This is a genomic window from Planotetraspora phitsanulokensis, assembly GCF_016863295.1.
In the GTDB taxonomy this organism is placed as follows: Bacteria; Actinomycetota; Actinomycetes; order Streptosporangiales; family Streptosporangiaceae; genus Planotetraspora; species Planotetraspora phitsanulokensis.
On sequence record NZ_BOOP01000049.1, the window covers coordinates 1 to 57,671 of the forward strand.

48 protein-coding genes and 1 pseudogene (1 of these 49 running past the window's edge) are annotated in these 57,671 nt (G+C 66.9%); 20 read left to right on the forward strand and 29 right to left on the reverse strand.

All coding sequences use genetic code 11. The features are described from left to right. Positions 1-166 precede the first annotated feature (166 nt). Positions 167-736, forward strand: coding sequence for a protein kinase domain-containing protein (locus Pph01_RS39455; RefSeq protein WP_204078382.1), 570 nt, complete (start codon positions 167-169; stop codon positions 734-736). Between the two features lie 67 nt (positions 737-803). Here the strand turns inward: Pph01_RS39455 and Pph01_RS39460 are convergent, their stop codons facing one another. Continuing rightward, positions 804-2,597 (reverse strand): FAD-dependent oxidoreductase, encoded by a 1,794-nt coding sequence (locus Pph01_RS39460; RefSeq protein WP_204078383.1) that lies wholly within the window; start codon positions 2,595-2,597, stop codon positions 804-806. Between the two features lie 130 nt (positions 2,598-2,727). On the opposite strand from Pph01_RS39460, the gene Pph01_RS43515 reads away from it, so the two are divergent. Then, positions 2,728-2,850 carry a hypothetical protein gene (locus tag Pph01_RS43515; RefSeq protein WP_275412931.1) on the forward strand — a complete coding sequence of 41 codons (123 nt, stop codon included), beginning with the start codon at positions 2,728-2,730 and terminating at the stop codon, positions 2,848-2,850. 435 nt (positions 2,851-3,285) lie between these two features. On the opposite strand, the gene Pph01_RS39465 is transcribed toward Pph01_RS43515, so the two are convergent. The 4 genes from Pph01_RS39465 to Pph01_RS39475 form a co-directional block, all read right to left on the reverse strand. After that, positions 3,286-3,591 carry a DUF427 domain-containing protein gene (locus Pph01_RS39465; RefSeq protein WP_204078384.1) on the reverse strand — a complete coding sequence of 102 codons (306 nt, stop codon included), beginning with the start codon at positions 3,589-3,591 and terminating at the stop codon, positions 3,286-3,288. Between the two features lie 287 nt (positions 3,592-3,878). Next, on the reverse strand, positions 3,879-4,199 hold the full coding sequence (locus Pph01_RS43785; protein ID WP_373315708.1) for a DUF6510 family protein: 321 nt from the start codon (positions 4,197-4,199) through the stop codon (positions 3,879-3,881). Further along, positions 4,196-5,017 (reverse strand): FAD-binding oxidoreductase, encoded by an 822-nt coding sequence (locus Pph01_RS39470; RefSeq protein WP_204078385.1) that lies wholly within the window; start codon positions 5,015-5,017, stop codon positions 4,196-4,198. The genes Pph01_RS43785 and Pph01_RS39470 overlap by 4 nt, the downstream gene beginning before the upstream one ends. Beyond that, the gene (locus tag Pph01_RS39475; protein WP_425570085.1) at positions 5,010-5,702 is read right to left on the reverse strand and encodes a molybdopterin-dependent oxidoreductase; all 693 of its coding nucleotides are present in this window, start codon (positions 5,700-5,702) and stop codon (positions 5,010-5,012) included. Before Pph01_RS39475 ends, Pph01_RS39470 begins: the two co-directional genes overlap by 8 nt. Before the next feature lie 233 nt (positions 5,703-5,935). Here Pph01_RS39475 and Pph01_RS39480 point away from each other — a divergent pair, with 233 nt between their 5' ends. Together Pph01_RS39480 and Pph01_RS43790 are read left to right on the forward strand one after the other, a co-directional pair. Then, complete coding sequence (locus tag Pph01_RS39480) at positions 5,936-6,799, forward strand: RNA polymerase sigma factor (RefSeq protein ID WP_204078386.1); 864 nt, start codon at positions 5,936-5,938, stop codon at positions 6,797-6,799. A gap of 136 nt (positions 6,800-6,935) precedes the next feature. Continuing rightward, the gene (locus Pph01_RS43790; RefSeq protein ID WP_204078387.1) at positions 6,936-7,523 is read left to right on the forward strand and encodes a uracil-DNA glycosylase family protein; all 588 of its coding nucleotides are present in this window, start codon (positions 6,936-6,938) and stop codon (positions 7,521-7,523) included. A 400-nt stretch (positions 7,524-7,923) separates the two neighbouring features. On the opposite strand, the gene Pph01_RS39490 is transcribed toward Pph01_RS43790, so the two are convergent. From Pph01_RS39490 to Pph01_RS39500, 3 genes and pseudogenes are all read right to left on the reverse strand, one after another. After that, entirely contained in the window at positions 7,924-8,475 is a 552-nt protein-coding gene (locus Pph01_RS39490) for a YkgB family protein (protein WP_204078388.1), read from the reverse strand. A gap of 28 nt (positions 8,476-8,503) precedes the next feature. Next, positions 8,504-8,784 (reverse strand): annotated as a pseudogene (locus Pph01_RS43850) (helix-turn-helix domain-containing protein); the annotation flags it as partial. Between the two features lie 654 nt (positions 8,785-9,438). After that, a complete protein-coding gene (locus Pph01_RS39500; protein WP_204078389.1) occupies positions 9,439-10,269 on the reverse strand; it encodes a helix-turn-helix transcriptional regulator in 831 nt (276 codons plus the stop codon). A gap of 586 nt (positions 10,270-10,855) precedes the next feature. Between Pph01_RS39500 and Pph01_RS39505 the strand changes: the two genes are divergently transcribed. From Pph01_RS39505 to Pph01_RS39530, 6 genes are all read left to right on the forward strand, one after another. After that, entirely contained in the window at positions 10,856-11,410 is a 555-nt protein-coding gene (locus Pph01_RS39505; protein WP_204078390.1) for a carboxymuconolactone decarboxylase family protein, read from the forward strand. A gap of 523 nt (positions 11,411-11,933) precedes the next feature. Next, positions 11,934-12,785: an isocitrate lyase/PEP mutase family protein gene (locus Pph01_RS39510; protein ID WP_204078391.1), complete on the forward strand. Its 852-nt coding sequence runs from the start codon at positions 11,934-11,936 to the stop codon at positions 12,783-12,785. Between the two features lie 60 nt (positions 12,786-12,845). After that, a complete protein-coding gene (locus tag Pph01_RS39515) occupies positions 12,846-13,493 on the forward strand; it encodes a nitroreductase family protein (protein ID WP_204078392.1) in 648 nt (215 codons plus the stop codon). A gap of 436 nt (positions 13,494-13,929) precedes the next feature. Further along, entirely contained in the window at positions 13,930-14,127 is a 198-nt protein-coding gene (locus Pph01_RS39520) for a hypothetical protein (RefSeq protein ID WP_204078393.1), read from the forward strand. Beyond that, positions 14,121-14,687: an MmcQ/YjbR family DNA-binding protein gene (locus tag Pph01_RS39525; protein WP_239117350.1), complete on the forward strand. Its 567-nt coding sequence runs from the start codon at positions 14,121-14,123 to the stop codon at positions 14,685-14,687. Before Pph01_RS39520 ends, Pph01_RS39525 begins: the two co-directional genes overlap by 7 nt. Before the next feature lie 8 nt (positions 14,688-14,695). Next, a complete protein-coding gene (locus Pph01_RS39530; protein ID WP_204078394.1) occupies positions 14,696-15,352 on the forward strand; it encodes an MmcQ/YjbR family DNA-binding protein in 657 nt (218 codons plus the stop codon). 35 nt (positions 15,353-15,387) lie between these two features. On the opposite strand, the gene Pph01_RS39535 is transcribed toward Pph01_RS39530, so the two are convergent. From Pph01_RS39535 to Pph01_RS39560, 6 genes are all read right to left on the reverse strand, one after another. Then, complete coding sequence (locus Pph01_RS39535; protein WP_204078395.1) at positions 15,388-16,194, reverse strand: hypothetical protein; 807 nt, start codon at positions 16,192-16,194, stop codon at positions 15,388-15,390. A gap of 124 nt (positions 16,195-16,318) precedes the next feature. Then, positions 16,319-19,309, reverse strand: coding sequence for a LamG-like jellyroll fold domain-containing protein (locus Pph01_RS39540; RefSeq protein WP_204078396.1), 2,991 nt, complete (start codon positions 19,307-19,309; stop codon positions 16,319-16,321). A gap of 301 nt (positions 19,310-19,610) precedes the next feature. Then, on the reverse strand, positions 19,611-21,548 hold the full coding sequence (locus Pph01_RS39545; protein WP_204078397.1) for a glycoside hydrolase family 127 protein: 1,938 nt from the start codon (positions 21,546-21,548) through the stop codon (positions 19,611-19,613). Positions 21,549-21,559: 11 nt separating this feature from the next. After that, positions 21,560-22,369 (reverse strand): carbohydrate ABC transporter permease, encoded by an 810-nt coding sequence (locus Pph01_RS39550; RefSeq protein ID WP_204078398.1) that lies wholly within the window; start codon positions 22,367-22,369, stop codon positions 21,560-21,562. Beyond that, on the reverse strand, positions 22,366-23,286 hold the full coding sequence (locus Pph01_RS39555; protein ID WP_239117351.1) for a carbohydrate ABC transporter permease: 921 nt from the start codon (positions 23,284-23,286) through the stop codon (positions 22,366-22,368). Before Pph01_RS39555 ends, Pph01_RS39550 begins: the two co-directional genes overlap by 4 nt. Before the next feature lie 41 nt (positions 23,287-23,327). Further along, on the reverse strand, positions 23,328-24,599 hold the full coding sequence (locus Pph01_RS39560; protein WP_204078400.1) for a sugar ABC transporter substrate-binding protein: 1,272 nt from the start codon (positions 24,597-24,599) through the stop codon (positions 23,328-23,330). 229 nt (positions 24,600-24,828) lie between these two features. Here Pph01_RS39560 and Pph01_RS39565 point away from each other — a divergent pair, with 229 nt between their 5' ends. Both Pph01_RS39565 and Pph01_RS39570 read left to right on the forward strand, forming a co-directional pair. Then, on the forward strand, positions 24,829-25,872 hold the full coding sequence (locus tag Pph01_RS39565) for a LacI family DNA-binding transcriptional regulator (protein WP_204078401.1): 1,044 nt from the start codon (positions 24,829-24,831) through the stop codon (positions 25,870-25,872). 104 nt (positions 25,873-25,976) lie between these two features. Continuing rightward, a complete protein-coding gene (locus tag Pph01_RS39570) occupies positions 25,977-27,011 on the forward strand; it encodes a LacI family DNA-binding transcriptional regulator (RefSeq protein ID WP_239117352.1) in 1,035 nt (344 codons plus the stop codon). A gap of 65 nt (positions 27,012-27,076) precedes the next feature. Here the strand turns inward: Pph01_RS39570 and Pph01_RS39575 are convergent, their stop codons facing one another. The 5 genes from Pph01_RS39575 to Pph01_RS39595 all read right to left on the reverse strand — a co-directional run bounded on the left by Pph01_RS39575 (position 27,077) and on the right by Pph01_RS39595 (position 32,970). Beyond that, the gene (locus tag Pph01_RS39575) at positions 27,077-28,147 is read right to left on the reverse strand and encodes a LacI family DNA-binding transcriptional regulator (RefSeq protein WP_204078402.1); all 1,071 of its coding nucleotides are present in this window, start codon (positions 28,145-28,147) and stop codon (positions 27,077-27,079) included. Between the two features lie 83 nt (positions 28,148-28,230). Then, positions 28,231-29,925, reverse strand: coding sequence for an amylo-alpha-1,6-glucosidase (locus tag Pph01_RS39580; RefSeq protein WP_204078403.1), 1,695 nt, complete (start codon positions 29,923-29,925; stop codon positions 28,231-28,233). 26 nt (positions 29,926-29,951) lie between these two features. Beyond that, positions 29,952-30,758 (reverse strand): carbohydrate ABC transporter permease, encoded by an 807-nt coding sequence (locus Pph01_RS39585; RefSeq protein WP_204078404.1) that lies wholly within the window; start codon positions 30,756-30,758, stop codon positions 29,952-29,954. Continuing rightward, positions 30,755-31,720, reverse strand: coding sequence for a carbohydrate ABC transporter permease (locus Pph01_RS39590; protein WP_204078405.1), 966 nt, complete (start codon positions 31,718-31,720; stop codon positions 30,755-30,757). The genes Pph01_RS39585 and Pph01_RS39590 overlap by 4 nt, the downstream gene beginning before the upstream one ends. A 5-nt stretch (positions 31,721-31,725) precedes the next feature. After that, complete coding sequence (locus tag Pph01_RS39595; protein WP_204078406.1) at positions 31,726-32,970, reverse strand: sugar ABC transporter substrate-binding protein; 1,245 nt, start codon at positions 32,968-32,970, stop codon at positions 31,726-31,728. A 282-nt stretch (positions 32,971-33,252) separates the two neighbouring features. Here Pph01_RS39595 and Pph01_RS39600 point away from each other — a divergent pair, with 282 nt between their 5' ends. Then, the gene (locus Pph01_RS39600) at positions 33,253-34,269 is read left to right on the forward strand and encodes a LacI family DNA-binding transcriptional regulator (RefSeq protein WP_204078407.1); all 1,017 of its coding nucleotides are present in this window, start codon (positions 33,253-33,255) and stop codon (positions 34,267-34,269) included. A 535-nt stretch (positions 34,270-34,804) separates the two neighbouring features. Next, a complete protein-coding gene (locus Pph01_RS39605; RefSeq protein WP_204078408.1) occupies positions 34,805-36,856 on the forward strand; it encodes a CBM35 domain-containing protein in 2,052 nt (683 codons plus the stop codon). Between the two features lie 81 nt (positions 36,857-36,937). On the opposite strand, the gene Pph01_RS39610 is transcribed toward Pph01_RS39605, so the two are convergent. Next, positions 36,938-37,159 (reverse strand): putative antibiotic biosynthesis monooxygenase, encoded by a 222-nt coding sequence (locus Pph01_RS39610; RefSeq protein WP_204078409.1) that lies wholly within the window; start codon positions 37,157-37,159, stop codon positions 36,938-36,940. A gap of 105 nt (positions 37,160-37,264) precedes the next feature. Between Pph01_RS39610 and Pph01_RS39615 the strand changes: the two genes are divergently transcribed. The 3 genes from Pph01_RS39615 to Pph01_RS39620 all read left to right on the forward strand — a co-directional run bounded on the left by Pph01_RS39615 (position 37,265) and on the right by Pph01_RS39620 (position 41,435). Beyond that, positions 37,265-38,161 carry a LysR family transcriptional regulator gene (locus tag Pph01_RS39615; RefSeq protein WP_204078410.1) on the forward strand — a complete coding sequence of 299 codons (897 nt, stop codon included), beginning with the start codon at positions 37,265-37,267 and terminating at the stop codon, positions 38,159-38,161. A 109-nt stretch (positions 38,162-38,270) separates the two neighbouring features. Continuing rightward, on the forward strand, positions 38,271-38,546 hold the full coding sequence (locus Pph01_RS43525) for an AfsR/SARP family transcriptional regulator (RefSeq protein ID WP_275412932.1): 276 nt from the start codon (positions 38,271-38,273) through the stop codon (positions 38,544-38,546). 24 nt (positions 38,547-38,570) lie between these two features. Continuing rightward, positions 38,571-41,435 (forward strand): ATP-binding protein, encoded by a 2,865-nt coding sequence (locus tag Pph01_RS39620; protein WP_239117353.1) that lies wholly within the window; start codon positions 38,571-38,573, stop codon positions 41,433-41,435. Here Pph01_RS39620 and Pph01_RS39625 read toward each other — a convergent pair. After that, positions 41,432-41,881: an SRPBCC family protein gene (locus Pph01_RS39625; RefSeq protein ID WP_204078411.1), complete on the reverse strand. Its 450-nt coding sequence runs from the start codon at positions 41,879-41,881 to the stop codon at positions 41,432-41,434. The genes Pph01_RS39620 and Pph01_RS39625 overlap by 4 nt on opposite strands. Positions 41,882-42,257: 376 nt before the next feature. Here Pph01_RS39625 and Pph01_RS39630 point away from each other — a divergent pair, with 376 nt between their 5' ends. Both Pph01_RS39630 and Pph01_RS39635 read left to right on the forward strand, forming a co-directional pair. Further along, positions 42,258-43,787, forward strand: a complete 1,530-nt coding sequence (locus tag Pph01_RS39630; protein ID WP_204078412.1) for an alpha-N-arabinofuranosidase — start codon at positions 42,258-42,260, stop codon at positions 43,785-43,787. Between the two features lie 110 nt (positions 43,788-43,897). After that, complete coding sequence (locus Pph01_RS39635; protein WP_204078413.1) at positions 43,898-44,896, forward strand: LacI family DNA-binding transcriptional regulator; 999 nt, start codon at positions 43,898-43,900, stop codon at positions 44,894-44,896. 83 nt (positions 44,897-44,979) lie between these two features. Here the strand turns inward: Pph01_RS39635 and Pph01_RS39640 are convergent, their stop codons facing one another. The 5 genes from Pph01_RS39640 to Pph01_RS39660 form a co-directional block, all read right to left on the reverse strand. After that, positions 44,980-45,861 carry a carbohydrate ABC transporter permease gene (locus Pph01_RS39640; protein ID WP_204078414.1) on the reverse strand — a complete coding sequence of 294 codons (882 nt, stop codon included), beginning with the start codon at positions 45,859-45,861 and terminating at the stop codon, positions 44,980-44,982. Next, positions 45,861-46,802, reverse strand: a complete 942-nt coding sequence (locus Pph01_RS39645) for a carbohydrate ABC transporter permease (protein ID WP_204078415.1) — start codon at positions 46,800-46,802, stop codon at positions 45,861-45,863. The genes Pph01_RS39640 and Pph01_RS39645 overlap by 1 nt, the downstream gene beginning before the upstream one ends. Positions 46,803-46,875: 73 nt before the next feature. Then, positions 46,876-48,264 (reverse strand): ABC transporter substrate-binding protein, encoded by a 1,389-nt coding sequence (locus tag Pph01_RS39650; protein ID WP_204078416.1) that lies wholly within the window; start codon positions 48,262-48,264, stop codon positions 46,876-46,878. A gap of 209 nt (positions 48,265-48,473) precedes the next feature. Then, entirely contained in the window at positions 48,474-50,654 is a 2,181-nt protein-coding gene (locus Pph01_RS39655; RefSeq protein ID WP_204078417.1) for an alpha/beta hydrolase, read from the reverse strand. Positions 50,655-50,826: 172 nt separating this feature from the next. After that, entirely contained in the window at positions 50,827-51,849 is a 1,023-nt protein-coding gene (locus Pph01_RS39660; RefSeq protein WP_204078418.1) for a LacI family DNA-binding transcriptional regulator, read from the reverse strand. Positions 51,850-52,677: 828 nt separating this feature from the next. On the opposite strand from Pph01_RS39660, the gene Pph01_RS39665 reads away from it, so the two are divergent. Further along, the gene (locus tag Pph01_RS39665; protein ID WP_204078419.1) at positions 52,678-53,361 is read left to right on the forward strand and encodes a sensor histidine kinase; all 684 of its coding nucleotides are present in this window, start codon (positions 52,678-52,680) and stop codon (positions 53,359-53,361) included. A 304-nt stretch (positions 53,362-53,665) separates the two neighbouring features. On the opposite strand, the gene Pph01_RS39670 is transcribed toward Pph01_RS39665, so the two are convergent. The 3 genes from Pph01_RS39670 to Pph01_RS39680 all read right to left on the reverse strand — a co-directional run. Continuing rightward, the gene (locus tag Pph01_RS39670) at positions 53,666-55,459 is read right to left on the reverse strand and encodes a sensor histidine kinase (RefSeq protein ID WP_204078420.1); all 1,794 of its coding nucleotides are present in this window, start codon (positions 55,457-55,459) and stop codon (positions 53,666-53,668) included. A gap of 107 nt (positions 55,460-55,566) precedes the next feature. Then, positions 55,567-56,439, reverse strand: coding sequence for a helix-turn-helix transcriptional regulator (locus tag Pph01_RS39675; protein WP_308441943.1), 873 nt, complete (start codon positions 56,437-56,439; stop codon positions 55,567-55,569). An 817-nt stretch (positions 56,440-57,256) separates the two neighbouring features. Next, on the reverse strand, positions 57,257-57,671 hold the 3' portion of the coding sequence (locus Pph01_RS39680; protein WP_204078422.1) for a DUF4097 family beta strand repeat-containing protein. The gene runs 260 nt beyond the window's last position; the window shows 415 of its 675 coding nt (coding positions 261-675); its start codon lies off the right edge, out of view; its stop codon occupies positions 57,257-57,259.

A 57,671-nucleotide genomic window follows, 5' to 3' on the forward strand; every position in this document is an offset into this window, starting at 1 on the left:
TTCAGCTCGACCTGATCCACGGCCAGGCGGTGCCCCTCGCCGGGACCACCCCGGAACGGCCCAGGCCGACCCCGTAACGGTCAGGCGCCGGTTTCGCGCGTAAATGATCGTATGCGCGCCACCTCCGCAGTATGCGCCGCGCGGGCTTTACGGTCCTGGCGCGGACGTGGCGAACGTGGACGAGGCGGGCACGCCGCTCGTGCCCGGATACGAGGTGCTCGGTGTCCTCGGCCAGGGCGGGTTCGGCGTCGTCTTCCAGGCGCGGCAGCTGGCCGTCGGCCACCAGGTCGCGCTGAAGGTCGACAACCGGGTGCTGGTCCCCGAGCGTGACCGGCGGCGCTTCAAGCGCGAGGTGACGGCCGCCGGGACCCTTTCCGGGCATCCCCACGCGGCCGACGTCCACGACGCGGGCGTGCTCCCCGGCGGCCGGCCGTACATGGTGCTGGAGCTGTGCCGGGGGGGCTCGCTCGCCGACCGGCTCAAGAAGCACGGGCCGATGGACGCCCGCGAGGTGCGCGACATCGGGGTCAGGATCGCGGACGCGCGGGCCGCCGCGCACGCGGAGGGGGTGCTGCACCGCGACGTCAAGCTCGCCAACATTTTGGTCAACTCCTACGGCATGGTCGCGCTGTCGGACTTCGGGCCGGCCACCAGTCCCGGCGCCGCCGGGAATGAGATGTCGGTGACCTGGAGTCGCTCACGCCCGCCTGCGTCCCGCCGGAGGCGTTCGAGCTGACCGAACCGACCGCCGCCGGGGACGTCTACGCGCTGTCGGCCACATGGTCGAACATCAATGACACGATCTACACCATACTGAGCACTTTCTGGAGCGAGTCGAACAGCACCGCCTCGGGGCTGTCGACCATCGTCAGGCTGCGCCAGGCCACGATCTTGTCGGGACGCACGAACAGCGCGCCGTCTTCCTCGATCTCGCGCAACCGAGCCCAGTCGAAGTAGAGGTCGGTAACCTCCTGGCCGGGGCCGATGACGACGGCCTTCAGCGGGATACCGAGCTTGTCGGCGACCGCCGCCGCGGCATCCGCCCACGCCTGCCCTGCGATGCCGGTGAAGAGGGTGAACTGGGTGCTCGGCGCGAGGTCGAGTGTCGACACCTTCTTCTTCATCGTGCCGACCCACGCGTGCGGCAGCGGTGAGCCGGGCACCGTCGAGGGCGTGTAGTAGAGCTCGGGGTCGCTGGCCGGGGCGGGCTTGACCGAGCCGTCCGAGATGACCGCGGCCGACTGGTAGAACTGCCCGAGCTCGACGCCGTGGGCGTTGAACTCGTAGTTCTTGAGCTCCATGGCGTCCCGCAGGGCCTTGCGCTTGGCACGGCCGACGGGGGTGTTGAGCTTGCGCTCCTCGATCGCGGCGATCATTTCGCCCTCGTTCGCCGCGGTGGTGACGCCGAGCGCGTCGAAGAAGCCGCCGAACTCACGGCTGGACTTGTTGGCGCGCAGCACGATCTGCTTGGCGACCGGCATGCGCTCCGCCGAGTACGTCTCCAGCAGCGCCTCGCCCGCCCATCCCTTGAGCACCGCGGCGATCTTCCAGACGAGGTTGTAGGAATCCTGCACCGAGGTGTTCGAGCCGAGGCCGTTGGACGGCGGATGCCGGTGGACCGCGTCGCCCGTGCAGAACACACGCCCCTTCTGCAGGTGGGTGGCGTACATCTCGTTGTTGCCCCAGAGCGACGTGCCGGTGATCTCGGCGTCGAGGTCGGGCATCCCGAGCAGCGAGCGTACGACCTCCAGCGCGGCGGCGTTGTCGACCTCGGGCGGCGGCTGGGAGATGTCGTAGCCCCAGACGATCAGCCACTCGTTCCACGGGCGGACCATCCGTACGAGGCCCGCGCCGATGCCGCCGACGTTCGCGCCGGGCTGGACGACCCAGTAGAGCACCGACGGCCGGTGGCCGACGAACTCCGTGAGATCGGCTTTGAAAGTGATGTTCATCGAACCCGCGACGTCCATCTGACCCTCGAACGGCAGGTCGATGTCCGCGGCGACCTTCGAGCGTGCACCGTCGGAACCGATCAAGTACTTGGAGCGAATCTCGTAGTGCACGCCGGTGACGCGATCGAGCACGGTGGTCGTGACGCCGTCGGCGTCCTGCACGTGTGAGACGTACTCGCTGGAGTAGCGGGTCTGGGTGCCACGTTTGGTGGCATTGCTCACAAGCACCGGCTCGAGGTAGTTCTGCGGCACGTCGCAGTTGAGAGTCGGGGACGCCGCGACATAGTCACCCTTGCGCTGCGGGCCAGTGCCCCATGTGCGGATGCGCCCGAACTCCTCGCCCGCGATGGAGGAGCAGAACACCGTGTCGCCCATGAGGTCGTGCGGGGTCGATACGGCTTTGATCTCCTCCTCGATGCCCATGTCGCGGAAGAACTCCATCGCGCGCTGGTTCGTGATGTGCGATCGGGGGGTGTTCGCCGTCCAGCGGTACTTGGTGATCATGATGTTCGGGATGCCGTACGTCGACAGCGCGAGTGCGGCCGACGCCCCGCTCGGGCCCGAGCCCACGACGAGCACGTCGGTCTCGGCGATCCCGCCCGACGGCAGTCCGGTTTCCTTGATCCCGTCATCGAATGATTCCATCTGCGCCTTCCACGGCTATTGGATCGAATTGATCTCTGTGACACTAGAGCGTGATCATGAGCACCCGTACGTACCGCATTCGAGCGGCTCTGGAGCTGTTCGGTAACAAGATGCATCGGGCAACATCGACATGTTGTACGCCGCCATGTCGATGCACGACGACGCCGATACGTTGTGGGGACGGCCGATGGCCGCCTACCGGCCCGTGCTGCACAACATCGCGGTCCACCTGGCGGCCTGGCCGACGGATTAACGATCGACCGTGCCGTCGACATCCTGTGGTTCTGCTTCGGCACCAGCGCGTGGCGCACCCTAGTCAAGGAGTACGGCTGGACATGGGACGAAGCCGAGCGATGGCTTGCCGTTAAGGCCGCGATCCTGATCAAGCGTGCGTGCGGCCCGCCGCGGTCGCGGTCAAATCGGCGCAGGCCCTGGACCGGTTGCCCGGCGTCAGGAACGGCGCAAGCTTCAGGAGACCCTCCGACCACTCCGTACGTCGCGCACTACTCGGCATACAGTGCCGAGCGTAGGGGTGGCGATCACATCCTGCATGGCGCGAAGAAATCACCTTCATACCGGCCGAACCACTCGGGCACTGCACACAGTAGAGGCGGGCGCGGCGGCTCGGATGTGGAAGAGCAGATCACCAGGTCTGTCGCATCTGCTGTTCGGTCATCAGCGTGATTGGTCAGATCTCGATCCGAACCTGGCGCCCATCGAAAGCGACATAGCCACTGAAGTCGCGGCCGACACGGGTCGCCGCCGACTCCTTGATGTCCGGATAGGACCAAGCCCCGTCCCTGAGCACGGTTCCGCCGACCACGACGTCGTGATACTGCGCCCTCCCCTTCCAGGGACAGGTGTAGGGAGTCGGGCTGTTGCGGAGCACACCGGCCACAACTGAGTCCGGCGGGAAGTAGGCATTCCCCTCTATCCTGACTACCGCCTCGTTCGCGGCCTCGGCCACGACGGTCTCCCCAACCACTGCCTTCATTCCGTTTCCCCTCATCGATCCTTGGGCTGGCCACATTCGCCCTCGTGACTGGCCGAGTGAGCCCCAGGAACACCCAGTCTGCCCCGTCGATGGCCTCTCCAAGTCGAGACCACCGGTTGAGGCGACGGACCGTAGCCAGGCGCTCGAGTTGGTGCAGTCAGAGCCCGCTTGCGCGTTCAGCTAGACGTTGGTTTCGGGAAGAGCTCTCCTTCTTACCCGTGTCTTGAGAACGCGCAGCCGGACGGATGAGGAGTGAGCTCATCGCGTTGGCCAGCCGGCGGTCGCGGTTAGGCGGGACCTGGGGTGGGCGGAAACAACCACGAGCTGGAGCCCGAGATGTCGAGCCACGCGCCCTGTGGTGTCTGGGCCACTCGGGCGACCATCGCCTCACACTCGCGACAGCGCAGCACAGTTCCCGGTCCGCCCAGGTAGGCCTGCAGCTGTCCGAATGCTTGTGTGGCGCCGCAGCTACCGCAGCGGACAGTGACGGTGGTCGGGTCGCTTGCGAGGATCCCGGCAAACTCGCCGGCAGCGGCGTTGCCGTCCAAGACCGCGCCTGACTCGGCTGCGCCGTCGGGCGCGGCCGAGGTCGAGAGATCCGAGGTCATCGATCAACTCCTGTTGGTCCGAATCGTTCCGTGCGTATGCGATCGTCGGGGTATCCCGCCTCGCGGAGCAGGCCTGTGGCGTGGTCAACGAAGCCAGAGGAGCCGCACACGTAGACCCGGGCCGCCACAGGCTCCGGCCACGCGGACGGAGGTTGGATGTCCTCGACCGCGAGGTGTGAGGCGGGACGGGGGTGCCCGTCGGGGACCTTGCGCGTGTAGACGAGGCGCACTTCGGCGGACCCTGGCGCGGACAGATCGGCCGACATCTCTTCCAGTTCAGGCCCGTACATGAGGTCGCGAGGGCCGCGAAGCGAATACACGAGCATCGTCGGCGTCGAGTCCCCCGCTCGCTTCCGGGCTCTCAGCATGGTGACCAGCGGCACCACCCCTGATCCGCCGGCGATCAGGAGTACCGGGCCGTCCCCGATGGATGGGTCCCCCGGCTCCCAGACGAACCATCCACCGATGGGCCCGCGCACGTCGAGCGCGTCACCGATCTCCATGATCTCCGCCAGGTACGGCGAGACCTCGCCGTGGGGTAGGAGGTCGACGGTGACCGCGACGCGGTTGGGCGTGGCAGGCTCAGCCAGCGAGTAGCTCCGTTGGGCCGAGTAGCCGTCCGCGGCTGTGAGACGTACGTCTACGTGCTGACCGGGCAGATGTCCGGTCCAGCCGGGGACGCATAGAGAAAGTGTCCGGGAATGCCAGGACTGCGAGTGCAGACCGATGAGCGTTGCCTTGCGCCAGTGATTCCCTGCTGGCGGAGTGGCTTCTACGGAGCTGTCGGCCGGGCCCTCGGTCGTGTTCGTGTCAGTCACCGGCGTGCCGCTCCTCGCGCCACGGGTCCCCGTAATTGTGATAGCCGAAGCCTTCCCAGAAGCCCGGTTCGTCGAAGCGCTGCATCGTGATGCCGTTCACCCACTTCGCGGACTTCCAGAAGTAGAGATGCGGCACCAGTAGCCTGGCCGGACCACCGTGCTCGACGTGAAGCGGCTCTCCCTCGTACTCGTACACGATCCAGGCCTTGCCCCCAACCAGGTCCTCCAACGGGAGGTTCGTGGTGTAGCCCCCGTACGAATGCACCATCGTGTATTCGTAGTTGGTCTCGATGTCCTCGAAGAAGGTGTCGAGCGCGACGCCCCGCCACTGGGTCCCGAGTTTCGTCCACCGGGTCACGCAGTGGATATCGACGTTGATCTCCTCGGACGGCAAGGCCATCATCTCGTCCCAACTCCACCGCCTCGGCTTGCCGCTCTCAGGCGTGATTGTGAAGCTCCATTCCTCCGTCGAGATCAGCTGCGTTGGCCCAGCCGTCAACACAGGGAATCCGTGGGTCAGATGCTGGCCGGGCGGCAGATCGACGGCACGCGGGTCGTGATGGCCGAAGAAGCCACGCGAGATTGTCACCCTGTGCTCTCTTCCAGACCCAACGGTCTCCAGTGGTGGGCGTCTCACGGTCGGGTCGATGGCGGCAGCGACCTTGCGGTGGACTATTTCGTCCAACGTAGGGTTCCGCTGTAACCGGTGTCAACGCGAACGCAGTCCGTCGCGCGCGCTGCAGTCGCAGTCCCTCGCCCCGATCAACCATTAGGCGGGGCCGTTGCGACCGTGTCGGATTGCGGAACTTGGACTATATAGACCAGACTCCACGAGGTGGCCGAGAGAAGCGGGCCGTCGATCAACGCCCTGGTCGGCCCTGTCGTGGTGCGACCAGGCGAACCGAGAAGGTGACCTCCATGGCTGATGGCAGATGTTCCGATGTGGTGCGATTCGGCGGCGACCTCGGACTGGCACCTGAACACCTTCAGGATTCGTTGGCCGCCCATCTGGCTGACTGCCCGGCCTGCGCGTCGTATGTCTCGCAGATCGCCACGACCCGCGAGCTCCTTGGACGGCACTCTGGTCCCGGCGGCGTCCAGAACGACCTGGCCGACGACGCGATGCCGGTGGCAGGAGAGTCCCCGGCGACGGGCGTCGAGGCCTTGCGAAGTGCTCTCCTCACGCGTGCCGAACTGCTTGACCCCGCAAACGCCGAGGACCTCGCCCAGCGATCGCTGGAAGTGGGTCTTGCTTTGCAACGCAGAGATTCCCGCCCACGAGGGATCGTCGAGCTGACCAAAATCATGCACACACTCAGTGATGCCCAAATGCGGCTGGACGGCCGTACAACGCCCGCCGTCGACGTCACCGCGGCTGCCCGAGCCCGAGCGGACTCACTCGAAGATCTCAACAGCGATGCCGATGAGCCCGAGCTCTTCTACCCAGATCTCTACCCAGGCGAAGACAGGATCGACGGGTGGGTCGATAGCCCGAACCAGTGGCGCGGCGGCGCACAGATCCTGGGCCCGGAGGAAGTCGACGAGACCGAAGAGGTATACGACCTGCTCGACAAGGCACTCGGCGAACTGCCCGAGCCACTCGGCGAGCTTCTCGCGCTCGTCGATCTACAGGGCTACGCTCTGGCCGGCTCAGCGCAGGCACTCGGACTCGACGAGCTCTCGGCAACAGCCGCCTTGGCACGCGCCCGGAACCACGTCCGTGGCCGTCTCGACGAGTACCTGCATGGTGCCGAGTCAACGGCGCAGGGTGTGCCCCGGTGAGCCAAGAGAGCCCATCTGGCGGCGACGCCGGCGGCAGCGCCCTCCCCCGTCAGAAGCGCAGCCACACGCACCGGGCCTTGCTCTCCAGATGCAGATCGTCTGAGCGAGCAGAGCACCATCCGACCCGAGGAGGAACATGTCGGGAACAGCATCCGACCTTGAGCGTATTCGCTCCGAGATCACCGCGGATCCCGACAATGCCTGGGCTGCAGCGGCGAACTACCAGCCGATATACGTTGCCGGCGCCGCGGCACGCATAGCGATTGTGGGACAGGCGCCCGGACGCAAGGCACAGGAGTCGGGCATCCCGTGGAACGACGCAAGTGGAGCCCGTCTCATCGGCTGGCTCGGAGTCGACGAGAGAACGTTCCGCGACCCATCACGCTTCGCTCTCCTGCCGATGGACTTCTACTACCCCGGCAAGGGGCCACACGGTGACCTTCCTCCCCGCCAAGACTTCGCCCCCCGATGGCACCCGCGGATCCTCCAGGCGATGCCCCACATTCAGCTGACACTGCTCGTCGGCAGCTATGCGCAACAGCACTACCTAGGCACTCGCGAGTCGCTCACGGCGACAGTTCGACGGTTCGCGGACTATCTCCCGGCAGTCCTGCCGCTAGTGCATCCGTCCCCGCTCAACTTTCGATGGCTCGCGAAGAACCCCTGGTATGAGGCAGAGGTCCTCCCCCAGCTACGTCAGTGCGTGCGAGCGGCCCTGGCGTAACGGGCGACCCAAGACCGCGAGTTCAACCGGGCCGTCTCAGACCTGTGCGGTCGAGAGCCGCCGAATGCTCGGCGGTCTTCAGGTAGCCATGTGCGTGGCCGCGCTCGATGGCCTGGCGCAGCAGGTAGGTCGGCGTGCCGTAGGCGAGGCCCTGGGTGATCGCCGTGGCCGGGGTGACGGTTGGGATCTCCTGCCACCATCCGATCTGGGCTGGTTCGAGGTCTTCGTAGTGGATGACATAGTCATCGCCGCCAGTGCGTCGGAACCGTCGCTGCTTGCCGACGGTGACGTGGATGCGGTTGGGGTTGACGTCGCTGATGCCGTAGGCGGCGGTGTGTCGTGGCCACCACCCGGGCCAGGGCCGAGCGCGGTGGACCGGTACTCAGCGCCAGGCCCTGAGCTACCGGCACTCGGCGGCTTGCAGGGCGTCCGCGGCCGTCAGCAAGGAGGCTCCGAGGAGCACGACGTCCTTCACCAGGAACTGCCCTGCGAGGGACAGCTTCGGTTCCCCGCGTGTCTCTTGCCACGCCTCGGGTGTCGTAGCCAGGAAGCTGAGGGTGGTGGCGAACATGCCGGCGGCGGCGAGGCTGCCGAGGGCTGACGCTCTCGGCGCAATCGGCTTTGCTCCGATCAGCGAGCCCAGAACGATTTCAGTGACGCCGATCAACCTAGCGACCTTCTTCTCTCCCAATCTGGCGATAAGCCACGAGAGCGGGGGGCTTGAGGTTACGAGGGGACGAATATTTTCTACCTCGTAGTCTTCAAATTTTATTCGCCCGATCTCCAGAAGATTGACCACAAGTCCATACCGAACGGTCGAAATCCCCACATTATGCACTATTTTTCCGATGCGATGCATTTTCATGAAATCCTGCCTAACGCGTCGGTTATATCGCTCAGTGTAGGACTCGAAACGCCTGCCAACGCTGAGCATCAGGTCATGCTTCACCATCGGTGTCGAGGCCACCGCCGATCACGTCGCCGTCGCAGACGTCCCGATCGTGCGCAAGGGTGTTGCGGCGCAACTCCCGACTGATGGTCGAGGGCGATCGGCCGAGTCGTTCGGCTATCACGCGTACTCCCAGACCTTGCGCCCGCAAGGTAGCGATTCTCTGCCGTTCCAGCAGCGATAAGAACCGGCTCGACCGGGCGGACTCAGCCGGCCGCGCCGGAGGGAGACCGCCGTTCTCCGCCCGCCACCGGTATCCGGTCTTCCAACGACACGACACGCCTCGACCGTCCCTACGCCTGACAGCACCAGCCGTCAGTAGTCCGACTCCGCATCCAGCCTGCGCTTGAGCCCACGCCTCGCCATCAACACGTCCCTCATGATCAGGTGTGTTCCGACAAGAACGAGAACCCGAGCGACGACAAGGGGTCGGAATTCAGCCGTCGTTGACACCTCGGCGGTATCCGCGCAGCAACACCCGGGGGCAACTGATGGCTGAGCATGACCTCCAGTTCCCGCCCGGAGGTGGTCGATCTGCAGCGCACGTCTATGCAGCCGAAGCCCACCTGGCCGCGGTACTGAAGCCGAGGTACTGAAGAAGCAGCCGTCCGGGATGGACATCGCGAACGGCAGGCTTGATCAGCGACGAGCAGTACCCCGACGAGCCGGCTCAGCTGCGCCGGCTCGCCAACGCGGTCCGGTATCCGCAACGAAGCAGCTCGTGCGGCTGGGGTTTGGCTAAGACCTGGCCGCATTGTGAGGTCAACTGAAGGTCAGAGCGCGCGGAGGGCCGGCAGCAGTTCCTTTCCGACCAGGCGAAGAAGGCATCCTGATGTTCGTGCCCGATCTGGACCAGCGCGATATGGGTGAAGCCGGCTTCCGCGTACGCCCGTACCGTCTCCACCACCGGCTCGATGTCTGGCCCGCAGGGCACCTTGGCCGCGATGTCCCCGCCTCCAGGATCGGTTAGAACCTCTTAGGCGGTGCTGATTGCGTTTGATCCAGCTTGGCCAGAGCCTCCTCGGACGGGCTGCCGGGCTCGGCCTGGTAGACGACGAGCTTTTGGCCAGGGGCACTGTCGATGGTGAGGGCTTCAAAGGAGGCGAACACGTCACCGACTTCGCGGTGACGCATGCCAACCGACTCATGGGTCATGGCCCGGACATGATGGCGAGCCCACATCTGACGAAACTCTTCGCTTCCCCGCGACAACTCCTCGACCAGTTCAAGAAGCGAAGGATCGTCGCAGTCCAACCCCGCCGTGGCACGCAGGTGGGCCACCCTCGCACAAGCCTCCTTCTCCCAGTCCAGGTAGAAATCGCGTGCCGCAGGGTCGAGAAAGGTCAGGCGCATGATGTTGTCGCTGTATCGCAGCCCCGCGAAGAGAGCAGCCGCCCGCCGGTTCTTGGCCAGCACATCCAACCGATGGTTGATCACGTAGGCCGGCGCGTGATTCCAGTCTTCCAGGAGTCGAAGCATGCTAGGTGTGACCTGCCCACGTCGATCGACGGGCCTGCGCCTCGTCTCCCGGGCGTGGGCGAGTTTGTGTAGATGTTCGGTAGCCTCCGGGTCGAGCTGGAGGGCGTGGGCCAGGGCTTCGAGCACTTGATCTGACGGGTTGCGGTCTCTTCCCTGCTCCAGCCGGGTGTAGTAGTCGAGGCTGACGCCGGCCAGCATGGCCACCTCGTCGCGGCGTAACCCAGGCGTCCGGCGGCGGTCGCCAACGCCCGTCAGCCCCACCTGGTCAGGGGCCGTGACCTGGCGCCGAGCACGGAGGAATTCACCAATGCCCCCCATAAGTAACTCCAAGTTCTTGACATCTCGACTTGACAAACTTGGACAAGCATAGATCAGGTGGACTATACCGTCCAATCTCGTAAGTGCTAGCGACTGCACGACCAGGCGCGAGCACGCTGCCCGGTGGCCGGTCGTCATCCCGGTTTCGGCGCATGGCGCTGGCGGACCGCACGGAATCTCCAGGGCTCTGTGGCCGCAGGTGGTGCCCGACCACGAGAGGGACGGCGGCCACCCGAAGAGGAACTCCCAGATGGCCGTTCCTGAGCCACTCGGCATCCGGGGTGCACGCCAGGGATCCGGATGGCGTCGCCCCGTGCGACTGGGTCTTTCGTTACGACAAGTGGTTGTAACCGTAGATTTTGGACTATATAGTCCTTCTTGCACGGTTCCCGGTGTGAAGAGATCCGGAACTCGGCGCGACCGAGTCACCCCTCGCAATGCAGGTCACCGGGCGCCCGGCGCAACCGACGGCACCGGCCAGGTTGCGGCCAGCGCAGGTAAGGCCTGCGGCGGAACTCTGAAGCACTAAGAGCCCGACTTGGGCTCGACGACGACTACTCACACCGCGACCGGAGGTCGATTCGCTGTGTCACGACTGAACGTTCCCGCCCCGGAGGATGTGCCCGCCGGCGCGCAGCGGGTGCTCGACAACGTTGGTACGCAGCTCGGCTTCGTCCCGAACATGTTCAAGACCATCGCGTCGAACCCGACCGTTCTCGAGGTCGTCACGACTCTGCAAGGCACCTTGAGCCGAGTTCTGGACGCGAAGACCCGGCACAGCATCGCGCTGGCCGTGTCGCAAGCCAACGGCTGCAGTTACTGCCTGGCGATGCACACCCACGTCGCGACCAAATTCAGCGGCATGTCAGGCGACGACATCGAGCTCGGCCGCGTCGGGAGCTCGGTCGATCCCAAGCGCGCCGCGGCCGCTCGTTTCGCGCAACGGGTGGTCGACAGCCGCGGGCAGGTCAGCGACGCCGAGCTCGCGGGTGTGCGAGGCGCCGGGTACACCGACCCGCAGATCCTGGCGATCGTCGCGTTGGCAGTGCAATTCCTGCTCACCAACTTCATCAACAACGTCAACCAGACCGATCTCGACATCCCCGCCGTCGGCTCGGTCGATACGACCGTGGCCCAGTAAACCCGCACCCGGAGCCGACGGCGCCCGACGCGGCGAGCGAGAGCGCGATCGAGCATGTGTTCCGCGCCTGGCACGAAGCCGTGCCGGCCCAGGACACGGACAAGATCGCCGACCTCTACGCGGCAGGCGACGCCATCGAAACACCCACCGCCGTGCTTTGTCGGGAGACATGGGCTCTGGCGTGGTCCAGGGCCGCGAGTCGATCCGTGCCTTCCTCGCCGGCAACTTCACCGCCCGTCGCCGCGAAGGAGTCTTCGAGAACTGGGTGGCGTACCGGGGCCTACCTCACCGACGGGCATCAGTTGATCTGGGAGTACCCGCGCCAGACACCGACGGGCGAACAGACCCACCTCGTCGAGCGCATGGACATCGTCGACGGACTCATCGCGCGTCATCTCGTCTGTTGGGGCCGGGTCGGCTTAAGAAGCTCCACGCAGGCGCCAACAACACCCCACCAACCGGTTGATCGCGGGAACCCTGGACGCGGTCCGCGCACCCAGCCGGCAAACCCCTCACCGACTCAATGATCATTCAGGAAAGGATCGACATGCCGGGCTCCGAACTCTATGAGAAATTCATGGCGCTGCACACCCGCGACGGTGGCCTCGTCATGCCGAACGCCTGGGACGGCCTCTCGGCGTTGATGCTGGCCGATGCCGGCTTCGAGGCGATCGCGACATCGTCGGCGGCGCTCGCCGCCACGCTCGGCCGGTCCGACGGACGTCACGAAGTCACCCGCGACGAGCATCTCGAGCATGCGCGACTGCTCGGCCGACTCACCGGGCTGCCCGTCAACGGAGACTTCGAGGACGGTTACGGCGACACGCTTGAAGACGTCGCCGCGACCGTTGAGGCCGCCGTCGAGTCTGGCTTGGCCGGTATCGGGGTCGAGGACACCTCGGGCAATCCCGATCAACCGATCCGCGACTTCGACGAGGCAGTCAATCGCATACGTAGCGCCGTCGATGCGGCCAAGGGGCGCATCGTCGTCACCGGCCGCACCGACAACTTCATCCAGGGGCGGCCCGATCTCGACGACACCATCCGGCGTCTGACGGCCTTCGCTGAGGTCGGCGCGGATGTGCTCTACGCCCCATTCCCACCCGACCTCGACGCCCTTGTCGCGATCGTCACCGCGGTCGCGCCGACACCGGTCAACGTCCTCGTGTCACCGTCGGACAAGGTGCTGACCGTGGCCGAACTGCGGAAGGCCGGGGTCAAGCGCATCAGCTTGGGCCCATTGCTCTACACCCAAGCGATGGGCGCACTCGAACAAGCCACGAAGGCGCTCGTCGCGGGCGACCTCGCCTCGGCGACGACAGGTGGTATGAGCTTCGACCGCATCAACGAACTGCTCGCCCGCACCACGAACTAGCCCAAACCCCACGATTCACCGGCTCCTCACCCACTGATCGCAAGAAGAAGGCAGGTTGACATGGATCTCGACAAGCTCATGAACAAGCACCTCACCAGGTACTTCGACGCCGGCAAGACCATCCCGGAGGAGACACTTCAGCAGCTGCTGAGGTTCCTGCGCTCGACGCCGTCGTCGACGAACGTACAGGCCAACCACTTCTACGTCCTCGCCACGCCCGAAGGCAAGGAGCGGCTGGCGGCCAACCTGGGCGAACGATTCCAGGACAACAGCGAGAAGATCCTGAACGCCTCACACACCATTATCCTCACCACCCGGGCAGATCTACCCGAGAGCCACATCGAAGAGGTGTTCACCAAGGAGAGGGCCGACGGGCGGTTCCCCGACCAGGCAAAGCACGAGCTGTGGGAGTTCATGACCCGCGACTTCCTCAACCTGCGCAACTACGGCTACAAGGACATGAACCACTGGATGGAAAAGCAGACCTACCTGGCAATGGGTCTGACCATGATGGCGGCTGCTGAGCTCGGCGTCGAAGCCATGCCGCTCGAAGGGTTCGACCCGACCAGTGTCGACAAGGCCTTCAAGATCCGCGAGACCGGCCACACCACGACAGTGCTGCTGGCCCTCGGCTACCCTGACCCCGCGAAGGTGTACGCCACCCCGATTTCGCGCTTCGAAGCCGACCAACTGTTCACCTTCGTCTAAACATCCCGGCATCGGAACGACTGTGGCCGAAGTACAAGGACCGCGGACACCTCGGTCCTCGATGTCGGCCCACCCCGGACAACCAGCCCGGCGGCAGGCGCCGCCGGTCATCACGGCCCGCGCGATGTCGGTCGCGGGTCGCCGGTCGGCTCCCCAAATCGTTGGTGGCCAGGATGCCCCAGCGGCGTCCGCGGTCGCCCGACATCGGGTTCTCGACCTGCACTGTCCGATGCGAGAGGACTGTTTTCCCTCTCCCCGTAACACCAGCCGCGATGTCGAGTTGGCGTCCAGGTCTCGGGAAAGTGGGCCGCAGAGTGTGCCTGGAGGCCCCAGGGCGACCGCGTTCTCGGATGGTGAGACGCGGGGATTGGGTCACAGAGTGATCGCGGAGGGGGGTCGCGGCCCTTACGTGCAGCAAGGCCCATAGAACGGGTGATTGTCGAAGATCATCTCGTTCGCTGGAGCCTCGTTGTCGTTGCAGTCTGTCATGCCCGCGGCCGTCTCGGCCATCGCCACTGTCCTGGCCGAGCAGGACGGCCCTGTGGCCCAGTGCCCGGAAGCCGATCTTCGGCAGGTGTGGGCGCAGATCACCGATCCGCGGGATCGGCGGGGCGGCGTCATTCGCTGGTGGTGATCCTGGCGCTGGTGCAGGCCGCGGTGGTGGCCGGTCCGACGAGCGCCGCGATCAGACGCTTCCGTCACTGTTGCCGGCGTGCGGGCGCCGCCGTTCGTGGCGGCCATGCGGGAGACGCCACCTTGGGCCTTGGCCGGGCGGTCAGGGCACTCGAATCGATAGAGGAGTTGATCACCTTGGACGGACAGGAGCTGCAGAAGATCGCGGGCGACTGCACCGTGGAACTGCCCGGCGCCGACCTGGAGCGTCGTTTCGGCCCCGACTGGGAGCTCTACAAGGTGCGCGGCAAGGTCTTCATGCTCATGACCGACATGCCAGGGCGCCCCGTCGTGATCCTGAAAGCTGATCCGGACGACGCCGCAGCCCTGCGTGAGCGGTACACAGACATTACCCCCGGCTATCACATGAACAAGAGGCACTGGATCACGGTGGAAGGCGGGGGCACCATCGACGAGAAGCTAGTGAAGGAGCTCGTGATCGACTCCTACCGTCTCGTGGTCGGCGGGCTTCCCAAGTCCGAGCAGCCCGTGGATCCGCGCACCTACGGCCGACGCGCCTGACCTTCGTCATGCCCATCAGCGGCAAGAAGCTCGAGGACAGAGCGCGCGACACGGCACTGGCGCTGCCCGGGGTCAGCCACGGGCGTCCGTTCACCGAGCAGCTGGACGTCTACAAGGTCCCGGGCAAGGTCTTCCTGATCGTCACGGACGACCCGGACCTACGCATCGTCACCCTCAAGGCAGAACCGGAGTACGGGCGGCTGCTGCAACACGAACACCCATCGATCACCCCGGGCCTACCAACCAAACCTTCGTTACCCAGCACTTGGCGGAGTGAGCTCGTGGCGAGCCAACGCGAACTCGATGGGCCCGGCGATTGGGAACGAAGTACGCGACCTTCGCCCCCAATCCGCGCCGAGGCCCAGCCCTCGGTTCCTCGTCAGGCCCACCCGGACCGCGGCCGACGGCATGAGCGCCGCAACCGCCTGATTGAGATTGACCCCGACCCGCCGCACCTGACCGGAGGCATACATCAACTCGATCAGCCTCGTGGTCGACGGCCGCTCGACGGCCGCTCCCAGGAGACGGCCGAGGAGCATGCCGAGCCGCTCCAGGACCGGCCGATTCCTCACAGCACGGTCGTGGCCAGGCATGTGACACCAGCGCCGGCGGCCGTTCCACCGGCAGCCTCCGCTGCCACGCCGCCAGGAAGAGCCATGACCTGATGGGCCAGGCCTCCCGAAGTCCGCTGTCGGCGGCGCTACCTCCGCAGCCCGCGGCGTAGGCCCGCCTGGTTGGCCCAGAGCACCGCGACGATCAGGATCGCCGCGAGGCACGCCATGACGACGGGCACCACCCGCCACGCCGGTCGCCACGGGACGGCAAGGAGGAAGGGGACGAAGAATCCGGCCGCTATGAGGGGGAACCCGATCAGGCCCAGGCGGTCGAACGCGGACCAGGAAAGGCGCGCGCGCACCAGCAGCGAGCCGCCCATCAGCACCACCCCGACCCACCCGACGGCGCAAGAGAAGGCGAAACCCATCGGGATCCATCCGACGCTGCGGGAACCGCCGATGGACAGCCTCAGCACGTGACCGCGCCACATGTCGGCCATCCCGTGCGCGCCAGGCCGGGCCTCGTCGTACAGCTGCTTGTCCACCGGGACCGTGTACCGGCGGTGGGACGTCCCGACGACCTCGACGACCACCTCGTAATCGACGTCCGCAGCGGCGACGACGCCCACTGCGGCCACCCTGAAGATGGGCGGCTGGGGCGGCGGGAGGGGAGGCGGGTTCGGGAGCGGGTTCACCGGAGGCTGATGGTCCGGGGTCGTGGAGATCGAGCGCGAGACGACGGTCACCGCCACTGTGGTGATGCAGTCCATCTGCCGGTCGGCTGGCAGGGTGTCGCATCGCGAGGCGTCTGCGAAGTCGTACGCGTCGGCGTAGGTGGAGGAGCCCGCAGCTACGGCCGCGCAGGCAAGGCCGGCGCCGACCACGAAGAAGATGAACCGGCCGGTACTCCATCGCCTTACCAGGCGGCTCAACACCGGGGGTATGAGGCTCATAAACCATGATCTACGGCCGGTCCGGCAGGGGTCAAGAAGGGCGGCCGGGACTCCGCTGGCGCAGGAAGGAAGGAGGGCCGGGCGCCTGCGAAGGCGCCCGGCCCGTCACATCAACCGGTCGGTGTCATCCGATTCGCTTCCAGGGTCCGTTGGGGTCGCCGGGTGCCTGGTTACGAGTCCACCATTGGGCCTGGTAGACGGCGCCCTGATATTCCGCCTTGTCACCCGCGACGAAGATCCGTGACGGAGTCCACACCGGGTTGCCGTCCGCCGTGACCACGATCTGTTCCCACGGCCCGTTCGGGTCGCCGGGGGTCTGATTCTGCGTCCACCAAAGGGCGCGCCAGACCGATCCACGGTAGGACGCCTGGTCGCCGGTGTTGTACACCTTGCCGGCGGTCCAAGCCGGCGGGTTGTCGATCACGATGGAGACGGTCTGCTCGGTGGTCAGGCCGTTCGTGCCGACTGCGTCGATCTTGAGCTGGTAGGTGCCGTTCGGGTATGCGGTGGTGTCCACGACGAGGTTGGGGTGGAGACCGTCGTTGTGGCTCCCCGGCGCCTTGGTGTTGTCGGTCAGCCAGACGCCGTCGCGGTTGAGTTCGATGTAGGTGTAGGACACGTCGGACGCGGCTCCGCCGAGGTCGACGGTGAAGGTCGGTGTGCCGGAGACCGATGCGCCGTCGGCGACTGAGACGCTCTTGATCGCCAGGTAGGGGGTCAGGGTCCAGAAATGGTCCGCGATGGACGCGTCGCTGGTCGCGGACGCCGGGCTCGCGATGACGGTCGCGTTGCGTCCGTTGCCCGACGAGTCGGCGACGGCCGTCCCCGCGGTTTCATCGAACGTGTAATGCAGAACGTCGCCCGCGCCGGCCTGCCCGGTCGCGAGGGTGGACACCTCGGACGCGGTCAGTGCCCGGCCGTACACGTTGAAGTCGTCGACCGCTGCGGCCAGGTACGGGTCGCCCGAGTACTGCGAACGGCCGATCCAGTTCTGGGTCGTGCTGCCGAGGTTGGACGGGTGCAGAGTGAGGTTGGTGTTGGTGCCCGCAACCTGGCCGTTGACGTAGAGGGTGCCGGTGGTGCCGGACACGGTCACCGTCACGAGCGACCACGTGTTGAGCGGGAGCGACGTGGTGGAGCTGATCTGCTGCTCTCCGCCGGCGCCGTTGGTCGTGATGGCGAATCTGAGCCCCGTGCTCTTGTTGAGCGTCAGGAACATGTAGTTCGACGCGCCGGTGCCGAAGTCGAACACGCGCGACCACGTCGAGTTCTTGGTCGGGTTGACCCATGTCGAGATCGTGAAGTCGCCCGTGACACCGCTCACCGCGCCCCGCGGGACGTTGACGTACTGGTTGGATCCCGACAGCGCGACCGCATTGCCGAGCTTGCCGGCAACCCGGGTGCCACTGGTACCGGATGAGGTGACGGTGGTGTCGCTCCACTGCACGACCGGGGCGCCCGAGTTCTTACTCATGCCGTCGACAGCGAGCACGAAGCCGGTGCCGTAGTTCACGAGCTTGTTGTGGCCCTTCCCGTCAGGGACCACCTGCCAGAGCTGGGTGTTGCTGTCGGCGTCGGTCTCCACCACTGCGGAGGCCCCGTTGCCGGTCGGGGCGTCCTTGACCCCGAGCACCAGATCGTCGGCCGCGTTGACCATCTTGTACAGATCCGGGCCGGCGGAGACCAGCTTCCATTTCTGGGTGGGACCGCCCGCGACGGTGGCCTGGTTGACGGGCGTCCCTGCCGACGTACCCGCGTCCTTGGTGTCGAGTGCGAGACCGCTGTTGAGGTTGGTGATCCGGTAGGTGTTCTCGAGGTCGGTCGCAGTACCGGCGCCGCTGATCACCAGGTGGTAGGCGTTGGTGGAGTTCATCGCCACCGGCACGGTGATGGAGCCGTCGGTCACCTGGTAAACGGTGTCGGAGACGGTGATCGGGCCGGCGACGGGGTTGGTCCGCCCGTACGACGGGGTGTACTCGAGCTTGGCGTGGACGGTGCCGCCCAGGTCGAGCTTGTCCAGTCCGTCGACCCGGACGGCGGTTGAGCCGCTGCCGCCGCCGAAGATCACGCTGACCTGCTTCTTGTCGCCGGGCACGGCGGCGGCGCCGTCGAGGCCGGTCGTGGCGTTGGGCGGGGTGGTCACGACCATGTCCCCGCTCATGTCGGCGTACCACTTGTAGAGCCAGTAGGCGCCGTTCGGGCTCCCGCCGGTGCCGGTCAGCAGGTCGCCGAGCGCGCCGTAGCCGTTCCAGAACGCGAGCTCCGCGTCGTGGATGCCGTATCGCTCGAACTTCGCGATGTACCCGACCAGGGAGCCCGGGATGCCGACCTCGGAGGGCGCCGCGTACTCCTCGATCGAGATCGGGCGGGGGCTGATGCCGAGTTTCTTCATGATGGCGTTGACCTTGTCGAGGTCACCCACGATCTTGCCCGAGTTGATCAACTCGTGCCAGGAGATGATGTCGGGGACCGTGTCGGTCGCGACCGCGTTCTCCAGGAAGTTCTCCATGTCGTTGATGTTGTCGGAGAAGCTCGGGCCCTGGATCGGCGTGGTCGGGTCGAGCGATCGCACCTGACGGAAGGTCTTCGTCCAGAAGTCCTCGTAGGTGCCGTTGGACGCGAGCCACGTGTTGTCCGACTCGTTCCACAGTTCGTAGGCGGCCATGTTCGTCGCTCCGGACGCCTGGACGGCCTTGACCTGCTGCTCCACGACGCCCGGCCACGTGGTCCAACTGAACTGGTACGGCCAGCCCGCGTAGTAGTCCGAGAGGCGGTTGACGACCTTCGCGCCTGCTCTGGCCGCCTTGTCGGCGACCACCAGCACGTCGCCCTTCGCCTGCTGCCTGCCGCCTACAGCCATCTGAACGAACGTGTTCGGCTTGATGGCCTTGACCAGGGCGTCGGAGGGCGTCGAGTCGTCGGCGAGGCCGTACAGGGACCCTGTCGCAACGTACGTGACCGGGCGGAAGGGCTTGTCGGCACTCACCACAAGTGTGGATGCGGGTGCGGGGGCGGCGGACGCGGGCGAAGCCGTGATCGCGGTTCCTGCGGCCGCGATCGTGAGCGCGGCGACCAGGGCCGCTGTGCGGCGGGAGCGACCTCGGAGCCGGTTCATGCTGAGGCGAAGGGCTGATGCCCTCCCCTGGGGTAACGCTGTTCGAGACATGCGTGATGCTCCTTTGTGTTCGGTGTGAACGAAGCGGGCGTTCACGTTCCCGAGTCATGCGTCGCCTCTGAGGGCTGCAGGGTCGGCTGGGCATAGGCAGCGCGGCCTGTTAGCGTTAACAAGCGAGTTCGGCAGGCTGCGTTCGTCTGTCGTCGGTACAGGTCAGTTCTCCGCTGGGGCGGGGACGGTGGCGGGCCGGCCCGTGAAGCCCTGGCGCGTGGTGCGAGAGCGACGGACGGTCCGTCGCCGGTCACCGGTCCTGTGGTGCGAGCGGGATCCAGACCCTCATCGCTCCGGCGGCCCTGTTGGCCCACAGGAAGTAGGGAATCGCCGGCATGGCGGTCGGCGGCGTCGCCGCCGGTGTGGCGGCGTCGAGCGGTAGGTACAGCTCGTCGTCGGCACTGGACTGCGCGCGTACCGGGGTCAGCAACATCACAGGCGCGATCGGGTGAGCGCCGGTGATGACGCCGATCGGCCCCCGGGCGTCCAGTTCCAGATCTTCAAGGACGATGCCGTCCAGTTCACCGGGCAGGTCGGCCTGTTCCAGGCAGTACACGAGCGGGCCACGGGTGAGTGCGACGCTGCCGCGTACCGCGTCGACGCGGTGATGGGCGGCGAGCAGTCGCGGCGGCATGGCCAGGACGAGTTCGACGCGGTCACCGGGCAGCCAGGTGCGGGTCAGCCCAAGGTAGCCCTGGTGACGGACGGCGGTGTCGACCGGTTCGCCGTTGACCGTCAGTTGGGCGTCGGCGCACCAGGCGGGCACACGCAGGGTCAGGGTCCACGGCGCCTCTGTGGTCTCGGTGACAGAGATGGTGACGGTCTCCTCCCACGGATAGGCGGTGGCGACCTCGATGGTGTGCCCACCGGCCGTCACCGTGCCCGGCGCGTACAGGTGCACCTGAAGGCCGCCGGGGTCGCCAGTGGCCGTGTAGGTGTGCAGGGATGCCATCAGCCTGGCGAGGTTGGGCGGGCAACATGCGCACGAGTACCAGGACAGCCGCCGGCCGGGGGCGTCCTCGTCGTCGCCGTCGTGGCCGGTGCGGAGCTGCAACGGGTTGGAATAGAAGAAGGCGGTGCCGTCGAGAGCCGTGCTGGCGGCGATCCCGTTGTAGAGGAGCCGCTCCATCTCGTCGGCGTAGCGGGACCGCCCGGTCGCCAGGAGCAGCCGCCATGCCCAGTGGAAACCGCCGATGGCGGCGCAGGTCTCGGCGTAGGCACGGTCGGGCGGTAGCTCGTATGGGGCGCCGAATGCCTCGTCACGGTGGCGTGAGCCCTGCCCGCCGGTCAGGTAGGTCTTGGCGGCGATCGCCGACTCCCACAGCCGTTCGGCGGCGTTCAGCAGCGCGGAGTCACCGGTCTCGACGGCCACGTCCACGGCGCCGGCCGCCAGGTAGACCTGGCGCACGACGTGGCCCGTTACCTCGGTGGCGTCACGGACAGGCTGGTGGTCCTGGTAGTAGTGGCGCTGCCGGAAGCGGCTGTCGGGGCCGAGCAGGCCGTGTCCGCGCAGGCCTACGAAGCGTGCGGCGAGATCGAGGTAGGGCCGGTGGCCGGTGACCCGGTAGAGCTCGACGAGCGCGGTCTCGACCTCGGGGTGCCCGTCGAGCGCGTCCACGCCGCCTGTGCCGAACCGCCGTACCAGCAGATCGGCGAAGCGGCGCGCCACCGTGAGAATCTGCTGGACCGCCGGGGTGTCCGAGGCGCTGCGTGCGGCGGCTACGGCGGCCTGGATGAGGTGGCCGGCGGTGTACATCTCGTGACTGGACGGCAGTTCGGCCCACTGCCGGTCGCGATGGTCGACCTGGTAGTACGAATTCAGGTAGCCGTCGAAGTCTTGGGCCTTCTCCAGCAGTTGGGCGGTGTCGGCGACGAACGCCGAGGATCCGCCGGAGCGGGCGCGTTCCCACAGCGCCGCCTCGAGCGTCTTGTAGACGTCTGTGTCGGCGAACCACATGCCGGCGAAGTCACCTGCGAAGTCACCGGTGACACGGCGGAGGTTGTCGAGATTGCCCTGCGTGTGAAGCCGGCTGATGCAGTGCGGCAAGGTGGCATCGGCGTTGCGGATCTGCCAGCCGCCGAGCAGTCCGTCCGCGCTGAGGCGCACGGCGTGGGCGGGCAGCGGCCTGAGCGAGGAGATCGCCTGGGAGGTGGGCAGGGTGGGACCGTACGAAACAGAGTGGGGCATGCAGGGGTTCCTCAGTCCTTGACGGCACCGGCGGTCACGCCGGCGGCCACATACCGCTGAGCCACGATGAGCAGCAGCGTCGCGGGGATGGACGCGACCACGGCGGTCGCCATGATGGCGTTCCATTCCTGGTTGTTGTTGCCGATGTAGCGGTAGATGCCGAGCGTGATCGGCTGCTGGGCTCCGCCGCCGTCGAGGGTCGTGGCGAAGACGAAATCCGACCACGCCCACAGGAAGGCGAACAGGCTGACGGTCACGACGGCGTTGCGGCTCACCGGGAGGATCACCGACCAGAACGTACGGAACGCTCCGGCTCCGTCGATCTTCGCCGCCGCGGCCAATTCCGCTGGGATTCCGGACATGAACGCCGTGAAGATGAGCACACCGAACGGGACCGCGATGGTGGAGTCGGCCAGTACCAGGCCCGCGGAGCTGTTGAGCACCCCGAGCTTGAGGTAGATGGCGTAGAAGCCCATCGCCATGATGACACCGGGGATCATCTGGGCGACCAGCAGCACGAAGCTCAGCGTGCCTGCCCCGCGCGGGCGTAGCTTGGCCAGGGAGTAGCCGGCCGGCGCCGACACGATGACGGTGAGCGCGACGGTGCCGAGCCCGATGAGCAGGCTGTTGCCCAGGAAGGGCAGTTGCTGATCGAGCACCGCGCGGTAGCCGTCGAAGGTTCCGCGCAGCGGGAAGAGGTGTGGCGGGTCCGCACGCATGTCGGTGTCCTTGGTGAAGGACACGTTGATCATCCAGTAGACCGGAAACAACATGATCGCGGTCAGCCCGACGCCGACGGCCGTCTTCAGGGAGCGCTTCATCGCAGAGTCCTCCGCTGCATGCGGATGTAGAGCAACCCGAAGACCATGGCGAGGATGATCAGCAGGTTGCCGACCGCGGCACCCGGGCCGAAGGACGGCAACAGGTTGCCGAAACCGAGCCGGTACGACCAGGTGGCGAGGGTCGTGGAGCCATCGGCCGGGCCGCCCCTCGTCATGATCCAGATGATGTCGAAGACCTTGAGCGTATAGATCAGACCGAGCAACAGCGTGATCGCCGACACCGGGCGCAGCAGGGGGAAGGTCACCCGCCAGAACGTGCTCCAGTGCGTGGCACCGTCGAGCGCCGCGGCCTCGTAGATCTCCGACGGGATGGACTGCAGGCCGCTGTAGAGCACGACCAGGTTGAACGGGATGCCGATCCAGATGTTGGCGATGGTGACCGACGCCAGCGACCAGTCCGGCGAGGTCAGCCAGTTGACGGGGCCGATGCCGAACACGCCCAGGGCGGTGTTGACGATCCCGGAGTCGCTGTTGAGCATCCAGGACCACGTCGAAGCCGAGACGATGAGGGGCAGCAGCCACGGGACGAGGAACAGCGCGCGCAGCGTGGCCGACAGACGGAAGTGCTGGTGAAAGAAGATCGCCAGAGCCATGCCGATGGAGAACTGGAAGACCAGCGAGACTCCCGTGAACACCGCGGTGTGGGTCAACGCCGGCCAGAAGGTCGGGCTGTCGAACACGGTGCGGTAGTTGTCCAGTCCGCTGAACGGCGCGCCACCCTGCACGAAGGAGCGGACCGTGTACCGGTGCAGGCTCAGGTCGAGGTTGCGGTAAAGCGGATAGGCGTAGAACGCGATCAGGTAGACGACGACCGGGGCGAGGAAGGCCCAAGCGGTCCACTGCCCGCTCGACCGGGCTCGGGATGTTCGCCCGAAACCGGCCTCCGTCTCCGGCACGGCCGGAACGGAGGCACGGGTTGTGACGTGGGGCGCCATGGTCACTTGGTCGCAGCGGCGGCCGTGGCTTGGGCGGCGCCGAACGCGTCCTGCGGGGACTTCGCTCCGCTCAAAGCCGCCTGGAAACCGGTCCACATCGGCTCGGAGATCTTCGGGTACTTGGTGCCGAGGTTGTCGCTGGTGCGGCCCTTGGCCGCCTTGACGGCCTCGACCCAGACCTTCAGTTCGGAGTTGTCCGCCACCTGCTTGGCCTGCACGGTGTCGGTCGCCGCGATGTAGGACAGGGTCGTGTCCGTGGTGTAGGCGTTGTCGGCGTTGGTCAGACAGGCGATCAGCTTTTGGCTGGTGGCGTAGCGGCCGGTGTCGGTCTGCACCGGCGCGGTGACGAACTCACCGCCCGTGGGCGCCGGCGCGGTGCCGCCGGAGGAGGACGGAATCGGGATGATGCCGTACTCGAAGCCGGCCTTCTTCGCGTTCGCCAGTTGCCACGTACCGTTCTCGGCGAACGCGAACTGCCCGGTGGCGAACTCCTGCCAGCTCGTGGTCTGGGTGTTGTTGATGACCGAGTTCGGCGCGTAGCCGTTCTTGAGCCAGTCCGTCCACAGCTGCAACGCGGAGACGCCCTGCGCCGAGTCGAGCTGGGTCAGGTTCGCGCCGGCGCCCCAGAACCAGGGCAGGAACTGGAAGCTCCCCTCCTCGGTGCCGATCGCCGAGAAGGTGATGCCCTTCTTGCCGGCGGCCTTGACCTTCGCCAGCGCGGCGGTGAGCGACGTCCAGTCCTTGATTTCCGCCGGGTCGACTCCTGCCGTGGTCAGCACAGCCTTGTTGTAGTAGAGGGCGAGGGTGTTGGCGCCGATCGGGATGCCGTACGTCTTGCCGTCGAGCTGGCCGGCAGCGAGCAGGTTCGGTTCCACCGCAGAGGTGTCGATCTTCATCTCGTCGGTGGTCGTGAGCACCCCCGCGTCGGCGAGGGTGGACACCACGGGGTTGTCGACGATGAGCACGTCCGGCGAGTTGCCCTGCTGGGCGGCGAGGAGAGCCTTGTTGGTCAGATCCGTGGTGTCGTAGCCGGTGCGCTTGATCGTGACGCCGACGTCGGTGCCGCACTTCTGCAGCAACTTCACCCAATCGGCGCTGTCGTCGAACTGCGGGTACGGGTCCCAGATCGCGTAGGTGCCGCTCGAACCCGAGGAGCCGGAGCCCGACCCTGTGGGCGACCCCGTGCCCGTAGAGCACGCGGCGGCGAGGCAGGCCGACAGTGCGATGGCCGCACCCGTGTAGGTGCGGCGACGCGTGGCATTCCAGGAAGTCATGGCGATCCCTTTGAACGGGGGGTTAGCTATTGGGATTGCGGATCGAGGGTCGTGGTGCCCGGCCCTTCGCGGCGGACGACTTCGGCCTGAACGGAGGTCTGGGGGAACCATCGGTCGTAGATCGGAAAATCAGGAAAACGGTTGCCCTGACGCTAGGCAGCACCTTGCGTGCATGTCAATACCTAGTTACAGTCCCATTAACTGGAAGCTTGAGTGCCATCAGGAAACTATGGAGGAAACACTGGGCAACAACGTTCGCCCCTCCACGATCAGCGAGGTGGCCGCACTGGCCGGGGTCTCCACAGGAACCGCGTCCAAGGCGCTCAACGGTCGCGGCAGCCTGCGGCCCGAGACCCGTCTGCGCGTGCAGCAGGCCGCCGAGCAGCTCGGGTTCGTCGCCAACGCGGCCGCACGCAGCCTGCACAGCGGGCGCACCTACACGGTGGGCATGATCACGACCGACAGCATCGGGCGGTTCAGCATCCCGCTGATGATCGGCGCCGAGGATGCACTCGGCGCCGGGCAGATGTCGGTTTTTCTGTGCGACGCCAGAGACGACCCGATCCGCGAGCAGTACTACGTCCGGACCCTCCTCAGCCGGAAAGTCGACGGGATCATCGTGACGGGCCGGCGTACCCAGGCCCGCACGCCGATCAGCGCGGACCTCCCGGTGCCTGTGGTGTACGCATTCATCAGTTCCTCGGACCCGCAGGACTGCTCGGTCGTCCCGGACGAAGCCGATGGCGCACGCCGCGCCATACAGCACCTCCTCGCAATCGGTCGCCGCCGAATCGTCCACGTCACCGGCCCCGAACACCACCATTCGGTAACGGTCCGCGCCACCGCGGCCGCGGAGACTCTGGCCGCAGAGGGGCTCGAGCCTGCGTCCACGACCCTGTACGGCGAGTGGAGCGAGGCTTGGGGTCGCCAGGCGGCAGGAATCCTGCTTTCCACTGGAGCCGACATCGACGCCGTTTTCTGCGGTAGTGACCAGATCGCCCGCGGCGTGGCAGAGGGCCTGCGCGAGGCCGGCCGGGACATCCCCCGCGACGTCGCCCTGGTCGGCTTCGACAACTGGGACGTCATGGTTCAGGGCAGCAGACCCGCGCTGACCAGCATCGACATGGACCTGGAAGGAATCGGCCGTACGGCCGCCGAGCTACTCCTGGCGGCCGTGAACGGTGACCCGGTACACGGCCAACGGGCCCTTCCCTGCCGTCTCGTCCCGCGCGCCTCCACCGCTGTGCCGGCCGATCCAGGTCCCCGCAAGTGAACTTCACGATGCTGTTGGAACAGGCACTGCCGTCCGGCGCCCGTCGACCGCCGACTTGCCGAAGCCCCGCTGGATAGCACCGACCGTTGAAATGGAGAACTGCCATGGCAGTTGCGGGAAACGGCCGGGCGGTGGTGATGACCGACGTCGCCCGGTTGGCCGGCGTGTCATCCCAGACGGTGTCGCGGGTGCTCAACGAACATCCACGCGTGAGCCCCGCCACCCGGGAGCGTGTGTTGGCGGCGGTTCGCCAGCTCAACTACCACCCCAACGCGCTGGCGCGGGGCCTGGCCGGGGGCCGCTCGCGGGTCGTCGGCGTGATCAGCTTCAACGCGGACCTGTACGGCCCGGCGGCGACCCTACTGGGCATCGAGCGCGCTGCCCATGCCGCCGGCTACGGGTTGAGCATCGCCACGGTGGAGCGCGTCGATTACCACGGCGTACTGTCGGCATGCGGAAGGCTGGCCGACCAGTCAGTCGACGGGGTGATCGTCATCACACCACAGACAACGGCCACCGCAGCACTACACCGATTACCTCGGGGCATGGCCGCCGTCGCAGTCTCTCCAGACCCCCGCACACCGATACCGGCGATCTCGGTGGACCAGGTCGCCGGCGCCCGGCTGGCGGTCACACACCTGCTGGAACTGGGGCACCGCAACGTGTGGCACGTCACCGGAACCGACGACTCGCTCGAGGCGCAAGGACGAGTCGAAGGTTGGCGTGCCACCCTCGAGCAGGCTGGCATCACCTCACCGCCTCTGATTCGCGGAGACTGGAGCGCGCGTTCCGGTTACCAGGCCGGCCTGCGACTTGCCGGACGCAAGGACGTGACAGCGGTCTTCGCGGGCAACGACCAGTTGGCGCTGGGCATGTTGCGCGCCTTCGCCGAGCGCGGAGTTCGCGTACCCGAGGATGTCAGCGTCGTCGGGTTCGACGACATCCCCGAGGCTGAATACCTCGTACCTCCCCTGACCACCATCCGGCAGGACTTCGGCGAGGTCGGCCGCCGCTGCATGGCCGCACTCTTGCCACGCATGCGGGCCGATCTTCCGGCAGGCACAACGCACCCGGCACAGGACCCGACCATTCAGCCCACCCTCATCGTGCGCCGCACTTCCACGACGCCGCCCAGATAGGACCACAAGACGAAACGTCCGCGAGAGGGCGCCGGCGTGATGTGGCGCCCGCAGCTCCCGGCGCTTCAGCTGGTCGAACACTCAGCATGGCTGCCCTGGGAAGGCAAGGCTGGATCACTCTCGGCTCGTTGGACCGGAGGAGCCGTGCTGGAGCGTAAGGAGATCGGTGGCGCCAGGAGGACGTGGCGCTCCGGCGCGGCGGGCGAGGAGATTCGCTCGGCAAGAAGTTCCACAGCGCGGTCGGCCATGTCGGAGATGGGGACGTCGGCCGCGGTCAGGGGTGGGTGGAACTCCTCGGCCCAGTGCCGTCCGACCACCCCGGTGATGGAGATCTGGCCGGGTACTGCCCGGCCGAGGCGGCGTAGCGCGCGTTCCATGCCGGGCAATGCGGCCTCGTTGGCGGTGACGATACCTGTGATCGCGGGGTGGGCGGCGAGGAGGTTCTCCACGCAGGCCTCGCCGGCCATCGCGTCATCGGAGCAGCAGATCGCCGTCGCGGTGAGGGAGCGCGCGGCTGCGGCGGCGGTGAATCCGTCCAGGGCGCGGCGGGCCGGGCCGTAGCCGGAGTCCAGGAACTCCTGCGGTCGGTTGATGAGGGCGATCGCGCGGTGCCCGAGGTCTGCCAGGTGGTGCACGCAGTTCCCGACGAGCCCCTCATAGTCCAGGTCCACCCAGCAGCCGGTCCCGGCGTCGGCGGTGTGGCCGATCGCCACGAACGGTAGGCCGGACTCACGCAGCCTGGCTGCCCGCGCGTCTTGCAATCGGACCTCCATGAGGATCACTCCGTCGACGCGGCGGCCGCTGATGATCCGCTCGAACGAGCGGTCGTGCTCACCGCCGCTGGGAGACAGCAGCACATCCAATTCGTGAAGACTGGCTGCCGCGACGACGCCGGCGACGAACCCCAGCTGGATGGGGGTGAGGGAACGTCCCGCAGGGGGGATCACCAGGGCGATGGTACGGGTACGCCCCTCGGCCAGGGCTCGGGCGCTGGCGTTGGGGCGATAACCGGCCTCGTCGATGACCCGCAGAATGCGCCGACGCGTTGCTTCGGAGACCGTGCGCTTGCCACTGAGGGCGTACGACACGGTGCTGCGCGACACACCCGCCCGCTTGGCGATCTCCCCGATGTTCACTCATTCCCCCGTGCAACCGGCCCATCGTCGCAGGCGCGCTCGAACCGATTCGACACCAGGCTAGGCGGGCCTGACCTCTCGTGTCAAAGCCCCTGTCGGCGCCGCCCCTCCTGGGCGGCGGAGAGCACGAGATAGGCGCTGGCCGTCCAGGTGTAGGCACGGTCGCGTAATCCTTCTCCCGTGCGGGCGTCGAAGTTCTCCGCGAAACCGGAGCTCTCGCACAACGCGCGGAAGCGCGCACTGATCTCGTCGGCCAGGTCGGTGTACCCAGCACGCCGAAGGCCGTCCTCGATCAGAACGGTCGAGGGTGCCCAGATCGGCCCGCGCCAGTAGCCGTCGTCCTGGTACTGCTCAGAGGTGGGCGACTCGGTGGCGGGCCCGAACGCGGTCAGATGCTTCTCGATCTTTGCGGCCAACGTCGCACGAATCGATTCGGGGAGTTCCTCCCCCAGAACGATCGGCATGAGGTCGAGCAGGCTGGAACTGGACCAGGTTCGTCCCGAACGTGCGCCCCGGGCGACGAATCGGTCCCCCGCCCACAGCTCAGCGAGCAGCGCGTCTCGCATCCGGTCGGCCGCGGCCGACCAGCCGGCCGCCGCATCAGGATTGGAGAGTCCGGTGGCCAGACGGGCGAGCGCGCGCATCTGGAGCACGAGAAAGGCGGCCAGGTCAGCGGTCTCGACGACGCGCTCAGGGTCGAAGGTGGTGGCGTTGTCCCAACCACTGTCGTTGCCGTGCTGGTAATGCGCCAGTTCCCTGCCGGGAGCGCGCCGGGCGGTCAGCCAGAACATGGTCCAGCGCTCCAGCAGCCGGTATGTCTCGGCCAGCTCGCCCTTCGGCACCGGGGGCATGTGCCGGAGGGCCCAGCCATGGATCGGCGGCTTGACGAAGTTGTAGAGGATCTCGGAATGGGTGACGGAGTCAGGCAGCGCCCCGGCGACGTCTTGGTGGTCGAAGGGCAGCCGAAATTGGTCCCAGGCCAGATCGGGCAGGCCGCCGGACAGGGCGATGGCGTTGAAGCAGTGGTCCCAGCTCCAGACCTTGTCCATCCAGTGCTTGGACATGAGCACGGCGGGCCGGGTGACGAACCCGGCTGGGCGGACCGTGGCCGACCACAGCACGTAGGCGGCCAACTCGGCGGCAGGCGTACGATCGCTGCGCCAGGGCGCCACCGCCGCGGCGAACGCGTCGAATTCGGCCCGCGCCGCCTTGGCCACCTGCTCGAAGGTATCTGCACTGGCGTAGGGGTCGCGGGCGGCCTCGTATTCCTCGATGGCGATCTCCCAATCGCCGCTCAGGACGACGCCGCGCTCGGCGGCGCCAAGCGTCTGCGCGTTGAGCTGCTCGGTGATCTGCCCGTAGATCAGGGTGATGCGGTAGCGGCGCCCGGTCTGGTAAACGGTGAAGACGAATGATCCGTCGGCGGGATCCTGGTAAAAGTAGGGGCCGCTGAACGGGGTCAGGATGGGATCAGCGGCTAGCAGACGGAGGCCGAGGCGGTGGCCGCGCAGCCGTACGGTGTCGGGGGTTTCGTAGGCGAGATCGATCCGGCCGCCCTCGCAGCTCCAGGTGAGCTGGTGCGGTGTGGCGGTGATGTCGGTCTCCGCGGTGGGGATCAGCCGCAGAATCGGGTGCATGCCGGTTTGGTGTGAGACCAGGTGCACGTCCTGGGCGTAGGTCTTCTCGGCCACCACGGGTGAGAAGTCGAACCAGGATCCGTGGAAGCTGAACGGGATTTCCCGCAGAGAGAACACCGGGCCTGACGCGGCGACGGTCATGAAAGTGAGGGTCCCTTCTCGGAAGGTCAGTCCTTGACGGCGCCCGCGGTGACACCGGCGGCCACGTAGCGCTGGGCGATGATGAGCAGAATGGTGGCCGGGACGGAGGCGATCACGGCGGTGGCCATGATGGCGTTCCACTGCTGGTTGTTGTTGCCGATGTAGTGGTAGATGCCGAGTGTGATCGGCTGGTGGTCACCGCCCTGGTCGAGAGTGCTGGCGAAGACGAAGTCCGACCAGGCCCACAGGAACGCGAACAGCGACACAGTGATGATCGAGTTGCGGCTGACGGGCAGCACGATGGACCAGAAGGTGCGGAAAGTGCCGGCGCCGTCGGTGCGGGCGGCCTGGAGCAGCTCCTCGGGAATGCCGGACATGAACGCGGTGAAGATCAGCACCGCGAACGGCACGGCGAGCGTGGAGTCCGCCACTATCAGCCCGGGGATCGTGTTGAGCACCCCTGTGCTGAGGAAGATGGCGTAGAACCCCATCGCCATGATGATCCCGGGGATCATCTGTGCGATCAGCAGCACGAAGCTCAGCACCCCACCGCCGCGCGGGCGCAGCTTGGCCAGGGAGTACGCGGCCGGTGCCGATACCAGCAGGGTCAGCGCCACCGTGCCCAGCCCGACGACCAAGCTCGCGCCCAGGTAGGGCAGTTGCTGGTCCAGGACCGCCCGGTATCCCTCCAGCGTGCCGTTGACAGGAAACCAGCTCGGCGGGCTCTTGCGCATGTCGGTTTCCCGGGTGAACGACACGTTGATCATCCAGTAGACCGGGAACAGCATCACGCCGGTCAGCACCAACCCGATCGCGGTCTTCCAGTACCTCATGTATGGGCCTGCCTTCGCTGCACGCGGATGTAGATCAGCCCGAAGATCAGGGCCATCACGATCAGCAGGTTGCCCACCGCCGCGCCGGGCCCGAAGGAGGGCACCAGGTTCCCGAAGCCCAATCGGTAAGACCAGGTGGCGAACGTGGTGGAGGAGCCGCTCGGGCCACCCTTCGTCATGATCCAGATGAGGTCGAAGACCTTCAGCGTGTAGACCAGCCCGAGCAGCAGCGTGATCGCCGACACCGGCCGCAGGAGCGGGAAGGTGACCTTCCAGAACCGCTGCCAGCCACCTGCCCCGTCCAGCGCGGCGGCTTCGTAGATGGCCGGTGAGATCCCCTGCAGGCCGGAGTACAGCACCACCAGGTTGAACGGGATGCCGATCCAGATGTTGGCGATGGTCACCGACCACAACGACCAGTCCGGCGAGGTCAGCCAGTTCACCGGGTCGATCCCGAACGCGCCCAGCACCACGTTGATGACGCCGGAGTCGCTGTTGAGCATCCACGACCAGGTCGAGGCCGACACGATCAACGGCAACAGCCAGGGCACCAGGAACAGCGCCCGCAACGTGGCCGACAGCCGGAAGTTCCGGCTGAAGAACACCGCCAGAGCGAGCCCGATCCCGAACTGGAAGGCCAGTGACACCACCGTGAACACCACCGTGTGCCACAGGGCGGGCCCGAACGTCGCATCGCCGAAGATCTTGACGTAGTTGGCGAACCCGGTGAACGGCGCATCGCCCTGCACGAACGAACGCACCGTGTAGTTGCGCAGGCTCAGTTCGACGTTGCGATACAGCGGATAGGCGTAGAACACCAGCAAGTAGACGGCGACCGGGGCCAGAAACGCCCACGCCGCCCACTGCCCGGACCGGGTTCGCGCCGCCACTCGGTGGCCTCGCCCCTCCAAGGGGGCGAGACCACCGGCGGGACGGACCTTCGTCTGTGTTACTCGACTCATGCTTCCTACTGGATGGCGCTCGCCGCCGCGGACTGCGCGGCCGCCATCGCCTCCTGCGGCGACTTCGATCCGCTCAGCGCCGCCTGCACCCCACCCCACATCGGTTCAGAGATCTTCGGGTACTTGGTGCCGAGGTCGTCGCTGGTGCGGCCCTTGGCCGCCTTCACCGCGTCCACCCACACCTTCAGGTCGGGAGTGGCCGCCACCTGCTTGGCCTGCACCGCCTCAGTGGGCGCGATGTAGGAGAGGGTGGTCGTGGTGGTGAGAGAGTTGTCGGGGCTGGTCAGACACGTCACGAGCTTCTGGGAGGTCGCGTAGCGGGCGGCGTCCTGCTGGACGGGGATGCTGACGAACTCACCACCGGTGGGAGCCGGCGCGGTCCCGCCACCTTTGCCAGGCACCGGAATGATCCCGTACTCGAAGCCGGCCTTCTTGGCGTTGGCCAGCTGCCACGTGCCGTTCTCAGCGAAGGCGAAATCGCCGCTGGCGAACTCCTGCCAGCTGGTCGTCTGCGTATTGTTGATCACAGAGTTGGGGGCGTACCCCTTTTCCAGCCAGTCGCTCCACAGCGCCACGGCCGACACGCCCTCGGCCGAGTCGAGCTTGGTGAGCTGCGCGCCGGAACCCCAGAACCAGGGCAGGAACTGGAAGCTGCCCTCCTCGGTGCCGATCGCCGAGAACGTGATTCCCTTCTTGCCCGCGCCCTTGACCTTCTCCAGGGCCGCGGTCAGCGACGTCCAGTCCTTGACCGACGCGATGTCCACTCCGGCCTTCTCCAGGACCCCCTTGTTGTAGTACAGGGCCAGGGTGTTGGCGCCGATCGGGACGCCGTACGTCTTACCGCCGCTCTGTCCCGCGGCCAGAAGGTTCGGTGCGATCGCCGAGATGTCGAGCTTGTTCTCCTCGGTCGTTGTCAAGACGCCGGCCTCGGCCAGCGTCGAGACCACCGGATTGTCCACTATGAGCACATCCGGCGAGTTGCCCTGCTGGGCCGCAAGCAAGGCCTTATTCGTCAGATCGCTCGTGTCATAGCTGGTGCGCTCGACCTTCACCCCGGCCTGAGTGCCGCATGCCTCCAGCAGCTTCACCCATTCAGAGCTCTTGTCATACTGCGGGTACGGGTCCCAGATGGCATAGGTCCCACCCCCCGCGGCCTGGCTCGCGCTCGACGAGCTCCCACTGCCGGACGTTGACGAGCAGGCGACCAGACCGCCCGCGGTCGCCAGAACCGCCAGACTCACACCGGCCACGCGCCGGCTCCTTGCCGCTGATCTCACTGGGTCTGACCTCCGCTGACAGGCGTTACGCGGCTGTTTTCGATCTAGGTCGAACCGATTCGGCGAACCGGTTCGACCGAACATAGGCCTGGTTCGTCGCACGAGTCAATGGGAAGGGACTTCCGGTTGCCGAAATGTCGCCGCAGGCGTGCACCCCGCGACACATCCTCGTTACGGAATCCAGTGCCGCGGCGTGCCCTGAACCGATTCGACCTACGATGGTCGCGGACCGGCGGATTCGGATGGGGAGTGCGGGTGAACATCGGGGAGATCGCCAGGCGGGCGGGTGTGGCGCGTAGCACCGTCTCCTACGCCCTGACCGGCAAGCGCCCGGTGTCGGAGGAGACCCGACAGCGCATCCAGGCGGTCATCGAGGAGCTGAACTACCGGCCCAATGCCGCCGCTCGGGCACTGAAGGAGGGCAGGACCCGCACGATCGGCCTGGTCATCCCTCCGGCCAGCCGGCGCCTGACCGACATGCAGCTGGGCTTCGTGGCCACGGTCGTCGACGCCGCCGCCCGCGCCGACCTGGACGTTCTGCTGTCACCGTCGGGTGGTGAGCACGAGCGCTCATTCGAGCGCGTCGTCACGGGCCGACGCGTGGACGGCGTCATTCTCATGGAGATCAGGCTGGAGGACGATCGCGTCACCCGCCTACGGCAGAGTGGGCTGCCGTTCGTCGGAATCGGCCGCACCAGCCATCCCGAGGACATGACGTGGGTGGACGTCGACTACGAGACGCTCATCTCCCAGTGCGTGCACCACCTGGCCGACCTCGGCCATCGCAACATCGCGCTCGTCAACCGCTCCGCCGAGCTGGTCGCCGCGGGCTATGGTCCCGGCCATCGCGCCCAGGCCGGCTTCACGCGAGCCGTCGCCCAACGTGACCTGCACGGCGTCCACGCCTGCTGTGCCGACGACGCCCAGGCCGGGCTGTCCTGCGTCGAACGGCTCCTCGCCGAACATCCCGAACTGACGGCCATCGCCACCATCAACGAGACCGCCATCACCGGCATGTACCGCGCACTGGCCCAGGCGGGCCTAGCCGTCCCCAAGGACTTCTCCATCGCCGGCGTCGCCGCGCAAAACTTGGCCGAGAACCTGGACCCACCGCTCACCTCCGCCGACGTTCCCACCATCGAGCTCGGCGCTCGCGCCGTCGAGTTGCTCATCCAGCGCATCGCCGATCCCGGCAGTCCGCACCGCCACCTCCTGGCCGCCCCGCCCATCTCCCTTCGCGGCACCACAGGACCGGCGAGACCCCGCGCCTGACCCCGGCTCCTCCCCCGTCGAGCCCTCCTCGAACAACAGCACTGGATCTCCAGGCCCTGCACGGCTTCTGGGTCCACGGTGTCGCATGACGGCTGCATGGCGAGGACGTATCGCGGACATTTCCGGCTCTTGACCATCCCGTCGGCACGCGCTTATGGTCCAGTCGAACCGATTCGCCGAATCGATTCGACCTAACCGCACCCCCGAACGGGAAAGGCGCATGGTCACACCCTTGTCTCGGCGGGCACGCAGGATCGTGCCGCACGCCGTCCTCGCCTCCGCACTCGCGCTGACCGTGACCCCGCCGGCCGCGATGTGGGTTGGCCCCTCCACGAAAGAAGGAAGAATGTCAGCTCATCCAAAACGCTTAGTCACAATTAGGCGTCCCGACGGCACAGCCGCGGTACACGGCCAGGGCCGAGGCCTGAACGGCAGAAAGCTGCTCGCAGCCCTTGGGGCGCTGTTCGCTAGCGCTGCCTTGCTGGTCAGCGGCCAGCAGCCCGCCACGGCAGACTCGAACGTCAGCTCTGCCAGCGTGAAAGAACTGACCGTCGATCTGTCCGCAAAGACGAAGCGGTCCGAAGGGGTGGGTCTTGGCATTCTCTATGGCATCACGCAGGACGGGTTACAACCGTCCGACGAATACCTCGACCCGCTGACGATTAACGCCTACCGCAGCGGCGGCTGGTATGCGGGCGGCTGGATCAAGGACAAGTACACCTTCGGACCGGGCACCCAAGCCAACATCGATGCGGTCATCGCCGAGGCGAAGCGATTGCAGCGCCCGCCCCGTCACAAGGTCGAGTACCAGGTCTTGCTCAGTGATGTGTTCGGTTCGACCGGCGGGGCTCCGGCGAACACCCTGTGGCCGTGCACCGACGGCGACTGCAGCAACTGGATCACGTTCATCGACGCGACCGTGGCCCGGCTCCAGGCTTCCCGCCAGGACTTCACCTACGAGATCTGGAACGAGCCCGACCTCAGCATCTTCTGGAAACCGGGCGTCAACACGGCACAGTACTTCCAAATGTGGGACAGCGCCTACCGCGAGATCCGGCGCATCGCCCCGGCTGCGAAAATCGCCGGTCCTTCGTTCGCCTACACCCCTGAGCGACGGCCCGCGCAATGGCAGGCCTTCCTGGCCCACGTCAAGGCCGCGAACACTGTCCCGGACGAGATCACCAACCACGATGAGGGGACCGTGGACGACCCGGTCACCGTCGGCCAGTCCCTGGCGGACGCACTCGACGCCAACGGGATCCCCCAACGGCCCCTGTCGGCTAACGAGTACCAGCCCGCGGATCGGCAGACCGCCGGAGATACCGCCTGGTACAACGCCCGGCTGGCTCAGTCGAACTATGCCAACGCCATGCGCGGAAACTGGAGTTGCTGCACCATTCCGAACCTGACCGGGCTGCTCACCAAGACCCCGAGCGGATGGGCGCCCAACGGAAACTGGTGGGCGATGCGAACCTATGCCGACCTGACCGGGACGCTGGTCTCCACCTCCGAACAAGTCGGGTCGACCGCGATTTCCGCGTCCGCGGACCCCGCGAAGAAGCGCGCTGTGGCGCTGCTCGGTGACATTCAGGGCGCATACGTCGGGCCGATGGCCGTAACGTTCAAGGGGCTGTCCTCGACGCCGTGGCTGGTCCGCGATGGCCTCGTGCACGCCACTGTCTACAGAATCCCTGACAAGGCGCCCCTGTACACGCGCCAGGTTGCCTTCAGCCAAGACGTCAAGGTCCAGAACGATGCCATCACAGTGCCTTTCGACCTCGAGTCGCAGCACGACGCCTACGGCGTCTATCTGTCCTGGACCGAACCACAGGCGATCTCCCTCGACGCCCCGACCGCCGTGCAGCCTGGGAGCACCTACACAGTCCCGGTGACGTTCACCAACGGCGGTGCCCAGATGGATCGCGACGTCCGAACGAGTCTTGCCGCCTACACCCCGCCCGGCGAGCCGGCCCCCGGATTCACCATCACCTGCGCGGACAATGGCGCGCCGGCGTGCCCAAGCGTGCCCAAGTTGGCCTCCGGCCAGAGCACTGTTGTGCAGTACACGATGACGACCTCTGCCGATCTACCCAAAGGCAACTACCGGTTCACGGCGGCCGCGACGACGAAGTCAGAAGGGCAGGACATCTCCGTGAAGAACTCTGTTGACGCGTTGCTGCAATGTGGGGTCGGGGACGTCTGCGAGGCTGAGGACGGAGCTCTATCCGGCGGAGCGTGCCTGGCCACGGACCATCCCGGGTATACGGGATCGGGCTTCGTCGCATGCTTCACCTCACGAGGGCCGAGCGTGACTCAGCGGATCGTGGCCCAGGATGCGGGCACATACTCACTGGACCTCCGCTACGCGGCCGGCCCTGACGGTCCGGCCAGCACCCGGAGCGCGTCGGTGTCGGTGAACGGCGGAGATTCTCACCAAATTCCACTCCCGCTCACTGGCAGCTGGAATACCTGGAGCGACGCGACCATTCCGGTGCAGTTGGTGGCAGGCGTCAACACGATTAGCGTCAGCTACGGTTCTGGTGACGCCGGGTGGTTCAACCTCGACCACATGGTCGCCAACAAGTAGCGCGGTGACCGCATTCTTGGTCATATCTTGAGGCAGCCTCATCCGGCAACCAGTTACATCGGTGGCGGATGGGGCTGTCCTTCACCGATGCGATCCTGCGATGAAGGCGGCCAGCCGTGCGCGCAGCCGCTGCAGTGGCGGCAGCAGCCCGTAGACGACGATCGGCACCACCAGCGTGGCAATGATCAGCGGCCGCAGGTACGGCGGAACACCCTCCAAGAAGCGGCCGAGCACGAGCTGTAGGACGGTGAGGGTGGGCAGAACGGCGATCCAGACCATCAGCGCCTGGTGGTGACGGGACATGAGCTGTCTCCTTCGGAGGTGCATCTTGCGTGCGTCTCAAAGCCTGCCTCCCGACGAATTAGAAGTCCAAGATATGATTCATAGGCGTCTCGATAAGGAGAGCTTATGGAGCTTCGCCAGCTGAGGTACGTCGTGGCCGTGGCGGAGGAAGGCAGCTTCACCCGCGCCGCGGCCCGCGTCCACGTCGCCCAGCCCGCCATCAGCCAGCAGATCGCCCAGCTCGAACGCGAGCTCGGTGAGCGGCTCTTCGACCGGACCGAGCGCAAGGTCAGCCTCACTCCGGCCGGGGAGGCCTTCCTCCCCCACGCCCGCGCCGCGCTCCAGTCGACCGCCGCCGGCCGCGACGCGGTCACCTTGCTGCGGGGCGTCCTGGCCGGACGCCTGGCCGTGGGCACCGTCCCCGCTCCCCCCGCGACGCTGCTCGACCAACTCGCGCGGTTCCAGCGCCACTACCCTCAGGTACGCCTCACCCTGCGCACCGGCGACCCCGAGAAACTCGTCGAGCAGGTGATCGCCGGCAACCTCGACACCGCTCTCATCGGCACCTCAGGCCCCCGCCTGCCGGCCGGGCCGGCCGGGCAGCGGCTACCCACCACACTGGGCGCCCGCGAATTCGGCGAGGAGCCCCTTGTGGTCGCGACCGCCCCCGGCCACCCGCTGGCGGCCAACGCCGAAGTCACCCTCGCCGACCTGCGCGAGGAGGCGCTCGTCACGCTCACCCCCGGCACCGGACTGCGCGCGGCGTTGGAGAACGCATGCGCCGAGGCGGGTCTCGCTCCCGACATACGGGCCGAGACCGACGACCTCTCGCTGCTGGCCCCGTTGGTCGAGCACGGCTTCGGCATCGCCCTCATGCCCCGGTCGGCCGCTTGGCGCCTCGGCCTGGGGCTGGTCACGCTCCCCCTACGCCACGCCGCACTGGGCCGCGCTCTGACGCTGGTCTGGCGGCGTGACGGCGTCACCGCGCAGGCCCGGGCGTTCCTCGAAATGGACCTTGAATAGGTTGATGGGCGCACCGTCGCAGCGCGGCGGGCGATCCGGCACTGCGGCTCCGTCTGGTGCATGAACATGTTCTTTTCGTGCACTTACGGCCGCGCATAAGGTGACGAGCATGCGCTTTGGGGTGCTGGGACCGCTGGCCGTGTGGACCAGCGACGGAGATGCCGTCACCATCCCCGGCCTCAAGGTCAGGGCCCTCCTCGTGGACCTGCTCGTCCACGAGGGCCATCCGGTGTCCATGGACCGGCTGGTCGACGACCTATGGGGGAACGAGCCGCCGGGCAATCCCGCGGGTGCGCTCCAGGTGCGCGTCTCACAACTGCGCAAGGCGCTGGAGGACGCCGAACCCGGCGGGAAGAACCTGGTCGTCTCCCGCGCCCCGGGCTAGCTGCTGCGCCCCGACGACGGGGCCGTGGACGCCACACACTTCACCGCGCTGCTGGCGCGGGCCGAGGCAGCCGGCAGCCCCAGCACCAAGGCGGGGCTTCTGGGCGACGCGCTGGCGTTGTGGCGCGGGCCGGCGTTCGCGGACTTCGCGGACGAGGAGTACACCAGGTCGGCGATCCTCCGGCTGGAGGAACAGCGGTTGTCGGCGCTGGAGCAGCACGCCGAGGCGCGGCTGGAGCTGGGCGAGCACGGGCTGCTCGTGGGCGAGCTGGGCGATCTGGTGGCCAGGCATCCGCTCAGGGAGCGACTGCGGGCCGTGCACATGCGGGCCCTGTACCGGGCCGGTCGCCAGAGCGAGGCCCTGGCCGGATACAGCGAGCTGCGCGACCGGCTGGCCGACGAGCTCGGCCTCGACCCAGGACCGGAGCTGGTCGCGCTCCATCAGGCGATACTCGGGCAAGACCCGGCGCTGAGTGTGCCCGCCGAACGTCCTGTGACGAACCTGCCCGCCTCCGTCAGCAAGCTGATCGGCAGACAGGAGGCCCTGGCCGATGTGTGCGCGCTGGTCGGGGACGAGCGACTGGTGACGCTCACCGGCAGCGGCGGGGTCGGCAAGACCCGGCTGGCGCTAGAGGCCGCGAACCGGCTGGTTAGCGGGTTCGCGGACGGGGCCTGGTTCGTCGCCCTGGACCAGGGGTCCCGTTCCCCGGCCGAGGCCGTCATGGCAGCCTTGGACATCCGTGAGGACGCCGCTCCCAAGACCACGGGCATAGGGGACGAGGCCGACAGCGCGCTGGCGCGTCAGCTGGCCGCCGCGCTCAAGCCCCGTCGGATGTTGCTGGTGCTGGACAACTGCGAGCACGTGGTCGACCAGGTCGCCGAGCTGGCCGAGTTGCTTCTGCGGTCCTGCCCTGACCTGCGGATCCTGGCGACGAGCAGGGAGCCGGTGGCCGTGGCCGGCGAGGTGTTGTGGAGCGTGCCGCCGCTCGACGTGCCCACCGCCGCCGACCTGGCGACCATGGCCAGGTCCGACGCCGTCAAGTTGTTCGTGATCCGGGCCGCCGCCTCCGTCCGTGGCTTCGCTCTGGACGCATCCAACGCCCTGGCCATCGCGCAGTTGTGCAGGCGGCTCGACGGCATCCCGCTGGCGCTGGAGCTGGCCGCGACGCGGGTGAGGGCGCTCGGCGTGCAGGGCGTGGTGGGCAGGCTGGACGACAGGTTCCGGCTGCTGGCCGCCGGTCAGCGCGGCGCCCCGGCCCGACAGCAGACGCTGACCGCGGTGATCGACTGGAGCTGGGACCTGCTGTCCGACGACGAACGCCGCGTCCTGCGCCGCCTGGCCGTCCACGTCGACGGGTGCACGCTGGAGGCCGCGGAATCCGTCTGCGCGGAAGCCGGTCTCGACGTGCTCGACCTGCTCGTACGTCTGGTCGACCGCTCGCTCGTGGTCGTCGCTGACGCCCCGGCCGGAGTCAGGTACCGGCTACTTGAATCGGTGTCGGAGTACTGCGTGGCCAGGTTGTCCGACGCCGGCGAACTCGGTCGGGTACGCCTCGCACACCTGCGCCACTACCTGGCCCTGGCCGTACAGGCCGAACCGGGACTGTACGGACACGAGCAGCGCGACTGGCTGCTGCGCCTGGACGCGGAGGTCGCGAACATGCGGGCGGCACTCGACACGGCGGCCTCTCACCGGGACGGCGAGAGCGCGGCGCGGCTGGCGAATGCGCTGGCCTGGTGGTGGGTCCTGCGCGGCAGGCTGGCCGAGGGCAGGCGGTTCCTGGCGACGGCGCTGGCCATTGAGGGGGAGACCACTTCCGCCCGGGCCAGGGCGGCGGCATGGGAGGCCGGGTTCGCGCTCATGCTGGGCGAGGACGTCGAGTGGGCGGCGGCGGTCGAAGCGATCGAGGACCCGGGTGAGAGGGCCAGGGCCCAGTTGTTCGTTGCCCTGAACATCAGGGACATGGGGACCGGGCAGGAGCTGGCCGACAAGGCGCTGGCGACGTTCAGGGCCGTCGGGGACCGGTGGGGCGTTGCCGTCGTGCTCAGCAGGCAGGCCAGGGACGCGTTCACGCAGCGGGACGTCGTGGCGCTGGAGCGGGACGGTGAGGAGAGCGCGCGGCTGTTCACCGAGTTGGGCGACCGCTGGGGACTGCTGCGGGCCACGGAGTGGCTCGCAGGGCTGGCCGAGATGGCCGGCGACTCCGAGCGGGCCAAGCGGCTGTTCGGCGAGGGACTGCGAATGGCCGAGGACCTGGGGTTGTGGCCGGAGGTCGCCAAACGAATCGCCTGGCTGGGCTGGATGGCGATGCAGACCACCGACTACGACCGTGCCATTGAGTTCTGCGAGCGCGCCATGAAGCTGGCCATCGGGCAGGGTTACAAAGAAGGCGAAACCATGGCCGAGATGGGCCTCGCCTTCTCCGCGCGCCGGGCCGGGCGGCTGGACCTGGCCGAGAAGCACCTGAGCCACCTGCTCGAAGGGGTGCCGCGCGGCCCGGACATCGAGCCGGCCCTGCACCTGCCGTCCATACTCATCGAATTGGGACACCTCACCGAGCTGCGCGGCGACCCCGCCGCGGCCATGGACTTGCACAGGGAGGCGCTGGCCGCCGCCAGGAAGATCGGCGACCCCAGGACGGCGGCGTGGGCCGTTGAGGCCGCGGCCGCCGCCTCGGGTCCGACCGAGCAGGCCGCCAGGCTGCTGGGGCTGGCGGCCACGGCCAGGGAACACAACCAGACTCCCGGGAGCCCGTCGGAGCTGAGCGAGATGGAGCGCGTGACAGCCCTGGTGCGCGACGCGCTCGGGGAGGAGGCGTTCAAGGCGGCATACGGGGAGGGTGCCACCCACAAGCTCGACGAGGCGCGCGAGCTGATGACGTGTCCTTAGTTCACCTGCTCGGCCAGGCGGTCGAAGAACTCGATCCAACCCGCCCTGGCCTGCTCGGCGTGCTCCTCGTCGGTGTTGACGCCGTACTGATGGAAGCGCATCTCCGTCCGGTCGCCGCCGTCCACCGGCGTGAAGTCGATCGTCACCACGGACGCCGGCCCCTCGCCGGGACTGTCGGGGTCGCCGGTGGTGAAGACGAGCCGCCCAGGCCCCTCCACCTCCCGGTACGTCCCGCCGAGCGTCACTTCGAACCCCTCCTCTCCCACCAGAACGACCTGCCAGATCCCGCCAGGCCGGGTGTCCAGAGTGATCCGGCCCACCGGGGTAGCCAGCATCCGGGGCCCGAACCACCGCGAGAAGCGCTCGGGCTCGGTCCAGGCGGCCCAGACCAGCTCGCGGCGGGCGTTGAAAACGCGGGTGATGTCATATTCGGCGGTCTGGGTCATCGTTCTGCCTTTCGTGCTCGGGTTCGATGACTCCAAGGTGCCGGGCCGCACTTAAGACTTCCTTCTTGTGGCCTTACGGCCCGTGCAGGCTGTGCTTATAGGGGGCCAGACCACGTAAGCGCGAAAACGGCACCGGGCTGGCGGTCCTTGCGGCGCATCTCCTGCGCGACCTCACGTGATGCGAAGCCGAGGACACCTCCATTGACCGGCGCGTGAGGTTCAGTCGACCGCTGATGGGGTGTTGACACTGGGCTGTTGATCGATAAGGTTGGCTCACTTTATCGATCAATGGATCGATAAAGTGAGGTACATCACATCTTCGTCGAAGCGTGGGCAGCGGCATGAGGGCTCTCCACTGAACGCAAGGTATGCATAGATGACCGATCAGGCTGTGCCCGCCATCATCAACCTCGACGTCCCGGGCCCGGTGATCAGCCGGCATCTGTACGGGCATTTCGCCGAGCACCTGGGCCGCTGCATCTACGACGGCTTCTACGTCGGCGAGGACAGCGACATCCCCAACGCGGGCGGCATCCGACTGGATGTCGTGGAGGCGCTGCGAGCTCTGAACATCCCGAACCTGCGCTGGCCCGGCGGCTGCTTCGCCGACGAGTACCACTGGATGGACGGCATCGGTCCCAGAGACCGGCGCCCGGCCATGGTCAACACCCACTGGGGCAACGTCGAGGAGAACAACCACTTCGGCACGCATGAGTTCATGGCACTGTGCGAGCTACTCGGCGCGGAGCCGTACATCAGCGGAAACGTCGGCTCCGGCACGGTCAGGGAGATGAGCGACTGGGTGGAGTACCTCACCCGCGAAGGCGACTCGCCGATGGTACGCCTGCGCAAGGCCAACGGCCGGGAGGAGCCGTGGCGGGTGCGTTTCTGGGGGTTGGGCAACGAGGCGTGGGGCTGCGGCGGTCACATGTCGGCGGAGCAGTACGCGGCCGAGGCACGCAGATTCGGCACCTACTGCCGCGACCACGGCGAAAACAAGCTCTACCGCATCGCCGCCGGCGCCAACTCCGACGACTACGCCTGGACGGAGACGCTGATGAAGCAGCTCGGCGGCCTGGGCTGCGCGTACCGGCCCGCCGCGTTCATGCAGGCGCTTTCGATGCACTACTACACGATCCCCGGCACCTGGCAGGACAAGGGCGACGCCACGGTGTTCGACACCGGCGACTACTACCGCACCATGGTCCAGGCCGCGCGTGTCGACGAGCTGATCACCGGCCACTCCGCCGTCATGGACTGCTACGACCCCGGCAGGAACGTGGGTCTGGTGCTGGACGAGTGGGGTACCTGGTGGAACGTCGAGCCGGGCACCAACCCCGGCTTCCTCTACCAACAGAACACGCTCCGCGACGCGCTGGTCGCGAGCGTGCACTTCGACGTCTTCCACCGGCACGCGGACCGCCTCGTGATGGCCAACATCGCCCAGACCGTGAACGTGCTCCAGGCCATGATCCTCACCGACCCAGGCTCCGGCGCGCTCGTCCTGACCCCCACCTACCACGTGTTCGAGATGAACAAGGGACACCAGGACGCCGCCTTGCTGCGGATCGACCTCCCGGCTGGAGTCCCCGACCGAGCAGTCGAGTCGGTACGGCTGCCGACCGTCTCGATGTCGGCCAGCCGCAAGGACGGCCGAGTGCTCATCTCGCTGTCCAACCTGGACGCGGCCGAGACCGCCGACATCGAGCTGGACCTGCGCGGCGGTGCCCTGACCGATGTCCGTTCCCGGATCCTCACTTCCGGCGGGCTGCAGGACCACAACACCCCCGAGGTGCCGGGCATCGTCGCTCCACGCGTCCACGAGCAGGTCAAGGAGACCGCCTCCGGGCTGCGGGTGCACCTGCCCGTCCACTCCTTCGTGACAGTGGAGGGACGGCTGGCGTGATCGCGGTGCCGCCCGCGCAGGTCGGGCCGCGATAAACTCGGCGCGGCGACGGCCCCGGACAGCTTCGGCCGGCCGGAGTCACGTCCTACCAGCAGAACGCGGGGCACGGCATGGTGACCATGGAAGACGTCGCCCGGCTGGCCGGGGTGTCGAAGATGACCGTCTCCAATGTGGTCAACAACCGTGACGGCGTCGGCGACCTCGTCCGTCAGCGGGTGCTGGAGGCCATCCGCCAATCGGGCTACCGCGTCAACGTCTCCGCCCGCACCCTGAGGTCTGGACGGACCGGTGTCATCGGCTTGGCCGTACCTGACATCGAACTCCCCTACTTCGGCCACCTCGCCGCCCATGTGATCGAAGCGGCCGGGCGGCAGGGGTTCCACGTCGCGATCGAACAGACCGGCGCGGCGGCAGCCGGGGAAGCCGACGCGATAGCCCACTCCCGCACGCTGCACTTCGACGGCCTGATCCTCAGCGCCGTCGAACTGGACCGGCTGGACGAACATCCCGCCGAAGCCGGCTATCCCCTCGTCATGCTCGGCGAGCAGGACTTCGGCGGCCGCTTCGACCACGTCGCCATGCCCAACGAGGAAGGCACCAAAGCCGCGACCACCCACCTGGCCGACCGAGGGTGCCGCCGGATCGCGATCGTCACCGGCAGAGCGTCCGATGACGTCAACATGGTGACACGCCGCCACTACGGCTATCTCGCCGCGCTCGCCGAGCGAGGCATAGGCGTCGATCCGGCTCTGGTCTTCTCCCTGGACGACGCGAGCATGGAAGCCGGCCGCGAGGCGGCCTGCCGCTTGGTCGACTCCGGCCACGAGATCGACGGTGTGGTCGCGGTGACCGACACCGTCGCGCTCGGCGTCCTCCGCGGCTTGGCCGACCGCGGTCTACGCGTTCCCGAGGACGTCCGTCTCATCGGGTTCGACGACATCCCCGAATCCGGATTCACCGTGCCCTCACTGTCCACGGTGGCACCTGATCATCGATGGATGGCGGAACGGGCGGTCGAGCTGGTGGCTCAGCGCATCCGCGCCCCCCTTCGCCCGACCGCCCAGTACGTCGCCCCCTTCGAGCTCGTGATTCGTGAATCGACGCGCTGAACAGCGCCGTGCGCGTCCGTCCGTCAGTGTCGGGTCATCGTCGGCGTGCGGGGACGTGCTCGATGTACGGCCGTACCCGCGTCCTATCTCAGGCCTCCGAGGGACAGTCCACCGCGCCAGTGTCGCTGGAGGGTGAAGAAGGCGATGACGAGCGGGATCACCGACACGAGCGCGCCCAGGATGATGAGGCTCCAAAGAGAGGTGCTGCCCGAGTTGTTCGCCGAGGCGATTCCCTGCCAGAGGCCGAGCCCGACGGTGACGGGGAAAAGGCGGTTGTCGGAGAGCATGGCGAGCGGCAGGAAGTAGTTGTTCCAGGACGCCACGGCGGACAGGAGCAGCACCGTGACCACCGCCGGCCGCATCAGCGGGAGGGCGACCCGGACGAATGTCCGCAGTTCGCCCGCACCGTCGGCCCGCGCCGCGTCCAGGATCTCGTCGGGAACCGCGTCGCGCGCGTACACGTGCATCAGATAGACGCCGAACGGGTTGAGCAGCGACGGAAGGATCACCGCCCAGATCGTGTTCGTCAGGCCGAGCCCGGAGAACATCATGAAGGTGGGGATCACCAGGGCGGTCGCGGGCACCATCAACGCACCCAGCAGGACCGAGAAGCTGAAGCGCCTGCCGGCGAACCGGTATTTGGCGAATCCGTAGCCGGCCATGACGGCCAGGATCGTGGCGCCGATCCCGCCCGCGAACGCGTACAGCGTGGAGTTGAGGATCCACCTGCCGTAGATGCCGCCGTCGTAGGTGAACAGCCGCTCGAGGTTGCCGAAGTAGTCGACCTGGTCGGCGAACCACAGGGTGTTGCTGCCGCTGAACAGGCCGGGGGCGTCCTTGGAACTGTTGACGAAGACCCACCAGAACGGAATCAGGAAGTACACGACCAGGAAGCCGAGGAGCACCTGCAGGGGGAGGTGGCGTTGCGGCCTTTGGCGTCCGGCGGTGCGGGAGCGGGCGGTCATTAGAAGAAGCTCCTCCGCTTGCGGGTGAAGAACAGGAAGGCGTAGACGCAGACGAACACGATCCCGCCGAGGGCGAAGGAGATCGCCGATCCGTAGTTGAAGTTCGCGAGCCCGAACGCCTGCTGGTACGCGTACATGTTGGGAGTGAATCCCGGTGCGATCGTGCCGGCCGCGAGGTATCGCAGAATCTGTGGTTCGTTGAAGAACTGCAGGGTGCCGATGAGCGAGAAGACCAGGATCAGGAGCAGCGCGGGGGCGATCAGCGGGATTTTGATCCGAAGCGCGATCTGCCATTTCCCGGCGCCGTCCATACGGGCGGCCTCGTAGAGCGTCGGGTCGATGCCCTGGAGCGCCGCGTACAGAATGATCATGTAGTAACCGGCCCATTGCCAGGTGACGACGTTGATCAGGCCATAGAAGATCAGATTCTTGCTGAAGAAGTCGGGCGCGGTGGCGCCGAACAGTCCGAAGATGTCGGTGAGCGGCCCGAAGCTCTTGCTGTACAGGAATCCCCACATGACCGCCCCGATGACCGTGGGAATGGCATAAGGGAGGAAGATCATGAGGCGGGAGAACCGGGTGAACAGCGAGGTCACGGCGTCCACGATGAGGGCCATCGCGAGCGCGATGACGATCTGCACCGGGATGGCGACCACGGAGAAGCGGACGACGAACCACACCCCGGAAAGGAAGGTCGGGTCGGTGAACGCCTTCACGTAGTTGCCGAGGAAGACGAAGCTGGTGCCGCCGATCAGCTTCTTCTGCCAGAGGCTGAGATACAGCGCGTACGCGAGCGGCGCGATGAGAAACGCCAGGAAGACGAGCCCGAACGGCCCGACGAAGACCCACCCCATCAGGTGCTCACGCAGTCGCACCTTGCCGCGGGACTTGGGTGTTTTCTCTTGAGTGCTCGTTGCACTCTCCTCGATCAGGAGGGTCATTGTGGGCTCCGGGAAGGTCGATGCCGGGGGTAACGGATGGGTGGGCCGGAGACGTCCGGCCCACCCGCGTTTGTCACTGGACGGTGAAGCCTTGCTCCTTGGCGTAGTTCGCCACGTCCTCCTGGACCCGGTCGGCGGCCTGCGCGCCGGTGATGGAGCCGTCGATGACCGCACCGATCTGCTTCGTCATGGAATCGAAGTAGTACTGGCCGAACGGGCTGTAGGTCATGCCCGTGTAGGCATTCGCCGCGGGGACGTAGACCTCCTTGTTCGCCTGCTGGCCGTCGAAGAACGCCACCTTCAGGTCCACGAATGCGGGATCGTTGAGCGCCTTCAGGTTCAGCGGGAAGATGATCTGGTTGGTCCAGCCGTCGGTGAGCGACTCATCGTCGGCGTAGAGGCCGTACGCCACCTTCGCCGCGAGCGCGGGGTTCTTCGCCTGGCTCGTCACCGAGAAGGCCGACCCGCCCCAGTTCACCTGCACGGGGTTGCTGGAATCCCACTGCGGAAGCGGCGCCACCGCGAACTTGCCGGTGTCCTTGCCCTTGCCGACGCCGGCGCCGGTGAGGTATCCGGGCGCCCAGGCCGCCGAGATGTACGTCGCGTACTTACCGTTGACCACACCGGCGATGTACTCCGGCGTGAACTGGTCCTGCGTCCCGACCAGGCCATTCTTGGCGAGGCGCCCCCAGTAGTCGAGCACGTCCTTGGAGGCCTGGTCGTTCAGCTTGATGCCGATCGACTCCGGCCGCGCCGGATCGTAGGTGTACGGATTGGCGCCCTTCTGGATCTGCAGCGCCATCATGACGGCCGGCACGTTCGCGCCCAGGTCGCCGAACTGCGGGCCCCCCGCGTCCTTCACCTTCTGCGCCGCCTGCTCGTACTCTGCCCACGTCTTCGGTGGCGTGATCTTGTACTTCTCGAAGACGTCCTTCCGGTAGATCATCGCCATCGGGCCGCCGTCGACCGGCGCGCCGTAGACCGCGCCACCGATCGAGACGTCCTTCCACGCGCCCGGGCCGTAGTTGTCCTTGACGGCGTCATAGCCGTACTGCTTGATGTCGACGAGGGCCTTCTGGATCTGGAAGGTCGGGATCCGGTCCGCCTCGATCATGATCACGTCGGGGGCTCCGGTCCCCGCCGAGATGGCCGTCTGGAACTTGTCGTACTCGTCACCGCCCTGGCCGACGTTGGTCCAGCAGACCTGCACCTCGTTGTTCTGCTTGTTGAAGTTGTCGACGACGAGCTGCATGTTGGGGTACCAGCCCCAGAAGGTCACGACCGGCAGGTCCTTCTTGCTGATCGTGTTCGTGCAGTTGCTCGCGTTGTTTCCGCCCGCGTCGTTCGCGGCCGGGGCGCTTCCACCCGCGGCGCTTCCCCCTCCTGCGTCGGGGGCGCAGGCGGCGAGCGCACTCGCGGCAGCGAGCAGGGCCGCCGCGGTTATCAGGCTCTTTCTCTTCATGGACATGATCTCCCTTGGGGGGTCGCAGCGCACAAAGGCCCGTGCGCTACCGCTGAGGCCGAGCGATCGGCCGGGACGGGGCGCGGATGCCACGATCCGCGCCCTTTCCCTCGTGCCGATCTCTGTTGTGAGCGTTCACACGCCCACGTGCTTGGCGAGCATCACCGGGGCCCCCGATGCTCCGATGGTGCCGCCTCGGACAGGCTTACCTAGCGCTTGAACAGACGCGGTGCGAGGTCGATGAGGTTCTTCTGCCACACGTCCCAGCCGTGGGGCCCCTGGGTGACCCCTGCGAACTCGTAGTGGATGCCCAGGTTGTCCATTGTGGGCAGGGACGCCATGACCGACGGATACACGAAGTCGGTCTGGTCGCCGACGTACAGGCGCAGCAGCTTGGTCCCGTTGTTGATGGCCGCCACGTCGACGCCGGTGCTGCTGCCGAACCCGGCCGAGAACGCCGCGACGTACGCGAACTGGCCCGGGTACGCCTTGAGGACCCCGAACGCCTGTCCACCGCCCATCGAGAGGCCGGCGAGGGCCTGCTGCGACGGGTCGCTGGAGATGTTGTAGCGGGCACGCGCCGCCGGAACGATGTTCTCCAGCAGTTCCCTGTTGAAGTTGGACACGTTGCCGTTGCCCATCACGACCACCATCGGCACCAGGTCCCCGTCGAGGAACTCATGGTCGAGGATCTGCTTGGCGCGGCCCATCTCGGCCCAGTCCGTGTAGCTCTGGCCGCTACCGTGCTGGAGGTAGAGGACGGGGTAGCGCTCTGCGCGGTTCGGGTCGTATCCGGGCGGGGTCCACACCAACGCGGTCCGGTCCTGATTCGCCACGGTGCTTCGGTACGTCAGGCTCTCGACCTTTCCGCCCTGGCCGGCGGGAACGTCCGAGAGCAGGCGCGCCCTGTCTCCGGGGATGAAGAAGCCGCTCCAGGTCGGCTCGGAGGTCACCTTCGTCGGGTTCGACGGGTCCTTGATCGAAACCCTGTCCACGATGAACTTGTAGTAGTAGAACCACGGGTCGAGCGGACCGACGGTCACCCGCCACCGGTCGCCGTCACGGGTCATCGGAACACGCAGCCAGCTTCCGCCGGGAGCGTCGTTCGCCCACACCGTCACGTGCTGAGCGTCTTTGAATTCCGTCGTGGTCTCGAAGGTGACGAAGCCGTCCTCGGACACGAACGGCGTCGGCGTGGTGCCGGCCGCCGGTGGGGTGAACTCGCCCTCCAGCTGCCCGTGACCGGCGCTCGGACCGTGATCCGGCACCGTGCGGAACAGCCGCGGCACGAAATCGATCAGGTTCTCCTGCCAGGCGTTCCAGTTCGCCCCGGCGTCGGGGTTGACCCCGTCGAACTCGTACCTGACACGGGCGCGGTCCAGCGCCTTTGTCAGACGGTTGGTCGCGTTGTACGCGGGATCGGTCACGTTCCCCGTGTACAGACGCACCAGCTTGACGTGGCGGTTGATCGCTTCCGCGTTCGCCCGGCCGACGCTCTCACTCAGCAATCCCGAGAACGAGCCGACGTAGGCGAACTGACCCGGGTGGGAGAGAGCGGCACGCAGCGCCTGCGTGCCCCCCTCGGACACACCGCCGATCGCCTGGTCCGCCGAGCCACGGAGGACGCGGAACTTGTCGGCGACCGCCTTACGGAGGTCCTTCAACTCCTTGTCTTCCGGCCCGCTACCGCCGCTGATCACAACCACCATCGGCTTCATCGCACCCTGGGCCGACAAGTTGTCGAAGATCTGCTTGGCACGACCGAGGTCGAGCCAGTCGGTGGCGCTGCCTCCGTCACCGGACTGCAGGAACAGCACCGGGTAGGCCTTGGCGCCCTTGGCCGAGTACGCCGGCGGCGTCCATACCAGAGCCGACCGCTCGTCGCCCTTCGCCCGGTAGGTCAGGGTCTCGACCTTGCCGCCCTGCCCCTGAGGCGCATCCGCCAGCAGGCGCGCCGAGTCGCCCGGAACGAAGAAGGTACTCCAGCGCGGCTTGGACGCCACGCCGGCGCTGTTCGTAGGATCCTTGAGACTCTTGGTGTCATCGCCGGTGACCTGGTAGGAGTACAGCCCCGGCTTGAGCGGGCCGAGGACCCCCGACCAGGCGTCGCCCCGGCGGGTCAGACCGAACTCCGCCCAACTGAAGGATGGGCCGAAGTTCCCCTCGATGACGACCTGCGACACCTGGCCCGCGTTGGCCTGGACGTAGGCCGCGGGGACACTGAACGACACGTAGCCGTCCTCGGAAACATTCAGCCACGGCGTGTCCGCCGCGGCCGGCCGCGGCGCGAGCAACACGGCCGAGATCGCCATGACACCGGCGGCGACCGCCGCCAAGAGCCGGCGCACGCCCTTAGGGCGTAAAGCTCCGTGGAACAGTGACAACGTCATACCGAACTCCTCAATGACCGGCAGCGGATTGGGCCCGACTGGCCGGCCTGACTTATCGGTCGATGTACCGTCGGTTTCTGTTCCCCGCACCTCCGTCCATCACGGGTCTGTTTCGTTCACCTGCTGTCAGGTGGGTCTGGGTGGTGCACGCACCTGCGAGTGCGTGCGTGTGTCACAAGCTCGTATTGGTCCTTGGTGGTGCGGTGGAGCCACGAACCATCAAGCGGGTTGGGAGCACTATTTGGCCGGGCCCTTTCCACTCACCGGTCACCAGCCCCTTCAGCATGCGCGCGGCCTCGTACCCGAGTCGGTACATCGACTGGTCCACCGTGGTCAGCCCCGGCTCGGCCAATACGGCCTCCGGAATGTTGTCGAACCCGACCACGGACAGGTCGCCAGGAACGCTGAGTCCCAGTTCCTTCGCGACCTGCAGAGCCTTCAGGGCCATCCCGTCACTCGCCGCGAAGATCGCCGTCGGGCGGTCCGCCCTATCCAGCAACGCCCACGCCAGCGGGACCGCGGAGTCGGGATTGAAGTCGCCTCTGCCGATCAACGTCGGATCGACCGGAACACCGGCCGCGGCCAGCGCCCTCCGGTATCCCTCCTCGCGCGACCATGCGGCCGCGAGGCTGGAACGGCCCGCGATGAATCCGATGCGCCGATGCCCCAGGCCCAGTAGGTGCTCGACCATTGTGGTGGCACCCGCGAGGTTGTCCGCCGTCACCGACGGCACCGTCGAGTCCCGCACCGGATCGATGACCACGACCGGAGTGTTGCTCCGCACCTCGCCCCAGGGCGTCACCACAATGCACCCGTCCGTGAGGGTGCCGGACAAGCGGGCCAGATGACGCTGCTCCCAGCCCTCCGCGTACGTCCCGTAGAGATCGCTGTTGGCGTAGACGATCAGGTCTAAGCCCGATTGACTCAACGCTTCCATCACGCCTTTGAGCACCTCGGCGGTATAGGAATGGAAGCTGTGGGTCACCAGACCCAGGACATTGGTGCGGCTGCGTCGCAGGCTCGCCGCCCCCAGACTCGACTCGTAGCCGAGCCGCTCGATGGCCGAACGCACCTGCGCGATGGTACGGGCGCTGACCCCGTAACGCCTGTTGACCACCCGCGACACAGTCGCGGTGGAGACGCCCGCCAGGCGCGCCACATCACTCATCGTCACCGGCGCACCGCCGTCGGCCATGCCGCTCTCTCCATATTGCAATCGTTATCGATCACGTTTTCAGCGCTTAACGTAAGCGACATCGTTTGGGAACACAAGACCCTTATCGGCCTCTCAGTACGCCGACCGCACGTCCAAAAAGCACATGCACAGAATGCGCAGCCAGGGGAGGTTTGCTGCCTGCGTCAACGAGCTCGTAGGTGTTTATCGTCCGCCGGCCGTCGGCGCTGGGCGGCCGGTTTTCGGCGGGTGACGCGGACGGCGTCGTGCCGTTCCTCCGCCACCGCCCGGAACCCCCGGCTAAGCCGATCACCCGGCGGAACGTGATGTCGATGACGGCGGCCAGATATGGCAGCCACCTAGAGCCCGCCGACCGGCCGGAGCGTTCGAAACACATCATCTGATGGCGTCGTGTGAGAGCCCGTCGAGTATCCCTTGACCGAGATATACGAGGTGATGACGTGGCAAATTCGATTTTGGCGAGCCCTGTTCGCCGCCGCGATTCTCTTGCCGCTCTGTGGATGCGGCGGCTCCACGCCGCCCGGGCTGACACCCGCGCCCCGCGTACGCCAAACTCGGCATCAACCGCCGCGACGACCTGGCTCTGTTCCTGCCGCTGAATGACAGGCCGTAAGCGTGTTCCTCGGTTAGCCAGTGGAGTACTCCACACGGCTCGATCGGTGGCGCCACCATTGCCTGATCTTGAAGCGTGCATGGCATTCAGCGTGGTGGCTTCGACGGAGCTTTGCCGCGGCAGACGGTGGATGGCCGCTAGCGGTACCGACAACGATCACTCAAGGAGAGAGGGTGGTATACGAAATACGGTACTCGGTATATCAGGAGCGCATCATGAGTACTCTGTCTCGAGCGGCGATCTTGGACCGGCAACAGCAGTTTGTCGCCGACGCCTCCCACGAGCTGCGCACCCCGCTCGCCGGCCTCCGCGCGCAACTGGAGGACGGCAGGCTGCACCCCGAAGACACCGACATGGGCTCCCTCCTGGAAGGTGCCTTACTGGACGTCGACCGGCTGGAGTCGATCATCACCGACCTGCTCCTGCTGGCCCGGGTAGGAGCTTCTGGTGTCACGGAGAAGATGCCTCTGTCGCTGTCCGAACTGGCCCGCTGTGAGGTCTCCCAGCGCACCGACCGGGTGCCGACCCGGATGCGGATCGACACGGGCGTGCTGGTCACTGTCGTGCGATCCCAGATCGTCCGCCTGCTCAAGAACCTCCTCGACAACGCTCAGCGACACAGCAGGAGAGTCGTGGAGGTCAGCGTGCGGCCCGTTGGGGGCTTGGCCGAGCTGGCCGTCGGGGACGATGGAGCCGGCATCCCCGAGTGCGACCGGGAGCGCGTCTTCGAGCGGTTCTCCAGACTGGACACCGCGCGGGACCGCGACCACGGCGGCACCGGGCTAGGCCTGGCGATCGCCCGCACGATCGCCCACGCCCATGAGGGCACCCTGAAAGCCACGGAGTCCCACTTGGGCGGCGCGCTGTTCGTCCTTCGAATCCCCCTCGCGGAATCCTGAGGCACCAGTACTGGCGGACCGCGCGGCTAAGGGCGGCAAAGAGCGCTCGCCACCCCGGCACGGCCAAGGCGCCCGTGTGATCAGCGGGTTGGTCGCCTCTTGGACCGGGTGACCCAGGCGGCCCTGGGGACGGGATCATGGCACAGCCCTGGTCGCTTCGCCGGTACCGATCTCCGGGTAGATATCAGGACGGTCCCGGGTTCTCTCCCTCCGCACACGCCGATGACGGCGCAGCTCGGGACGCTGCCCGAGCCTTCAGCGGAATATGCCGCTGAATGTTGACCGATGTGGGCGGGACCCATGGTCAGCAGGGAATTGTGATGAGCAGTGTCGTCCCGTTTCCCGTCAGGCTGGTGATCTCCATGTCGCCGCCGATCACCGCGACACGGTCCTTGAGGCCGATCAGCCCGGAGCCGTTGCAGGGGTCGGCTCCTCCGATTCCGTCGTCCCGGATGCAGAGCCGCAGGGCCGTGTCGTCAACAGTGAGGTCGATGTCGACCACTGAGGCCTGTGCATGCTTGGCCACGTTGGTCAGTGCTTCCGAAACGATGTAATAGACAGCGGTTTCGACCCGTTCGGGCTGCGATGCGATATCGCTCATCTTCAGCTTGACCGGCACGGAGGAGCGGTGCGCGAGTGTCTTGAGGGCGGGGCAGAGGCCCCCCTTGGACAGCATCCCCGGATGCAGGCCGCGGGAGAGTTCCTGCAGGTCCTCGACGGCACAGGCCAGACCCTCGACCACGTGGGACAGGTGGGACTTGAGATGGGGCGGCGCCATGGCTTCGGCCGCCCGCAGTTCCAGCCCGAGCGTGACAAGACGTTGCTGTGCCCCATCGTGCAGGTCGCGCTCAATACGGCGACGGGATTCATCGGCGGCCGCGATGATGCGGGCACGGGAGGCGGTGAGTTCGGCTCGGCTCTGCGCATTGGCGATCGCGGTCCCGAGGAGTTCGGTGAACTTCATCATGCGCTCCTCGATCGCCTCGGGTTGCGGGTCCTCCGCCCGCGAAAATGCGATCATCACGCCCCACAGCCGGTTCTCGACCATGATCGGGCTGCCGACCACCGAACCGAGCGCCCACTCGCGGGCACGCCTGAGGAACTCGCCGGCGGCGTCGTCGTCGTCCGTACTGCGCCGCGCCGGTTTCCCGGTCTGCCACACCAGCTTCGCCACAGGCATGTCGTGGATCGCCCGACGCGAGCCCAGCGGCACGAACTGGTCCCAGCCGCCATGATCATCCCAGTGGCTGAGCACGGTCAACGTGCCATCGGGCTCAAACCGATTCATGTCGGCGTATCGCGTGCCCATGATGCGGCCCATCTCACGGGTGACCGCGTTGAACACCTCGGCCGGGTCCGCTCCCCCGGCTACCAGCGTCGCAACTCGCCGCAGCGCGGCCTGTTCCTCCGCGACGGCCTCGCGGTCGCATGCCGCGGCCAGCAGGGCCTGCAACGACGGCACGACCTGCCGGCGCAGTCGCAGCAGCGTCGACTCCGGCAGGTCGGCGGGGATCAGAAGGGTGGCGACCTGAGCGGCGCCGTCGCGCAGCGGGAGCGCCGCGTATGGCCCGCCCGCGGCGACGACCTCGGGCTCGATCGCCACGTGGCGCAGTTCCAGGGCCTGGGCCAGGCGCTGTGCGGCTGCCGGCAGCGTGGTTCGCAGGTCCTGGGAGCGCAGCAGCAGGTGGGCGAGGTCGGCGGCGAGGTCCGCCGTGCGGCGCTGTTCTTCGGCCTCCATCGCCCGTGACCGGGCCAGGTCCGCGACGAAGCCGGCCAGCAGCGCGGTGGCGAGGAAGACCAGGGTTGTCACCAATTCCCCATCGCCGGTCAGCGTCCACCCGTAGAAGGGCGGCAGATGGAAGTACTCATAGGCGACTGCGCTGGCCACCGCGGTCGCCAGTCCGGGCCACAGGCCGAACGCTGTCGAGATCAGCAGCACGCCGAGCAGGTAAACGACACCGAGCGAATGTGGAGGGACAAACTGCCGGAACGGGAAGAGTAACAGCGTCACCACGGCAGCGCATGCGGCGCCGGCCAAGACACCGACCGTCAGGGAAGGAGTCTGGCGCAGCAGCAGCGACGGCAGCCTCGCATGCACTGACTTATTGTACTTCTGCGTGCGCGCAGCGACATTTCCTGGTCGCCGGTAAGCGGATGGCCATTGGCCAAGGGCCAACTCACCTGTAAGCACCCAGAGCAGCTCACCTATGCTGCGTCGGCCATGCCGGTGAGCGCCTGCTCCGATGGGGAGCCGAGCTCGGCCTGGGCCACGAAAAGGAGACAGCCGGGAGCATTCTCGATGGGAAATTTCTGGCGCCAGAGATTCAGGTCGCCGAATCTCCTGTGGCGCAAGGGCCACGACCCGCGCATTGTGACTCCCGCATCATGGCGCGCCCACAGTCTGCGGAAGTCCTCGCTGATGTCCGCCAGTTCCTCGATGAGATCGCGCACAGAGGGATCCGGGACCACTACAGTCATGGTCCGCAAATGCGCGACCTTGAAGGCGGCCTCCCCCTCCCAGTTCACAAAGAACTCACGGGATTGCGGATTGAGGAAGGTGAACCGAATCAGGTTGTCGATGTACTCGTATCCTCTCCATAGGGCAGTGGACAGCCGGTTGCGGACAAGGACATCCAAGCGGTGGTTCACCACCAATGCCGGTGCGTGCGTCCAATGTTCCATCAGCCGCACTATGTCCGGGGCGACGGGCCGAAGAATGCGCTCTTGATGGCACGTTCGAGGGCGTGCGAGATCGTGGAGATGCGCGGTGGCGGCCACATCGAGACGGAAGACCCGTGCCAGAGCGTCGATGACCTGCTCCGAGGGGTTGCGCTGTCTACCCTGCTCCAATCGCGTGTAGTAATCACTGCTGACTCCGGCCAACGTCGCCACCTCCTCCCGGCGCAAGCCAGGCGTCCGACGCTGGGAATTCATTCGGGACAGCCCTGCTTCGGCCGGGGTCATGAGTCGTCGTCTCGCCCTGAGGAACTCTCCAAGGGGACTCTTTCTGCACATGTCGTCCTCCTGACGTGCCCACCACGATCGACTTCGTGCGGCCCGACCACAAGCCGAGCTCATACAGCGCTCGGCCGCAGGGAAGGAAGGGACCTTGACTTAACTTCCGGATACTCTCGCCACCACACCTGGAACCGTCGGGAAGATCAGGAGTGACCCGTGATCTCGGCTCACCGACAGAAGGCCCAGCGCGGGCGTCTCCGCCCGCTCCCTGCGGCTATGTCACTTTCCAGGATTTCGCCTGAGCAGGATTCTGTCGTCGGGGCCAGCACGTAATCATGCTGTGAAGGCAGCCACTCCTCACCGCCCCTGCAGACCTGCCCTCCGTCACCCTGCTAGCCGGGAAGACCGGTACTCCGATCAACCACTACGCGGGCTGGATAGACGGCCTTGTGGCTATCGTCTGAACGATGTGAGGGCGAGCGACGAGGAGGACGTCGGGCTGTACGGCGCGCATCAGTATCCGTTCGGCGATGGCGGCGAAGCCGACCAAATCATCGTGCCCCCAGCCCTGTAACTGGTCGGGCAGCGACCGGCCGAGGACGTCGCATAACGATCCTCAGCCATCCACCGGTGTATGCAGCCGTCCACGGCGATAGTCACCCAGCCCGAGGCGATCCGGAGATAGCTGACGTGGCCTCGGTCGTTCTCGTGAGCACAGGGCGTGCCGCGCGAAAGGATGCGGGCGCAGTTGGCGAACTTCACTGCCAGAGTCCTGAACTCTGGCCTCCTGTAGGGGTCCATTGCCGAGGACAATCGAGGATCGGGCGCGCCCCTGATGGGCGGTTTCTCACGTGCCGCCAGCCTGATCTTTCGTGGTCGGTCCGGCGGGCAGCACGTTCTCCCGTACTTGGTCCACCTCCCCCTCGGAGGCTGCGGATCACAGGCTGCGGGCGGTGATGTCACCGTTGGAGGTGGTGGCGTGAATGTCGAGTCCGGCGGTGCCGTTGTTCTTGAGAGCGTTGTGGATGCGGCCATGGCCGGTACCGGCATCCAGCGCGGCCGAAACCCCACCGGCGGCGCCGACCGAGATGTCACCGGACTGGGTCCGGAGCACGACCGTGCCGCCCGCGGCCTCGCCGATCCGGATGTCACCCCTTGCGGTACTGATCGCGGTGCTGATCCCCGCGAGGCCGCCCACCCGGCCGACCTCGACGTCCCCGTCGACCGCCGTGAGCCGGACGCTCGCAGCCTCATCGATCTTGATCTGGCTGTAGGCACCTTCGAAGGCCACATCACCGAGACGGCCCACGGTCCGCAGTTCCGCGCTGCCCGCCCTGGCCTCGACCCGGGAC

Coding starts and splice junctions, on each gene's coding strand:
- Pph01_RS39460 (WP_204078383.1), bottom strand. CDS start 2,597: ATGGAATCATTCGATGACGGGATCAAGGAAACCGGACTGCCGTCGGGC.
- Pph01_RS39630 (WP_204078412.1), top strand. CDS start 42,258: ATGACCGATCAGGCTGTGCCCGCCATCATCAACCTCGACGTCCCGGGC.
- Pph01_RS39590 (WP_204078405.1), bottom strand. CDS start 31,720: ATGAGTCGAGTAACACAGACGAAGGTCCGTCCCGCCGGTGGTCTCGCC.
- Pph01_RS39550 (WP_204078398.1), bottom strand. CDS start 22,369: ATGAAGCGCTCCCTGAAGACGGCCGTCGGCGTCGGGCTGACCGCGATC.
- Pph01_RS39625 (WP_204078411.1), bottom strand. CDS start 41,881: ATGACCCAGACCGCCGAATATGACATCACCCGCGTTTTCAACGCCCGC.
- Pph01_RS39650 (WP_204078416.1), bottom strand. CDS start 48,264: ATGAAGAGAAAGAGCCTGATAACCGCGGCGGCCCTGCTCGCTGCCGCG.
- Pph01_RS39655 (WP_204078417.1), bottom strand. CDS start 50,654: ATGACGTTGTCACTGTTCCACGGAGCTTTACGCCCTAAGGGCGTGCGC.
- Pph01_RS39635 (WP_204078413.1), top strand. CDS start 43,898: ATGGTGACCATGGAAGACGTCGCCCGGCTGGCCGGGGTGTCGAAGATG.
- Pph01_RS39640 (WP_204078414.1), bottom strand. CDS start 45,861: ATGACCGCCCGCTCCCGCACCGCCGGACGCCAAAGGCCGCAACGCCAC.
- Pph01_RS39570 (WP_239117352.1), top strand. CDS start 25,977: ATGGCAGTTGCGGGAAACGGCCGGGCGGTGGTGATGACCGACGTCGCC.
- Pph01_RS43785 (WP_373315708.1), bottom strand. CDS start 4,199: ATGACCTCGGATCTCTCGACCTCGGCCGCGCCCGACGGCGCAGCCGAG.
- Pph01_RS39660 (WP_204078418.1), bottom strand. CDS start 51,849: ATGGCCGACGGCGGTGCGCCGGTGACGATGAGTGATGTGGCGCGCCTG.
- Pph01_RS39480 (WP_204078386.1), top strand. CDS start 5,936: ATGGCTGATGGCAGATGTTCCGATGTGGTGCGATTCGGCGGCGACCTC.
- Pph01_RS39645 (WP_204078415.1), bottom strand. CDS start 46,802: ATGACCCTCCTGATCGAGGAGAGTGCAACGAGCACTCAAGAGAAAACA.
- Pph01_RS39465 (WP_204078384.1), bottom strand. CDS start 3,591: ATGAAGGCAGTGGTTGGGGAGACCGTCGTGGCCGAGGCCGCGAACGAG.
- Pph01_RS39510 (WP_204078391.1), top strand. CDS start 11,934: ATGATCATTCAGGAAAGGATCGACATGCCGGGCTCCGAACTCTATGAG.
- Pph01_RS39490 (WP_204078388.1), bottom strand. CDS start 8,475: ATGGTGAAGCATGACCTGATGCTCAGCGTTGGCAGGCGTTTCGAGTCC.
- Pph01_RS39545 (WP_204078397.1), bottom strand. CDS start 21,548: ATGCCCCACTCTGTTTCGTACGGTCCCACCCTGCCCACCTCCCAGGCG.
- Pph01_RS39580 (WP_204078403.1), bottom strand. CDS start 29,925: ATGACCGTCGCCGCGTCAGGCCCGGTGTTCTCTCTGCGGGAAATCCCG.
- Pph01_RS39665 (WP_204078419.1), top strand. CDS start 52,678: ATGAGTACTCTGTCTCGAGCGGCGATCTTGGACCGGCAACAGCAGTTT.
- Pph01_RS39500 (WP_204078389.1), bottom strand. CDS start 10,269: ATGGGGGGCATTGGTGAATTCCTCCGTGCTCGGCGCCAGGTCACGGCC.
- Pph01_RS39535 (WP_204078395.1), bottom strand. CDS start 16,194: ATGAGCCTCATACCCCCGGTGTTGAGCCGCCTGGTAAGGCGATGGAGT.
- Pph01_RS39565 (WP_204078401.1), top strand. CDS start 24,829: ATGGAGGAAACACTGGGCAACAACGTTCGCCCCTCCACGATCAGCGAG.
- Pph01_RS39530 (WP_204078394.1), top strand. CDS start 14,696: ATGCCCATCAGCGGCAAGAAGCTCGAGGACAGAGCGCGCGACACGGCA.
- Pph01_RS39585 (WP_204078404.1), bottom strand. CDS start 30,758: ATGAGGTACTGGAAGACCGCGATCGGGTTGGTGCTGACCGGCGTGATG.
- Pph01_RS39560 (WP_204078400.1), bottom strand. CDS start 24,599: ATGACTTCCTGGAATGCCACGCGTCGCCGCACCTACACGGGTGCGGCC.
- Pph01_RS43790 (WP_204078387.1), top strand. CDS start 6,936: ATGTCGGGAACAGCATCCGACCTTGAGCGTATTCGCTCCGAGATCACC.
- Pph01_RS39540 (WP_204078396.1), bottom strand. CDS start 19,309: ATGAACCGGCTCCGAGGTCGCTCCCGCCGCACAGCGGCCCTGGTCGCC.
- Pph01_RS39615 (WP_204078410.1), top strand. CDS start 37,265: ATGGAGCTTCGCCAGCTGAGGTACGTCGTGGCCGTGGCGGAGGAAGGC.
- Pph01_RS43525 (WP_275412932.1), top strand. CDS start 38,271: ATGCGCTTTGGGGTGCTGGGACCGCTGGCCGTGTGGACCAGCGACGGA.
- Pph01_RS39610 (WP_204078409.1), bottom strand. CDS start 37,159: ATGTCCCGTCACCACCAGGCGCTGATGGTCTGGATCGCCGTTCTGCCC.
- Pph01_RS39675 (WP_308441943.1), bottom strand. CDS start 56,439: ATGAGCTCGGCTTGTGGTCGGGCCGCACGAAGTCGATCGTGGTGGGCA.
- Pph01_RS43515 (WP_275412931.1), top strand. CDS start 2,728: ATGTTGTACGCCGCCATGTCGATGCACGACGACGCCGATACGTTGTGG.
- Pph01_RS39515 (WP_204078392.1), top strand. CDS start 12,846: ATGGATCTCGACAAGCTCATGAACAAGCACCTCACCAGGTACTTCGAC.